The 57,671-nt window shown below is 68.3% G+C and carries 48 protein-coding genes, 1 tRNA gene and 1 pseudogene (1 of these 50 running past the window's edge); 23 read left to right on the top strand and 27 right to left on the bottom strand.

All coding sequences use genetic code 11. The features are described from left to right. Together RR1_RS12970 and RR1_RS12975 are read right to left on the bottom strand one after the other, a co-directional pair. Positions 1–1,476, bottom strand: a pseudogene (locus RR1_RS12970) (class I SAM-dependent DNA methyltransferase); the annotation flags it as partial. A 2-nt stretch (positions 1,477–1,478) separates the two neighbouring features. Beyond that, the gene (locus tag RR1_RS12975) at positions 1,479–4,379 is read right to left on the bottom strand and encodes a helicase-related protein (protein ID WP_010840370.1); all 2,901 of its coding nucleotides are present in this window, start codon (positions 4,377–4,379) and stop codon (positions 1,479–1,481) included. A gap of 145 nt (positions 4,380–4,524) precedes the next feature. Between RR1_RS12975 and RR1_RS12980 the strand changes: the two genes are divergently transcribed. The 3 genes from RR1_RS12980 (at position 4,525) to RR1_RS12990 (ending at position 12,856) form a co-directional block, all read left to right on the top strand. Further along, positions 4,525–7,662 carry a hypothetical protein gene (locus tag RR1_RS12980; protein ID WP_143153830.1) on the top strand — a complete coding sequence of 1,046 codons (3,138 nt, stop codon included), beginning with the start codon at positions 4,525–4,527 and terminating at the stop codon, positions 7,660–7,662. Between the two features lie 72 nt (positions 7,663–7,734). Continuing rightward, on the top strand, positions 7,735–7,950 hold the full coding sequence (locus tag RR1_RS12985) for a hypothetical protein (protein WP_010840372.1): 216 nt from the start codon (positions 7,735–7,737) through the stop codon (positions 7,948–7,950). Then, entirely contained in the window at positions 7,943–12,856 is a 4,914-nt protein-coding gene (locus RR1_RS12990) for a DEAD/DEAH box helicase (protein WP_051111345.1), read from the top strand. Before RR1_RS12985 ends, RR1_RS12990 begins: the two co-directional genes overlap by 8 nt. Positions 12,857–12,868: 12 nt before the next feature. Here the strand turns inward: RR1_RS12990 and RR1_RS12995 are convergent, their stop codons facing one another. Then, positions 12,869–13,105 carry a hypothetical protein gene (locus RR1_RS12995; RefSeq protein WP_010840374.1) on the bottom strand — a complete coding sequence of 79 codons (237 nt, stop codon included), beginning with the start codon at positions 13,103–13,105 and terminating at the stop codon, positions 12,869–12,871. 74 nt (positions 13,106–13,179) lie between these two features. Here RR1_RS12995 and RR1_RS22640 point away from each other — a divergent pair, with 74 nt between their 5' ends. The 3 genes from RR1_RS22640 (at position 13,180) to RR1_RS13005 (ending at position 15,368) form a co-directional block, all read left to right on the top strand. After that, positions 13,180–13,830: a hypothetical protein gene (locus RR1_RS22640; RefSeq protein WP_010840375.1), complete on the top strand. Its 651-nt coding sequence runs from the start codon at positions 13,180–13,182 to the stop codon at positions 13,828–13,830. Between the two features lie 133 nt (positions 13,831–13,963). Further along, entirely contained in the window at positions 13,964–14,950 is a 987-nt protein-coding gene (locus tag RR1_RS13000; protein ID WP_010840377.1) for a hypothetical protein, read from the top strand. Beyond that, on the top strand, positions 14,943–15,368 hold the full coding sequence (locus tag RR1_RS13005) for a hypothetical protein (RefSeq protein ID WP_040775647.1): 426 nt from the start codon (positions 14,943–14,945) through the stop codon (positions 15,366–15,368). Before RR1_RS13000 ends, RR1_RS13005 begins: the two co-directional genes overlap by 8 nt. A 363-nt stretch (positions 15,369–15,731) precedes the next feature. On the opposite strand, the gene RR1_RS13015 is transcribed toward RR1_RS13005, so the two are convergent. Then, the gene (locus RR1_RS13015) at positions 15,732–16,208 is read right to left on the bottom strand and encodes a hypothetical protein (RefSeq protein ID WP_010840380.1); all 477 of its coding nucleotides are present in this window, start codon (positions 16,206–16,208) and stop codon (positions 15,732–15,734) included. Between the two features lie 176 nt (positions 16,209–16,384). Here RR1_RS13015 and RR1_RS13020 point away from each other — a divergent pair, with 176 nt between their 5' ends. After that, on the top strand, positions 16,385–16,987 hold the full coding sequence (locus tag RR1_RS13020; protein ID WP_010840381.1) for a DUF3558 domain-containing protein: 603 nt from the start codon (positions 16,385–16,387) through the stop codon (positions 16,985–16,987). Between the two features lie 90 nt (positions 16,988–17,077). Here the strand turns inward: RR1_RS13020 and RR1_RS13025 are convergent, their stop codons facing one another. After that, positions 17,078–17,701 (bottom strand): DUF4352 domain-containing protein, encoded by a 624-nt coding sequence (locus RR1_RS13025; RefSeq protein ID WP_010840382.1) that lies wholly within the window; start codon positions 17,699–17,701, stop codon positions 17,078–17,080. Positions 17,702–17,873: 172 nt separating this feature from the next. On the opposite strand from RR1_RS13025, the gene RR1_RS13030 reads away from it, so the two are divergent. Together RR1_RS13030 and RR1_RS13035 are read left to right on the top strand one after the other, a co-directional pair. Next, complete coding sequence (locus tag RR1_RS13030; RefSeq protein WP_238559100.1) at positions 17,874–19,094, top strand: sensor histidine kinase; 1,221 nt, start codon at positions 17,874–17,876, stop codon at positions 19,092–19,094. 51 nt (positions 19,095–19,145) lie between these two features. Continuing rightward, entirely contained in the window at positions 19,146–19,802 is a 657-nt protein-coding gene (locus RR1_RS13035; RefSeq protein WP_010840384.1) for a response regulator transcription factor, read from the top strand. A 23-nt stretch (positions 19,803–19,825) separates the two neighbouring features. Here the strand turns inward: RR1_RS13035 and RR1_RS13040 are convergent, their stop codons facing one another. After that, a complete protein-coding gene (locus RR1_RS13040; protein ID WP_051111346.1) occupies positions 19,826–20,473 on the bottom strand; it encodes an RES family NAD+ phosphorylase in 648 nt (215 codons plus the stop codon). After that, positions 20,470–20,976 (bottom strand): hypothetical protein, encoded by a 507-nt coding sequence (locus RR1_RS13045; RefSeq protein WP_040775651.1) that lies wholly within the window; start codon positions 20,974–20,976, stop codon positions 20,470–20,472. Before RR1_RS13045 ends, RR1_RS13040 begins: the two co-directional genes overlap by 4 nt. Before the next feature lie 178 nt (positions 20,977–21,154). Here RR1_RS13045 and RR1_RS13050 point away from each other — a divergent pair, with 178 nt between their 5' ends. Together RR1_RS13050 and RR1_RS13055 are read left to right on the top strand one after the other, a co-directional pair. Further along, positions 21,155–22,927, top strand: coding sequence for a DUF262 domain-containing protein (locus RR1_RS13050; protein ID WP_010840388.1), 1,773 nt, complete (start codon positions 21,155–21,157; stop codon positions 22,925–22,927). A 75-nt stretch (positions 22,928–23,002) separates the two neighbouring features. Then, complete coding sequence (locus RR1_RS13055; RefSeq protein WP_051111347.1) at positions 23,003–24,643, top strand: alpha/beta hydrolase; 1,641 nt, start codon at positions 23,003–23,005, stop codon at positions 24,641–24,643. A 21-nt stretch (positions 24,644–24,664) separates the two neighbouring features. Here the strand turns inward: RR1_RS13055 and RR1_RS13060 are convergent, their stop codons facing one another. Continuing rightward, the gene (locus tag RR1_RS13060; RefSeq protein WP_010840390.1) at positions 24,665–25,372 is read right to left on the bottom strand and encodes a hypothetical protein; all 708 of its coding nucleotides are present in this window, start codon (positions 25,370–25,372) and stop codon (positions 24,665–24,667) included. Positions 25,373–25,448: 76 nt separating this feature from the next. Between RR1_RS13060 and RR1_RS13065 the strand changes: the two genes are divergently transcribed. Together RR1_RS13065 and RR1_RS13070 are read left to right on the top strand one after the other, a co-directional pair. Then, on the top strand, positions 25,449–25,982 hold the full coding sequence (locus RR1_RS13065; protein WP_040775654.1) for a peptidylprolyl isomerase: 534 nt from the start codon (positions 25,449–25,451) through the stop codon (positions 25,980–25,982). Positions 25,983–26,010: 28 nt separating this feature from the next. After that, positions 26,011–26,934, top strand: coding sequence for a rhomboid family intramembrane serine protease (locus RR1_RS13070; RefSeq protein ID WP_040775657.1), 924 nt, complete (start codon positions 26,011–26,013; stop codon positions 26,932–26,934). Positions 26,935–26,940: 6 nt separating this feature from the next. On the opposite strand, the gene RR1_RS13075 is transcribed toward RR1_RS13070, so the two are convergent. Together RR1_RS13075 and crgA are read right to left on the bottom strand one after the other, a co-directional pair. Continuing rightward, positions 26,941–27,369: a PH domain-containing protein gene (locus RR1_RS13075; protein ID WP_238559101.1), complete on the bottom strand. Its 429-nt coding sequence runs from the start codon at positions 27,367–27,369 to the stop codon at positions 26,941–26,943. Between the two features lie 102 nt (positions 27,370–27,471). Next, positions 27,472–27,735: a cell division protein CrgA gene (gene crgA / locus RR1_RS13080; RefSeq protein ID WP_010840394.1), complete on the bottom strand. Its 264-nt coding sequence runs from the start codon at positions 27,733–27,735 to the stop codon at positions 27,472–27,474. Positions 27,736–27,837: 102 nt separating this feature from the next. On the opposite strand from crgA, the gene RR1_RS13085 reads away from it, so the two are divergent. Both RR1_RS13085 and RR1_RS13090 read left to right on the top strand, forming a co-directional pair. Continuing rightward, on the top strand, positions 27,838–28,551 hold the full coding sequence (locus RR1_RS13085) for a DUF881 domain-containing protein (RefSeq protein WP_040775660.1): 714 nt from the start codon (positions 27,838–27,840) through the stop codon (positions 28,549–28,551). Between the two features lie 36 nt (positions 28,552–28,587). Then, positions 28,588–29,241 carry an aminodeoxychorismate/anthranilate synthase component II gene (locus RR1_RS13090; RefSeq protein WP_010840396.1) on the top strand — a complete coding sequence of 218 codons (654 nt, stop codon included), beginning with the start codon at positions 28,588–28,590 and terminating at the stop codon, positions 29,239–29,241. 4 nt (positions 29,242–29,245) lie between these two features. Here the strand turns inward: RR1_RS13090 and RR1_RS13095 are convergent, their stop codons facing one another. The 10 genes from RR1_RS13095 to RR1_RS13140 all read right to left on the bottom strand — a co-directional run bounded on the left by RR1_RS13095 (position 29,246) and on the right by RR1_RS13140 (position 41,908). Further along, positions 29,246–29,641, bottom strand: coding sequence for a nuclear transport factor 2 family protein (locus tag RR1_RS13095; protein WP_010840397.1), 396 nt, complete (start codon positions 29,639–29,641; stop codon positions 29,246–29,248). A 73-nt stretch (positions 29,642–29,714) separates the two neighbouring features. Beyond that, positions 29,715–31,487 carry a GMC family oxidoreductase N-terminal domain-containing protein gene (locus tag RR1_RS13100; protein ID WP_010840398.1) on the bottom strand — a complete coding sequence of 591 codons (1,773 nt, stop codon included), beginning with the start codon at positions 31,485–31,487 and terminating at the stop codon, positions 29,715–29,717. A 12-nt stretch (positions 31,488–31,499) separates the two neighbouring features. Continuing rightward, positions 31,500–32,180, bottom strand: a complete 681-nt coding sequence (locus tag RR1_RS13105; protein WP_174555428.1) for a hypothetical protein — start codon at positions 32,178–32,180, stop codon at positions 31,500–31,502. Positions 32,181–32,320: 140 nt separating this feature from the next. Beyond that, positions 32,321–34,177 carry a Stk1 family PASTA domain-containing Ser/Thr kinase gene (gene pknB, locus RR1_RS13110; protein WP_010840400.1) on the bottom strand — a complete coding sequence of 619 codons (1,857 nt, stop codon included), beginning with the start codon at positions 34,175–34,177 and terminating at the stop codon, positions 32,321–32,323. After that, a complete protein-coding gene (locus RR1_RS13115) occupies positions 34,174–35,544 on the bottom strand; it encodes a serine/threonine-protein kinase (RefSeq protein ID WP_010840401.1) in 1,371 nt (456 codons plus the stop codon). The genes pknB and RR1_RS13115 overlap by 4 nt, the downstream gene beginning before the upstream one ends. Before the next feature lies 1 nt (position 35,545). Next, positions 35,546–37,033: a peptidoglycan D,D-transpeptidase FtsI family protein gene (locus tag RR1_RS13120; RefSeq protein ID WP_010840402.1), complete on the bottom strand. Its 1,488-nt coding sequence runs from the start codon at positions 37,031–37,033 to the stop codon at positions 35,546–35,548. Next, the gene (locus tag RR1_RS13125) at positions 37,030–38,475 is read right to left on the bottom strand and encodes an FtsW/RodA/SpoVE family cell cycle protein (protein ID WP_010840403.1); all 1,446 of its coding nucleotides are present in this window, start codon (positions 38,473–38,475) and stop codon (positions 37,030–37,032) included. The genes RR1_RS13120 and RR1_RS13125 overlap by 4 nt, the downstream gene beginning before the upstream one ends. Then, a complete protein-coding gene (locus tag RR1_RS13130; protein ID WP_010840404.1) occupies positions 38,475–39,911 on the bottom strand; it encodes a PP2C family protein-serine/threonine phosphatase in 1,437 nt (478 codons plus the stop codon). Before RR1_RS13130 ends, RR1_RS13125 begins: the two co-directional genes overlap by 1 nt. Continuing rightward, positions 39,908–40,369, bottom strand: coding sequence for an FHA domain-containing protein FhaB/FipA (locus RR1_RS13135; RefSeq protein WP_040775666.1), 462 nt, complete (start codon positions 40,367–40,369; stop codon positions 39,908–39,910). Before RR1_RS13135 ends, RR1_RS13130 begins: the two co-directional genes overlap by 4 nt. A gap of 174 nt (positions 40,370–40,543) precedes the next feature. Then, complete coding sequence (locus tag RR1_RS13140) at positions 40,544–41,908, bottom strand: FhaA domain-containing protein (RefSeq protein WP_040775669.1); 1,365 nt, start codon at positions 41,906–41,908, stop codon at positions 40,544–40,546. Positions 41,909–42,201: 293 nt separating this feature from the next. On the opposite strand from RR1_RS13140, the gene RR1_RS13145 reads away from it, so the two are divergent. Then, a tRNA-Leu gene (locus tag RR1_RS13145) sits at positions 42,202–42,287 on the top strand. A gap of 32 nt (positions 42,288–42,319) precedes the next feature. Here RR1_RS13145 and RR1_RS13150 read toward each other — a convergent pair. Then, complete coding sequence (locus RR1_RS13150) at positions 42,320–43,705, bottom strand: HNH endonuclease signature motif containing protein (RefSeq protein ID WP_010840408.1); 1,386 nt, start codon at positions 43,703–43,705, stop codon at positions 42,320–42,322. A 181-nt stretch (positions 43,706–43,886) separates the two neighbouring features. Between RR1_RS13150 and RR1_RS13155 the strand changes: the two genes are divergently transcribed. Next, positions 43,887–44,459, top strand: coding sequence for a dihydrofolate reductase family protein (locus RR1_RS13155; protein WP_040775672.1), 573 nt, complete (start codon positions 43,887–43,889; stop codon positions 44,457–44,459). Here the strand turns inward: RR1_RS13155 and RR1_RS13160 are convergent, their stop codons facing one another. Genes RR1_RS13160 through RR1_RS13170 form a run of 3 tightly spaced genes read right to left on the bottom strand, consistent with a single transcriptional unit; the run spans position 44,460 to position 47,667 of the window. After that, complete coding sequence (locus tag RR1_RS13160) at positions 44,460–46,091, bottom strand: ABC transporter permease (RefSeq protein WP_010840410.1); 1,632 nt, start codon at positions 46,089–46,091, stop codon at positions 44,460–44,462. Next, on the bottom strand, positions 46,088–47,023 hold the full coding sequence (locus RR1_RS13165) for an ABC transporter ATP-binding protein (protein ID WP_010840411.1): 936 nt from the start codon (positions 47,021–47,023) through the stop codon (positions 46,088–46,090). Before RR1_RS13165 ends, RR1_RS13160 begins: the two co-directional genes overlap by 4 nt. Then, on the bottom strand, positions 47,020–47,667 hold the full coding sequence (locus RR1_RS13170) for a TetR/AcrR family transcriptional regulator (protein WP_071990796.1): 648 nt from the start codon (positions 47,665–47,667) through the stop codon (positions 47,020–47,022). Before RR1_RS13170 ends, RR1_RS13165 begins: the two co-directional genes overlap by 4 nt. Positions 47,668–47,726: 59 nt before the next feature. Between RR1_RS13170 and RR1_RS13175 the strand changes: the two genes are divergently transcribed. Together RR1_RS13175 and RR1_RS13180 are read left to right on the top strand one after the other, a co-directional pair. Then, on the top strand, positions 47,727–48,488 hold the full coding sequence (locus tag RR1_RS13175) for a GTP pyrophosphokinase (protein ID WP_010840413.1): 762 nt from the start codon (positions 47,727–47,729) through the stop codon (positions 48,486–48,488). Between the two features lie 257 nt (positions 48,489–48,745). Further along, positions 48,746–50,074, top strand: coding sequence for a hypothetical protein (locus RR1_RS13180; RefSeq protein WP_143153832.1), 1,329 nt, complete (start codon positions 48,746–48,748; stop codon positions 50,072–50,074). Between the two features lie 108 nt (positions 50,075–50,182). Here the strand turns inward: RR1_RS13180 and RR1_RS13185 are convergent, their stop codons facing one another. Continuing rightward, the gene (locus RR1_RS13185; RefSeq protein ID WP_040775674.1) at positions 50,183–51,349 is read right to left on the bottom strand and encodes an acyl-CoA dehydrogenase family protein; all 1,167 of its coding nucleotides are present in this window, start codon (positions 51,347–51,349) and stop codon (positions 50,183–50,185) included. A 115-nt stretch (positions 51,350–51,464) separates the two neighbouring features. Here RR1_RS13185 and RR1_RS13190 point away from each other — a divergent pair, with 115 nt between their 5' ends. The 4 genes from RR1_RS13190 to RR1_RS13205 all read left to right on the top strand — a co-directional run bounded on the left by RR1_RS13190 (position 51,465) and on the right by RR1_RS13205 (position 55,999). Beyond that, positions 51,465–52,064 carry a TetR/AcrR family transcriptional regulator gene (locus tag RR1_RS13190; protein WP_010840417.1) on the top strand — a complete coding sequence of 200 codons (600 nt, stop codon included), beginning with the start codon at positions 51,465–51,467 and terminating at the stop codon, positions 52,062–52,064. Between the two features lie 124 nt (positions 52,065–52,188). Then, positions 52,189–53,820 carry an acyl-CoA carboxylase subunit beta gene (locus tag RR1_RS13195; RefSeq protein ID WP_040775678.1) on the top strand — a complete coding sequence of 544 codons (1,632 nt, stop codon included), beginning with the start codon at positions 52,189–52,191 and terminating at the stop codon, positions 53,818–53,820. Further along, positions 53,817–54,137, top strand: coding sequence for an acyl-CoA carboxylase epsilon subunit (locus RR1_RS13200; RefSeq protein WP_010840419.1), 321 nt, complete (start codon positions 53,817–53,819; stop codon positions 54,135–54,137). Before RR1_RS13195 ends, RR1_RS13200 begins: the two co-directional genes overlap by 4 nt. Before the next feature lie 68 nt (positions 54,138–54,205). Continuing rightward, positions 54,206–55,999, top strand: coding sequence for an acetyl/propionyl/methylcrotonyl-CoA carboxylase subunit alpha (locus RR1_RS13205; protein ID WP_040775681.1), 1,794 nt, complete (start codon positions 54,206–54,208; stop codon positions 55,997–55,999). Positions 56,000–56,008: 9 nt separating this feature from the next. Here RR1_RS13205 and RR1_RS13210 read toward each other — a convergent pair whose 3' ends face one another. Next, positions 56,009–56,926: a hypothetical protein gene (locus RR1_RS13210; RefSeq protein WP_010840421.1), complete on the bottom strand. Its 918-nt coding sequence runs from the start codon at positions 56,924–56,926 to the stop codon at positions 56,009–56,011. Between the two features lie 219 nt (positions 56,927–57,145). After that, positions 57,146–57,671: the 3' portion of a patatin-like phospholipase family protein gene (locus tag RR1_RS13215; RefSeq protein ID WP_010840422.1), read on the bottom strand. 311 nt of this gene lie beyond the right edge of the window; only the last 526 of its 837 coding nucleotides appear in the window; the start codon falls outside the window, past its right edge — the gene reads right to left on this strand; its stop codon occupies positions 57,146–57,148.

The following is a 57,671-nucleotide window of genomic DNA, read 5'->3' on the forward strand; positions in this document are numbered from 1 at the left end:
AGTAAGGGTGCGGACGAAGTCCTTTTCGTCCAGGTGATCCGCGCGGTCCATCGGGACCACCCACGAACCCTTCTCAGCATCGCCGTTCTTCGCGACCTCGTACAGGTCTTCCTCGGCGAAGAAGCCGGTGTAACTCATCAGGCCCTCGTACACCGCGCCGAGCTGGTTGATGCCCAGCTCCGCGTACGAGATGAAGCCGCGGTCGGCGCCCTTGCGTCCTTTGCTCTCCTTCGAGAGAAGAAGGTGCTCGAGCACCTGCTGTGTCGCTTCGTTGCCCAGGCCCACCTCGTCGATCAGCGCCGTCGACGCGGGCTTGAACAGATCCGCGCGCAGCGGCTGGAACTCGAGACCCGGCGCCGGGTCGTCGGTGACGTTCTCCCGCTCCCTCGGCGTGTGGCCCCTGTCGACGAGGCAGAACAGCGTCGCCAGCGACTCGTAGAGGTGCGTGCCGCTGCGTGCCTGCTCGGACACCAGCTCGGTGAGCGTCAGATCGCGCAACCGGTCGAGCCCGTACCCCTCTTCGTATTCGGCGGCACCGGTGGGCAGTACCCGCATCTCGGGCGATGCCTCGGCGTAGAGGAGAAACAGGATCCGGTAGAGGAAGCGCAGCGAGTGCTTCGCGAGGTCCTGTCCGTCGATACCGTCGAGCGTCAGTCCCCTCTGGCCGCGGCGCGTGACCACGTCGTTGGCGATGATCTCGATGGACAGCCGAATGCCCTCGCGGAGGTCCTTCGACACACCCACGGTGTGCTTGACCGAGTCCTCCAGAACGCCGGTCCACCAGATGTTTCCGTCGGCGTCGGGCAGCAGCGCCTGCTTGCCGAACATCGCGGCGACGCGGTCGATCTCACCACCGCGCGCCTCGTGTCGACGCTCCACGACGACGAGCAGATCCACAGCGAGATAGCGGCCCTCGGCCCACCGTTCGGCCTCGGCGAGCAGGAGCCACTGCCCGGCCTGCACGACGACGAACGCCGGGGGAGTGTCCGAGCGGAACGCGGCCGAGACCGCCTTGCCCACGGAGTCGATCGGCTTGCCGTCCTCCGTCGCCGGCGTGATCAGGAGGCCGGTCTCGGGATCGAGCAGATCCTCGATGGACGCCACGGGAACTCCCTGCAGGAACAGCACACTCGTGGCGTCACCCGCCCTCGCGTCGGGAATCTCGATTTCCGAACCAGCGCGTTCGGCCCTGAACGTCGAGAGCTCCGACGGGTACCCGAGGGCCCTCCGCACGAAGGCGTGCGCCTCGGGGGCGCAGTCCGGGTTCTCCGCCAGACCAGCCAATGCTGTCTGCAACCCCGAAGTGGCGGAGAGCAGATCGTCGCGAACCGTCGCGCGGTCCTCCTTCTTCTCCGCGTCCCAGTACTTGCGGAGTTCGAGCACCTTGCCGTGGAACGACTCCTTGGTGGAGTCGGTGGTGAAGTAGTGCTCGCTGATCCAGTCCTCGCCGACGACGATGGAATCGAAAGACGCCACGACTACTGGTCCTTTCCGTCCGCCTCGGCGGCGGGGACGATCAACAGCAACGGACGCACCAGCTGCTGAGTGGGAGCGAGGGATTCGGCGAGCCGCTGCTCTTCCGCGATCCGCCGGGAGAGCGAGTCCACCTTCTTGCGGCGCGCACCGAACAGCTCGAGTTGCTCGGCGCCCGAATACCAGCGACCGGCGCGGCGGCGCCAGCGGTCGAGACGCTTGCTGGCGAACGTCTCCTGGGCGTCGAGCACCACCTGCAGGGCCGTGGCCGCTTCGTCCACCGCGATCGGGACGAGCCCTTGGTACTGCTCGACGTCGTCGACCGGACCCGGATTCCACGAGCCTGGGCGCAGCCCCGTGTCGGTGGTGAGGAAGCCGAGATCGGTGACCGGCTCCACGACGCAGAACGACGGATTGTTCGGGTTCGGGAACGTGGCGGTGGAGAATACGCGCGAGATCAGCTGTCCGCGTCGGTTGGTCAGCGTGCCCATCACCAGGACCGTCGGTCCGTCGACGTCGCCGCGGATCGCGAAGATCTGGTTGCGGCCCAGCGCGCTCAGCGCGCGATCGCTCGCCCAATCCAGCACCGGATGCAGGGGACCGAGGAAGTGAGCCTCAGGCCAGGTCGTGCCGGCGACGCCCTTCCCTTCCTTGGCGGCGGCGAGCTGCGCGTTCCCGACTTCCGGCGAGGTCGCCAGGACCAGGCGCTCGCGCACCTTGCCGGCCTGCAGGTAGTTCTGCGGCAGCTGCTCGAGGCGTTGCCGCAGATCACGCGGCGGGATCAGCTCGGCGACGGCGTGGTTCTTGTGCACCGCCCAGCCGACGCCGCCCTTGCTCGGGTCGGACTCGGGCACATCGTGGAAGGCGGCTGCCAGTGCCTCGGTCAAGAACGTGAGGTCGTCGGGGTAGAGGCTCTCCGAGGGTGCTTCCGGCAGTTCGGATACCGACTGCGCATCGGCGGCTTCTGCCAGATCGAACTCCGCGAACATCCCTTCGAGGTCGTCTCCTGCGGCGATCTCGTCGATGTCGCGAACCTGCTCGTCGAGCGTGGACTTGCCGGCGAGGACGGCACGGATCGCGTTCTCCTCGTCGGTGACCGAGTGCTTGCCCATGAGCGATGCGACATCACCCAGGGTGCCGTGTGCTTGATTCTCCCGCTCCAACAGTCGGGAGAGGACCCGAAGATCGCCGGAGAACGCGGGATCAGTCGGCTCGAGGATCAGTGACGAGATGACCGGCGGATGCTTCTGCCCGTAGCGGTCGACGCGGCCGTTGCGCTGTTCGATGCGGATGAGCGACCACGGGATGTCGTAGTGGATCAGATGGTGGCACTGCGCGTGGAGGTTCACGCCTTCGGACGCGACGTCGCCGGTGACGAGGACGCGAATCGGCGACGTCTCGAGCTTGAAGCTCTCCACCACCTCCTGCTGCTCGACGTCGGACAGGCCGCCGTGGAGCATCGCGATGTTCTCGGGTGCGAGTCCCAGCTGCTTCGGCAGCCGATCGGTGAGCCACCGCAGCGTGGCGACGCGCTCGGCGAACACCACGGCGCGCACGGTCGACTTGCGGCCGACTCCGATCTCGCGCAGTCGTTCGACGAGGGCTGCCTGCTTCCCTGCGGTGTCGTCGATCGCCTGATCGTTGAGCTCTGCCAGGTGACCGAGCGCCTTCAGTTCGACGGCTTCGTCGGCGTCGGCGGGGTTCAGCTTCGCGCGTCGTTGCGTGATCGATTCGGCCAGTGCAGCCGGCGACGACAGGAACGCCTTCGCCAACGTCCACGGGAACAGCCCGGTCGTGGCACCGGAGTACGGCGACTTCCCGGACTCGGGGTGAAGCCAGGTGTGCGAGAGCTCTTCCGCGACTCGATCCTCGGCAGCGGACGGCGTGGCCAATGTGTGGACCGGCTCGGCGCGCTCCGCCCAGTCGCTGCCGACCTCTGCCGCCACGTCCGGATGGTGCCGGTGTCGGCGAATGAGCAGTGACGCGACGTCGTCCTTGCGGAACGTGCCATCGGCGGCCACCGCGGTCGGATCGAGCAGCCGCAGCAACTCCGCGAACGACTCCTCCTTACCGTTGTGGGGAGTCGCCGACGCCAGGATCAACGCCTCGGTGTTGGGTGCGAGAACCCTTGCCAGCTCGTTGTTCTGAGTGCCCACGTTGGTGAGGTTGTGCGACTCGTCGATGACGACGGCGTCCCAGAACTGGCGCGACAGGTGCGCCTTGTAGCGGGGATTCTTCAGAGTGTCGATCGAGATGATCGCGCGCTTGTAGTACGTGAACGGGTTACGCGTCGCCGGCAGCTTCTGCCGCACCTTCTGGATGCCCGCCGAATCGAGCCGAACGAACGGCAGCGCGAACCGGCACCACAGCTCGTGCTGCATCTGCTCGAGAACATGCTTCGGAGTGACGATCAGGATCCGCTCGCCCCTGCCGCGCCGCACCAGCTCGGAGAGGATCATTCCGATCTCGAGGGTCTTGCCCAGCCCGACGGCGTCAGCGATCAGGATGCGCGGCCTGATGTGCTGCGGATCGAGCGCCTTCGCGACGGCTGCCCGCTGGTAACCCAGCGGTGCCGCGAGCATCCGGGTCGAGACCGTCAGCGTCTGATCGCCGTAAGGGAACGGCGTCTTGCGGAGGAAGGCCTCAAGCCAGAGGCGCGACTTGCGGTACGAGCGAGAGTCGTCCGGGACCAGCGTGGCCTCACGAGGGTCCTGCGGTTCGATCCGATCCAGACTCGAGTAGAACGTGGCGGTCGCGCCGTCGAGCCAATCCGACAGGCCGCGAGCCTTGATCAGCCATCCGTCGGAGCCCTGCTCCGCCGACGTGACCAGCCACTCCTCGTCGCGCACGACCACGATCGACCCGGGCGCGACGTTGAGCTCGTCGACGGTGTCGGCCCCTGACATCTGGTTCTCCTGCCATCCACGAGGGTTGAAGTATCAAATCAGACCCCCACGGCGATGATTCGACCGACACCTCGCCCAGCAGGGCGGTGTCGGTGTTCTGTGTCACGATATCCGTCTTCGGTCGGCGAGGGTGAAGGTGAGTGCCGTGGGTGGGGGTTCGTTCCATCAGGACTGGTTGTCCGAACAGGAACTGGTGGTGGCGCGTCAACTCGAACGGGCGTCGCTCGTCGTCGAGATCAATCTCGACGAGAACCGGATCAAACAGATCCAGGAGATCTACGGGATCCACGCACGCGAGAAACTGCGTTTGGCCGCCGCTCCCGACGCCGTCATCCGTGAATACCCTGCGCTCACCCTCGCGGTTCTCGTCGGCCATGCGGCGATCGGGTACGAGCAGAACAGGTACTGGGACGATTTCTTCGAGATCCTCGGCCTCGAGCGCACTCAATCGCTCGAGCAGGAGTTCAGGAAGTGGCTACGCCGCCTGATCTCGCGGTTCGGCCTCCGCGACTTCCCGGAGCTCGAGCACGACTACGTCCAGCTCATGGCTCTGCACGCCGCCTTCCCGGTGTACTGCATGGCGGACGTGGTCCGCATCCTCGAGGAGCGCCTCAGCGCGGGCACCGAGGTCAGCGGTGCCGCCGTGATCGAGTGGTTGCGCCAGCCCGGCAAGAAGCATCGGATGGGCGCATTGGACGTCCCCGTCCGCAACTTCATCCGTTACGGCGGCGACCTGGCGATCGACCTCCTCGACCGAATCATCGACTTCATCGCCTTCACCGTCCACGACAAGGACTGGTCGTCGTCGGACATCGACCTCGACACCTCCACGACAGGGCTGCCCACCGTGTTGCTGGAGCGGCTGGTCGAGCTGCTCGAGGAGCAGCCGTTCGGGCGTGGCAGCCGCGCGCCGGCGCCTCCGCGTCGACGCCGGCGCAAGCCGGGCATCGTCTTGTCGCCGCTGGATCGACAGGTATTGGTCCAGGTCCCGTACCCGGACGTCGATCCCGGGTCGCCCTGGCGTGTCTCGTTCGACGGAATCACGCGTGAGGTCCTGGCTGAGCCGGGGTGGGGGATCACCGGAAAGGACGAACACCCGCCGACGCCCGTGCCGGTGCCGAGCGCGGTCCGCGAGATCCTTTTGCAGCATCCCGGCAGCGGCGAGACCGCATCGATCGACGTCGTGGACAAGTCCGACCCACTTCTGTTGTTCGACCTCGACGGGAAGCGCCTGTCGCGCCGCTCGATTCTTCCGCGTGACCTCGTCTACGCTCTGCACCCCGGCAACGCGCGAGTGGTCGAGCACGGGACGCGGGAGCCGATCGAGACCGTGACCGCGTCGGGCGCCGAATCCTCGGTGACCGGCTGGCAGGGATGGGTGCTCTCGGAGCTCGATCTGAGCGGGGCACGGAGCATCGCCCTCCTCCGCGACGCTGGCGCTCTCTCCGAAGCGCGGACCGTCCGCGACGCGGCCGCCCCCGTCTTCGAAGACGGCGAGCCGATCACCGGAATCGAGACCCTCAACGGCTTGACCGTGTTCGGTACCAGGCCGACGATCACCATTCCCGAGCGAACCGGGACTTCGGACATCGTGTGGACCGTCCGGGTGAAACGTCCCAACTCGATGTCGTGGCTCCTGCAGAACGACTACGAGTCGGAGGACGAAGACACGCTGGTCGATCCGTTCGCCGATTGGGAAGATGCCGTCCTCGGGCAGTTCGAGATCCAGGTGACCGGGCCCGTCGGCTCCGACCTGCGCCACCAGACCTTCGTGGCAGAGGGCATCTCCGTAGACTTCTCGGTCCCCGTCCGGTCACACGTGAGCGGCGGGCTCAAGCCCACCACGGCCACCATCGAGAGCGAGTGGGATCTCGTCGTCGACACACCGCGAATCGAGTTCGGGGCGAGCGACCGCGAGAAGATGATCAGCATCCGCCGCAGCAGCCACGCCTACCGGCTGCGCGTCGTCCCGCCCTACGTACGCGTTCGCTCCGATGTGCGTGGCCAGCCCGCGCAGTGGCGCGTGAACGCCGGCGTGCTCGTCCCCGCCGAGCTGGACGAGGACCGCATCATCGGGTTGCACGCGGACGGTGTCGAATCCGCGGTGTTCGAAGCGCGGCGACGCGACGGAACCCTCCTCAAGGACGTCACGCCCGCGACTCCTCACTATCAGTACTTCGAGTCCTCGAGCCGCGTCTTCTACGACGTGATCAGGAACGAGGGCCCGTGCCAGATCGTCGCGCAGCTCGACGACGAGAACGGCGACACGACGACGGTCGTGATCTGTCACGTGCGTCCCGCCGCGCTGTGTTCACGCGTCACCCTCGACGGCGGAGACCTCGTCCTGCACGATCCCGCGGACGAGGAGGACCTCGCCGTCAACATCTGGGCGCGGACGGCTCCCTGGCGACCCGTCCTGACTGTGCCCGTCGAGAACGGTCGAGCACGCATGTCCGCCGAGTACCTCGGTGCCGGCTCACTCCTCGTCGACGTCTTCGTCGACGACCCGTGGGTGACCATCACGCCCCCGGCGTGGCCGGGGGAGACCGCGCTGAGCGTCGATCAGCCGGGGTGGATGCACGACGACGACCGCGGGAGGAACGCCCTCTCCCGGTTCCTCGCAGGCGAAGGCCTGGCGCCGTCGGATGCGATCGACATGCCGGAGGTGTGGTCGGCGCTCGCTGTGCTGCCTCAGGACTCCGAGGACGTGCAGACCCAGCGGCTCAGGTCCGCACTGTCGCGGCTGCTCAAGGACAATCCGCGCGCATCACTCGAAGCGATGGGCAACAGCACCGTCGGCGCGTCGGACATGGTGTCCCTCCTGATCCGAACCGGACTCGTCTACAAGGATTTTCGCGCCGAGTTCACCCTCAACGATCTGCACCCCGATCCCTGGGTCGGCTGCATGATCGAGATCGCCGACCTCCCGTCGCTCTGGGCCCGCAAGCACGAGGTCGCGGCCGAGCGCCTCGCCACCCTCGACTATCTGGCGGACAAGGGCGGTGACGTCCTGATCGACCTGCTGCGAGTCGGGAAGTCCCACGACGCCTACGCGGCGGTGTTCGAGTCCGGGACCCTCAGGCTCGATGCGATGCCGACGCCCGCCGTCGAGCGGATCATCGAGGAATCGCGCCTCGTGCCGGGTGCGCTGCTCGACGTCGACACCCGAATGGCCGGCGCGATCACCGCCTTTCAGCAGCGGCACCGATGGACGACCGACGGGTGGTCGCAGTCCTTCGGCTCGGCGACGCTCCGCGCCCTGGACACGATCAAGCGGACCTGACGGCAGCTCTACACCGAAGTCGAGGCTCGCAACGAGCGCCTGCACGGGGTGGACATCGGTCGGTGTCCCTGGATGCTGCTGTCGTTGCAGTCGTTGACACTGGCGGTTCTCGCACGGCTCACGGCACACCACATACTGCGCTACCAGGTCAGTACTGCCGACTTCGACGAGGCTTGGGCCACGCTCGCGCGGCTGTGCCCCGGCCTGGTCATGTCCGACCTTCTCATCGCCGAAGCCATGGTGGTGCACGCCAAGTACGGCGACCTGATCGGAGAGACGAATGACTGAACGGCTGGATCCGATGCAGGTCGCATCCCAGATCGAGATCGTCTACAAGCGGTACCTCAAGACGCTCTTGGACCCCAGCGACAGGGCTCTGGCCGACGCATTCGAAGCCGCCGTCGACGGCAGTCGCCTGTTGACGAAGGGGCCGCTGCTCGAGCTCACCCCGCCCTACGAGCCGGGCGCGACGCCGAGGCAACTCGTCGACGAGGGCGTGTTGCACAAGGCTTTTCTCACGAGTGGAGTGCTGCCGGTCGATCGACCGCTCTACGTGCACCAGGAGACGGCGATCCGCAAAGTCGTCGCCGGGCGCAACATCGTCGTCAGCACCGGCACGGGCTCGGGCAAGACGGAGAGCTTCCTCGTGCCGATCATCGATTCGCTCGTCGCCGAACGTGAGGCAGGAACGCTGGGCCCCGGCGTCCGTGCGCTCCTGCTGTACCCGATGAACGCGCTCGCGAACGACCAGCTCAAGCGACTCCGCCATATGCTGCGCGACCTTCCCGAGGTCACCTTCGGCAGGTACACGGGCGAAACCGTGGAGTCGGAGCAGAAGGCCGCGTCGGAGTTCCGAGCCACCAACCCGGGCGAAGAACTGCTGCCCAACGAACTGCTCAGCCGCGAAGCGATGCGACGGCACCCGCCGCACATTCTGCTGACCAACTACGCGATGCTCGAGTACCTCCTGCTCCGCCCCAAGGACCTCGACCTCTTCGACGGCCCGCACGCTCAGACGTGGCGCTTCATCGCGCTCGACGAGGCCCACGTGTACGACGGCGCTCAGGGGTCCGAGGTGGCGCTGTTGCTGCGCCGCCTGCGTCAGCGCGTGGCGCCGGAAACCACATTGCAGTGCATCGCCACGTCGGCATCGCTCGACGGACCTCCCGAAGAGGCGATGACGTTCGCTCGCAACCTCTTCCAAGGTGAGTTCGTCTACGACACCGACGATGCCACGCGTCAGGATCTGGTGAAGCCGGTGCGCCGGCGCCACACCACGGAGGCCACCTGGAAGGTGGACGACGCCGACCTTCTCGAATGGTCGGCGGCATCGGACCCAGGGCAGGCATTCGCGTCGGCGACAGACGAGCAGGATGTCGCCGGGCATCTGCACGCCGAGGACACGATCATCAGGCTCCGATCCGCACTGGCGGCAGGCCCGACGGATGCGGGCGAACTTGCCGACAGGCTGTGGCCCGGCGACGCGTCCGCGCAGCAAAAACTCGAAGCGATCGTCGCAGTGGGATCGTCGGTCAAGGACTCGAGCGGTACACCCGTTCTGTCGGCCAGGTATCACGCCTTCGTCAGGGCGACGGAAGGCGCGTTCGTCACCTTCGACGACGATGCGCCGCGAGTGACCCTGGCTCGACGCGAAGTCGACCCCGAAACCCGTCGCGCCGCCTTCGAGATCGGGACCTGTCAGCGATGCGGCGCGGTGCATCTCGCGGGAAACCTCGACACGAGAACAACAGGCCGGTATTTCGTCCCCACCAAGACCGATGCATCGGTGAAGTGGCTCGTCCTGGCGACCGCAGACGACACCAGCGTGGACGAGGACGACGAAGCGCTGCACGAGCGCAAGACGCAGGACCACTCGGACATTCGCTATCTCTGCACCGGCTGCGGACTGCTCACGGAGGCAGAAGGGCTCTGCACCACCCCCGCCTGCCCGAGCGGGACGACGCTCAAGGTCCGTGAGCATCGAGGCAGAACTCGCGCGATGGACACCTGTACCGAATGTGGTGCCAGCTCGCGTTCCCTGATCAGACGGTTGCGCACCGACTCGAACGCAGCTCCCGCCGTCATCACCACGGCGCTGTACCAGCAGCTTCCCCGCGCCACCGACGAGACCGTTCAGGAGGTCGGTGAGGGGCGAAAGCTTCTGATGTTCGCGGATTCGCGGCAAGCCGCCGCCTTCGCGGCGCCGTATCTGTCGCGGACCTACAACCGGATGCTCGAACGCCGATATCTCACCCTGGCGCTGCAGGACCGCAAGTACGAGGACGAGGACCTCACGCTCGAAGATCTCGCGATCATTGCGCTGAAGAAGGCCCGTGCGGCACACCATTTCCCCGAGAACGCAGGGCGAGTGAAGCTCGAGAAGGAGACCAACGAGTGGGTCATGGGCGAGGTGCTCACCATGGACCACAAGCAGTCGCTCGAGGGACTCGGCCTCATGAAGGTCGCCCTCCGACGTGTCGACGCCGCACTCCCGAAGGGGTTGCTACGCCTCGGTCTCACGCCTGACGAGGTCTGGGACTTCCTCGACGAGCTCGCGAAATCGGCCCGCGTCAACGGCGCGGTCAACCTTCTGGAGAGCGTCGACATCAAGAGCGAGCGGTTCGAGCCGCGCAACATGCGTATTCGCCTCAACCGCATCGGCTCCGATCCCAAGCACAAGGTCTTCAGCTGGCTGCCCAGTGGGCGGGTGGGAACGACGAACAACCGAGTGCGGTTCGTAGACAAGGTGATGAACGCGCTCGGGGCAACGATCGATGCCCAGAAGGTCTTGGACGGGTGCTGGCAGTTTCTCAAGGAGCACAAGTACCTCGTTCCCGAAGGCGACAAGTTCGTCGCCGATGCGTACCAGCTCGATCATCGAAAACTATGTGTCCACAATGGATTCGACACTCTCTGGTATCAGTGTGGGACCTGTCGCCGAATCACGGCCTTCGCCGTGCGGTCGGTGTGCCCGAACAGCAAGTGCAGCGGAACGCTGGCTCCCTTTGCGGTCCCGAATGTCGACGAGGACAGCAATCACTACCGAGCGCTGTACTCCACGATGACGCCGGCGCCGCTGAGCGCGCGCGAACACACAGCTCAGTGGAGTCCTCGTGAAGCCGCCGAGATCCAGCGCAGCTTCATCGCCGGGCGAGTCAACGTGCTGTCGTGCTCGACGACGTTCGAACTCGGCGTGGACGTCGGTGACCTGCAATCCGTCGTGATGCGCAACATGCCGCCGAAGACCGCGAACTACGTACAGCGTGCGGGTCGGGCGGGCCGGCGTGCAGACTCCGCGGCGCTCGTCCTCACCTACGCGAACCGGAACTCGCACGACCTCGCGCAGTACCAGGACCCGAAGACGATGATCGCGGGTCGGATGCGAATTCCGTGGATTCCCATCGAGAACGAGCGGATCGCCCGCCGGCACGCCCACTCGGTAGCGCTGGCCGACTACTTCCGACACGGATTCGAGCAGAACGGTGTCGCATGGCGGCACGTCGGCGAGTTCTTCACGCGGCCGGAACCGGACGAGCCGTCGCCGGCGCAGCTGGTGAAGGGGTTCCTCACGCCCGTCCCCGAATCGATGAAACGAGCTCTGCGCGCGATTCTTCCCGAAGCGCTGCACGACCAGATGGGGTTGGACACCGATGAGTGGGTGGACAAGCTCGACGATCTGCTCGGGGACGTGCAGAAGGAGGTCGAATCGGATCTCCAGACCTTCCGCCAGTTGATCGAGGAGGCGAAGGGAAAGGACCAACTCAAGCTCGCCTACGGTTTGCAGAAGACCCTTCGTACGATCGACGAGCGTCAGCTCCTGGGATACCTCGCGAACAAGAACGTGCTGCCCAAGTACGGGTTCCCCGTCGACACCGTAGAACTGCGGACGCTGCATACGCAGGAGCCCATCGGCACCAAGCTCGAGCTTGCGCGTGACCTCAGCCAGGCGATCTACGACTATGCCCCCGGGAACCAGGTCGTCGCCGGCGGCAAGCTGTGGACGTCGCGCGGGATCCACCGGGTTCCGAAAAAGGAACTCGAACGGTTCCAGTACCGCGTGTGCCGTCACTGCGACCGCTTCGAGGTCGGACGAATTCTCGATGCCGGCGCCCCGTGCCCGAACTGCGACGAGCCGTTTCCCGCTGTTCGCACGATGGTCGTTCCCGAGTACGGGTTCGTCGCCGAACGCCGTGCTAGCGATGTCGGCACCGCGCCCCCGGTGCGGAAGTGGAGCGGGTCGAGTCACGTCGAAGACATCGGGGAGACGGGCGATCCCTTCACGTGGCAATCGACCGGCGGTATCGCAGTGGAAGCGCGTGCGGGCACGCGCGCCACACTCGCCGTCGTCTCGGAAGGAGACGGCGCGGGCTTCATCGTCTGCCAGTGGTGTGGTTGGGCCGATCCGGCTGGGTACCGACGTGGCCAGGGGGCGCACGAGCGTCCGCTGACCGGGCAGCCTTGTGACGGAAAGCTCGAGCTGATGTCGCTGGCCCATCGCTACCAGACCGACGTCGCCGAGTTCACCTTCGGTGACTACTCGTACGACCGCGATGCCGAGGATCGTTGGCTCTCGGTGCTGTACGCGTTGCTCGAAGGCGCATCGATGGCGCTCGAGATCAGCCGCGACGACATCGACGGCACACTCTCGTGGGCCAGGGACGGTCGGCGGAGCATCGTCTTGTTCGACACGGTGCCCGGCGGCGCAGGGGCTGCCAAGCGGATCGCCGAGAACCTCGGAACGGTCCTCGCAGCGTCGGTGAAACGTCTGAACGCGTGCGAATGTGGCGAGGAGACGTCCTGTTACGGGTGCCTCCGTAGCTACCGCAACGGCCGCGTCCACGAGCGGTTGAGCCGCGCCGGAGCGTCGGCGATCTTCCGTGAGATCCGGGTTTCCGCAGGGCTTTCGGAGGAATGGCACACCGCCATGACGACGGCAGATGCCGAGGCGCGGCCCCTTCTCGCGGAGCTCGCCCAACGCGGCGTCGACGTGCCCGAGATCGGCCACGAGGTCGGCGACGGCTGGCCGATCGAGCTGCTCTGGGAGTCCGCGAAGGTCGCGGTGGTCACGAGCGACGATGCCGACCGTGACCAGTGGTTGAACTCGCGGGGCTATCAGGTCATCGCGCTCGAGCGGGTCGACGCGGACGTACTCGCCACGAGTGTCAGTCGAACGGCGGAACCACAGACCGTGTGACGGCCCCCGCCGTCACGGGATCGACGGGAAGGTGTTGCGCATCAGCTCTACGAGCTGCTGCGCCATCTTCTCGTCGATCTGAATGGACTGACTGCTCTTCGGCTTCGACTGCCTCAGGTCCGATCCGAAGGTCGTCAGGTGGAGGAGAGTGTCCTCACCGTCGAGAACGACGTTGTAGAAGCAATCCACCTCCGACGTGTGGGGCTGGATGCGCTGAATGCCCTTCTCGAGCTTTCGAACTCGTGCCATGCTCGGAGGATAGCGGCACTGTCGCTGGCAGCATGCGGCCGGACATGTCGGTGTCAGGTCCTACCCTCTTGCGCATGTCATGGATTTCGTTGATCCCCATCGGTCTCTCGATCATCGGCTTGCTCTTCGGCAGTGGTTTCGTCCGACGCTCGCGAGCGCGACATCACTGGGGCCAAGAGGCTCAGCTCTCCTACTCGTTCGCGAGTGCCACCGAGGACCTGGCAATTCGCGCTGCTGCGCAGCGTCGTGCCAACCGTTTCGCCGACCGGTACCTGCGATCGCATGCCGTCCCGGCCGTGACGGGTGTGCCGACGATTCTAGTTGCCTCGGCATCGATCATGTTCCTCGGAAATGTGGTGGCGTTTGTCCTCTCGATTTCCGGCGCATCGACGATCCAAATCTGCCTCGTCGCTGCAATTTCGATCGTGTGTGCTCCGCCGTTGATGTGGTCGTACGCCCTCGGGCTGATGGCAGATTCAGAGCAGCAGGTGTACCGGGACATGGGATTCCCGGAGCAGTTCCGGCGAATCAGGCTGTCGAGGCGATGGTTCAAGCCGACGACCACCGCGCTCTTCCGTACCCGCAAGTGGCGACGATGCTGCAGAGTCGAGTCATATCGGCGGAACCTCGTGATCGAACCTCGGAGGATCAGCGGTGCACTCCCGATAGACCGTGTCTCAGTGCCGGCATTGCGAGCAGCCGCGTTCGGCTCAGCGCCTCGGTAACGACTCGGTGCGGAGTTGCGACAGGACCAGCAGTATCGCTATCGCAACTCGTCTCCACCTCGGTCGCATCTCGTCGTCCAGGCAGTTCAACGTCGTGCAGCGCGTCCGGCTGCGTTCGCTACAGGGAGGGTCCATGGTTCTGCCGTTGATACCGGCAGCGCTCATCGCAGTGGGAGCGCTCACCGGCGGAGGTGGGCTCACGCTAGGTGGCAAGGCCGCACTCGACATGAAGCGCGCAGCCGATCAGAAGCGAGAAGCCGAAGAGCAGTACCGAAAGCGTTACGGCGAGATCGAAGAGTGCGTCGAAGCCGTCAACGCACGGATCTCGATGCTCGGTGAGCAGCAGGAGCGGGCGTTGGCTGCGGTCGTGTTCAGGTTCATCGACTTCATGAAGCGGAACGAGAAGAAGGTCGCCGCGTCGGAACGACTCGTCGCCGACGGAGTCGAAACCAATCAACGTCAGATCACCGAAGCGGAGAAGCTGGCGCTGGACGCATTCTCGTGGCTGGGCGGGGTGTTGGGTTCCACCGCCGCCGTATCGGGAGCTTCGGCGGCAGTCCTCGGAACGGCGGGAGCCGTCGGTGCGGCGAGCACGGGTACCGCGATTTCCGGCCTGTCCGGTGTCGCGGCCACGAATGCAACGATGGCGTGGCTGGGCGGCGGCGCACTCTCGGCCGGTGGTGGCGGGATGGCGCTGGGTGGACTCGCCCTGAATTTCGTCACGATCGGCCCGGCCCTCCTCATCGGAGGAGTCGCGGCCACGGCGCAGGCGAGCAAGCTAGCGACGCAATCGAAGAAGGCGCAGGCCGACGCCGCTGTCGCCATCGCAGAGCTCGACGAGCACGAGGTTCGACTCGACGCGGTGCGCGCACGTGCGGACGAGTTGCAGGAACTCCTCGAACGCCTGGCATTGGACGGAGTTCGAGCTCTCGACATTCTGGAGTCGGAAGAGTTCGACCCGGTCCGACACACCGCGCGGATGCAACGTGCGTTTCAACTCTCGAAAGCGGTTGCCGACGTGGCGAAGGTGCCGGTGCTCGACGCCGATGGCGAACTGGCACCTGAGGGCTACGAAGTGACCATCAAGTACAAGGCAATGAGCGAGGAGAACCATGGCTGAGCCAGAGAAGGTACATGTCGGGGAGGTGCTGCCGCCTCGAACGGTGAGCCAGCTGGACGGCTTCGCGGCGTTGAGGCAGATCGTCGACTCGGCGCAGACCTGCGTGAACGTTCTCGCCGTCGAGAAGACGAAGCAACGGAAGATCGCCGCGTACGAGGGCACCGAAGTCGCGAAGATCAAGGCCGCGGAATCCGTTCTCCGGCAATACTTCGAGCAGTCGTTCACCGAGCGGCGTGCGGTGTTCGACGGTTTGCTGGAGCGACTCGACTCCGCTCTGGAGCAGGGCGACGGTGCAGTGATCGGCACCGTCTTGAACGGCACCGTCGACGTCGCTCGCTCGTCGCCACTCGCGAATGCCGGTGATCTGAGTCAGATCCGCGCGGCCCTCGACGATCCGGACCACGTCTGGGAGCTGTGAGCTGAACTGTCTAATCGGTGGCTTTGGGGTGACCGGTACCAGTGGCCTTGATCCACAGGGTCCGTCCGTCGATGTCGACGAGGTACCAGATCCGTCCGCCTCCGGTGACTTCGTACTGCCACTGCTCCATGGCTATTCCTCTGTGAGTCGCGGTGGCGAGGGAGCCCTTGAGGCAATGATGCCGTGATGTGGGGGCGGGTTGGTCGCGACGAGTGCGGAGCTCGGTCCATGCGGTGAGAGCGTTGCTCGGTACCTGCTGGCACAGTGTGTCCCAGCCCTTCACTGCCTCGGTCGTAGCGAAGCGAAGCTCCCAGCCGTCTGACGGATCTGCCGGAGGGGTGACCCGGTCCCCGCGTTTCGGGCTCACGACTCGCCAGGGGGCAGGACGGCGCCATGATCACCATCGGTGTCCGACGCGAGAACGGCGGCAAGTTCCGGGTCGGCGAGCACTTCGGCTGTGTGCTGCCAGGCGTCGATGACGTGGACCACCGGCGTGGGATTGTCGAGTGAATCCGCCGCGCGGAGGGTGTCGAGGAGTTCGGTGACGAACTCCTCGACGTCGTCAGGAGGCAGGAATGTCACCCAGGGGAACACCTCGGGAAGGGCCGCGACGACGCTCTCGCGAGCACGCGAGTCTCGCTGCACCAACGTCACGAGCATCCGCGTCGACACCGATGCGGCGGTGTGCTCGAGCTGGGCTCGCGCCGCCGTGGTCAATACCAGATCCTCGGCGTCCCGGCGGCGCACCAGCAACGACTGCGCGCTCGACCGTCGTAGCCGCTCGACCGTCGCCTTCCCCTGTAGTTGCAGCTCTGAGAACGTCACCTCATCGACCGTCATACTTCAAAGGTACTTCTAAAGTATGTGGGTGGCGACTGCCGCCGACACGCTAGGCTGACCGGCTGAACTGCCGAGGCGAGGGGGAGGACACCGATGGCTGTAGTACGACTCGACGAAGGAACCATCGACAAACGCGTCGCACACTGCGACGACATGTTGCGGGACGCGAAGGCACTATGAGCGCCAACTCGCTGCGCGTACCACTGATCGCCGCTGCGCTCCTCCTTGCCGTGTCGTGCGCTTCCGAAAACGCGGGCGGCGCAGATTCACCGAGCTCCAGCAACGAGGCGGACTCGAGTTCGCCAGCGCTGCCGCCGCGACACATCGATGAGTCGGAGCGGCCGCAGGTCACCTTCGACCCGTGCAGAGATCTGACGGACGAGGCGATCTCCGCTATCGGATACGATCCCGCGACCGAGGACGGCGCCGACACGCTCGGCGAGTCGCAGACGTTCCTCGGGTGCAGCTGGAAGACAGATCCCCGCCGCTATCACCTGACCGTCACCGCCGGGAACGTCACTCTCGACGAACACCGGGCTCGCAATTCCGGCTACGCGACGGAGTCCTCGCTCGCTGGAGTCCCCGCACTGATGATGCTCGATCCACGGGTACCCGATTCCTGCGTTGCCGCGCTCCCGAGTGACTTCGGCGCTGTCTTGCTGCTGCGAACGGATCGCGACCTCGGTTCGCCCGCTTCGCCTACCACTCCCGATCAACGTTGTGAAGGCATTGAGCAGACTGCCGCGGCAGTGGTCGACGCGATGAATCCCGCGAAGTAAACACGGGCACAACAGCAACGGCAGGTGCGCAGACCCACCGAGAGGGCACTTGATCGCGAACTCGGTGGGTCGTCGTCAATTCGGCCGTCCTCAGAGCCCACCCACCCACGCGAGCCGGTCACTGGACAGCGAGAACATGTCCTCGAACAGCACGACGTAGGTGCCGGGGGCTGCGCTGCCACGCGCGTCGAAGCAGACGCTACCGCTGGCCTGCCCGCCCGGCGCGATCTGGCCCGAGTTGAGCATCGGACGGTCGGTGCCGAAGGTGGCGTCACGGATCGCGCCGCTCGGATCCTGCAGGCTCCAGTCGGTGTACCCGTTGAAGTCGTTCTGCGCGCTCCCCACGTTCTCGATGGTCACCGAGCTGCACAGGTAGCTGCCGATCACCGAATCGACCGCCTCGAGCGGGCCCACGGTGTAGGCGAGGTCGTCGCCGGTGATGGTGGCGCCGGCCTCCGCCGCCGTGTCGTCGTCGAGCTTGCCCGGGAAGTCAGGGCCGCTTGCGGCGACCGCGTCACCCGCCGGAGTGGGACCGGAGGTGACGGCGGCATCGTCGCCGTCACCACCGAGGCTCGAGACCATAGCGACCCCGCACGCTCCGAAGAGCAACACCGGAACGCCGACGACGAGCCACGGCCACACGCGACGCTTCTTCTGCGGCGGCTGGTGCTGCGGCTGCTGTTCGGGGGTGGGGTACGAACCGGGAGTGGACATCTCGTCTCCTTACGCTGAGCGGCGGACGAACTCCGCCGGCTGTGCTCTCAGCTCACTCGACGCCCACCCGCGGGCGCTTCGTCCGACCGGCCGGATCGCCTCCTCCTTTCGGTCGGATACCGGTCCGATCGGTCGATACCGCACGTCGGTGCACGTGCGTAGCGTGCACATCGTGACCGCGACCGCAGCCCCGCCCTCGCGCCGCTCCCGCTGGGTTCGGCGCGCATGGACGACGGGCGCCGTGACGCTGAGCGCCTTCTGCTCGCTGGCGACGTTCGTCCTGTCGCAGGATTCGGGCACCGCGCCCACCTGGAACTACGCACTCGGATTCGTGCTCAACCTCGTCGCGGCCGTCGCGCTGATCCGCCGCCACGAGCACCCGTGGGCCGTCCTCGCAGCCGCACTGGTGGGGCCGCTCTTCTTCTCCACCGACGCCACGGCGGCGCTCATTGCGCTCTTCGCGCTCCTCAAGGCGGAGCAGGGCCGGCGCGTCGTCGCCGCGGTGGCCGCGGTCTACGTGGCGTGTGTGGTGTCGCTCGTCTACGACGCACACCGCACCCGCGACAACTCCGTCCTCAGCATGGAACGCAAACCCGAACCCGGTGCGCCCAAACCGGTCTGGGACATGGACTGGTGGATACCGTGGCTGGTCGCCGCCGTCCTGGTCGGGATCGTCGTGGCGCTTGCCGTCGTGAAACGCACCCGCACCCAGCTCGACGTCGCCGAACGCCGCCGCGACGAAGCCACCGAGCAGACCCGCGCGATGCACGACGAAGTGATCCGCACCGAGGAACGCACCCGCATCGCCCGCGACATGCACGACACCCTCGCCGCGGGTCTGAGCCGGATCTCGCTTCTGGCGGGGAGCATCCAGGTGAGCGGTGTCGACGAACCGGAGAAGATCGTCAACACCGCCTCGAAGATTCGCGCCACCGCCCACGAGTCGCTCGACGAACTGAAGAACATCGTCGGCGTGCTCCGCGGGACGGCCGACTCACCCGGTGGGCACCAGGGGATCGACGCCGTCGCCGACCTCGTGCAGTCGGCGCGCGCCGCCGGCCTGCACGTCACACTGTTCACCGATCTGCAGCCCGGCGACGTCGGCACCGCGTCCGGCCACGTGGCCTACCGCGTGGTGCAGGAGGCCCTGACCAACGCGCAGAAGTACGCCGCGGATCAGACGGTGCAGGTCGGCGTCACGGGCAGCGAGCACGATGGCATCCGCATCGACGTTCGCAACGCGCTGAGCAGTGCGCCGCCGATGGTCGCCTCTGGTTCGCAGACGGGCCTGACGGGGCTCGCCGAGCAGGCCGGTCAGCTCGGCGGGACGGTGCACGCGGGAGTCACCGCCGACGGCTTCGTCGTCTCGTGCTGGCTCCCGTGGTTCGCGTGAATCGTCTTCTCGCCGTGCGATGTCGGATGGCCTGCTTATGCTGTCGCCACCATGACAGCCACGCCGCCCATCACCGTCCTCGTCGTCGACGACGATCCCTTCGTCCGGCGCGGCGTGACCGACATCTTCGCGGCCACCGACGACATCGCGGTGGTGGGGGAGGCCGACGACGGCGACCGCGTGCCGGACGCCGTGCGCCGCACGACGCCGCAGGTCGTCCTCATGGACCTCAAGATGCGCCGCGTCGGCGGCCTCGAGGCCACGCGCCAGCTGCTCGCCCTGCCCGACGCGCCGAAGGTGATCGCGATGACGGCGATGGACGTCGACGACCTCGTCGTCCAGGCGGTGGCCGCAGGCGCCCACAGCTTTCTGAGCAAGGGCGAAGCGCCGGAGACGTTCCACCAGTCGGTGCGCGTCGTCGCCGCCGGCAACACGCTCTTCAGTCAGGAATCGCTGCGCCGCATCGCCGCCCACCACCCCGACCCGGCACCCACCGTCGTGCCTTCTGCCTTCGCGAACCTGTCGGAGCGGGAACGGCAGGTGCTGCAGGAGCTGGCCACCGGCGCCTCGAACTCCGAGATCGCGACGCGGCTGTATCTCGGCCAGACGACCGTCAAGACCCACCTTTCATCGGTGTTCACCAAGCTCGGCACCGACAACCGAGTCCGAGCCGCACTCGCCGCGATGCGCGCAGGCCTCGTCGACTGACGAGGTCTCGTGTAGCTGCGACGCTAGAGCGGACCGAGCGTCCGCGGCGGCGCCACGACGGTGATACCGGCATGCCGCTCCAGAGAATCCAACAGGTCTGCTCTATCCGTCAGTCTGTGGGTGCGAGAGACCCGGTAGTCGCTGGGCGTCTCGACGGACACGGTGTTGTCGCCCGAGGATTCGAACAGAGCAAGACAGGCATGTTCATGTGCCAACTCGTGGCGGGCCCAGTAGCGAATCCCGTCGAACCCAGCAGCCTGCAGCGCCTTGGCCCAGTGCTGCGTGAGTCGGTAGTCGACGACGGTCGAAATCTCGGCAGTGAGCCCGTATCGAATCCCGTCGTTGGCGGTGGCGTCCGCGACGATCAGATCGTGGTCGACCGTCAACTCCGAGACCGTCCGGGATGCGATGTCGGGTTCCGCGACGAATCGAACACCGGCAAGCATCTCGTAGAGGCCGATCATCTCGGTCTCCGCGACGTAGCAGGTTCCCAACGGGGCGGGGAGATCGAATCTGCCGACCATGCTGCTCCCGAACCACCAGGGACTCAGTGCGGCACGGTGGGTGCGAAACAGGGCGGACCCCGCCGGAATCGTTCTCGTCGGAAAGTTGCGCAGGTTGTCGGGAGTGGGTGGTGTCGAGAGGTGTCGCGTTGCTCGCGGCGGCGTCACGAGACCAGCCGCTGGGCGGCTCGATGAGCCAGCGCAACCACGTCGTTGTCGTCTCCATCGATCAGCGCCTGGCGGGGTGTCCGCCCATCCAGCTCCGGCTGTTCGGTCGTCAGCCAGGACGCGACGGTCCACCCCTCGACGTCGGCTGCAGCCCAGGCGGTCAACGTCTCCTTGAGGCCGGGAATCGGGCGGTGTGGAGGTGTGTCTGTGAGGCCGCCCGACCAGTAACCGACGGTGCCGTCCTCGGCAACGAGCCGCAGCACGCGGTGTGCCTGCACCGCCTGACTCAACGCCTGCTTCGACCAACCAGTGACGTCGAGCATCTGTCGGTGCGTGAGGACCGGGCCGATGTGGTTCTCCCACACGCGTCGTGCCCTGAGATTCGACAGCACCTTGGCGACACCCGCTTGGAGGTAGCGAACGTCCTCGGCATCGAGGCGCTCTTCGGCCATGCCGCTCGCTTCGAGCTGATCGTCCACGACCTTCTTCAGCGGTGTGCCCATGAACCCCATCGTCCGCTGGTCAACCGGTCAAGTCAAGAGGTCAACAGTGGCCCGATCGTCGGACGCCCGCGTATGTAACGGCGGACCGGCCGAGCGCTATAGCCGAGCACCGACATTTCGTCGGCCGGTGTCGACGTGCATGCAGGTGTGCTCGACCTTTCCCTCCAAAGGAGCGACAGTGTCCTTCCAAACCCCTCGCAGCATCGAGGACGTTCTCGGCGCGATTCATCGGCGCGAGTACCTCATGCCGGCGATTCAGCGCGAATTCGTCTGGGGCACGGATCAGATCGTGCGATTGGTGGACAGCCTGATGCGCGGATACCCGGTCGGCTCCTTCCTGCTGTGGGAGGTGAAGCCGGAGACGGCGAGGTCGTACACGTTCTACGAGTTCCTCACCGATTACCACGAGCGGGACAACCCGTACGCCGATCGAGCCACGGTCCCTGCTGGCACGGGAACGACGGCGGTTCTGGACGGTCAGCAGCGTCTCACCTCGCTCAACATCGCTCTGTACGGGAGTTTCGCGGAGAAGAAGAAGTACGCCTGGTGGAACAGCGCCGGCGCCTTCCCGGTGAAGCGGCTCTACCTCAACCTCGTCGACGACCCCGCCGACGAGGAACTCGGGCTGAAGTACGACCTGCGCTTCCTGCAGGACACGGAAGCCGCGCCGCGTGACGGCGAGCCCGACAAGTGGTTCCGGGTCGGTGCCGTGCTGGGCCTGGCCAACTCCGGACCCGCCATCATGAAGGAGCTGGCACGACGGCGCATCGCAGATGACGGCGAGGCGTTCCAGCGCTTGTACGACCTGTACGACGCGGTCCGTGTACTCAAGCCGATCAACTACTTCCTCGTCACGGATCAGGACGCGGACAAGGTCCTGGAGATTTTCGTCCGCGTCAACAGCGGCGGCACCCCGCTGTCGTACTCCGACCTGCTGCTGTCGATGGCGACGAATCAGTGGAAGGAACTCGACGCCCGCGAGGAGGTTCGATCGCTGGTCGCCGATCTCAACAGCAATGCGGGCCGGCAGTTCTCGTTCTCGAAGGATGTCGTTCTCAAGACGGCACTCACTATCGCAGGCGTGGATGTCCGGTTCACCGTCTCCAACTTCACGCAGGCGAACATGGAGAAGGTCGAGTCGGCGTGGCCGGACGTCAAGGGTGCATTGCTTCGGGCCGCCGCGCTGCTACAGCAGTTCGGCTACAACGAGCACAATCTGACGGCCAACAGCGTGATCGTTCCTCTCGCCCATTACCTCCACCTGCGAGGAGCACAGGATTCATATCTCGACTCCAGCTCGGACGCACGTGATCGACTGGCCGTACAGGGATGGGTGACGCGATCACTGATCAAGCGCGGGATCTGGGGGTCCGGTCTGGACACGACCCTCACTCGTATTCGCGAGGCGCTGATCGCTCGTGCAGGTGACGGCTTCCCGGTCGCCGAGGTGGAGTCGGCGATGGCTGCGGTGGGCAAGCCGCTGTCGTTCGACGACGTCGAAGTCGATGAGCTCCTCAACCTGAAATACGCAGGGCAGCGCACCTTCTCGGTGCTGTCGGTCCTCTACCCGGGCTTGGACCTGAGCAAGCAGTTCCACGAGGACCACATCTTCCCGAAGTCGCGGTTCACGAAGAAGCGTCTGCTGAACTCGGGGATTCCCGCCGAGGTCGTCGACGACTTCATCGGAAGCGTCAATCTGCTACCGAACCTCCAGCTGTTGGCCGGAAGCGCGAACATCGAGAAGCAGGACTCTCTTCCCGGCTCCTGGATCGAGTCGGCGTTTCCCACCGACGCGCACCGGAAGAACTACGTCCACGACAACGATCTGGACGATCTTCCGCTGGAGCTGTCGGAGTTTCTGTCCTTCTTCGAGGCCCGGAAGGAACGTATGAGGAGCCGGCTCGTGAAGGCACTGGGAACTCCGCTGGCCACCGCCGCGGACGAGGCATGACAGCCGTGCGTCGCATCAGTGGGCTCGGACGTGTCGAGCGTTCGACATCGCGCGGCACCGAACCATACTGAGCACATGATCCGCGACTTTCTACTGGGCCAACTGCGCCGGTTCCACCCCGTGGGCCTGGCGCTGGGCCTGATCTTCGCGGTGTGGTCGATGACGCCGTCGCTCCTCCCACGCACGTGGCTGCTGCAGTCCGTCGCGACGGGACTGAGCTTCGTCAGTGGCTACGTGATCGGCGTCGTCGCCGCCTGGCTGGTGCGGCGCTGCGGCATCTCCCCGTCCTGGTCGGAGCGGACGCGGCGCACCGGCTGGTGGGTGCTCGCGGCCGTCGCCGCGATCGCGATCCCCGCCTTCCTCGTCCTCGGCTCGTGGTGGCAGGAGGTCGTCCGCGACCTCGTCGGCGCGCCCCAGCCCGGACGCTCCCGCTACCTGCTCGTGCTGCTGGTCGCGGCACTCGTCGTCGCGATCCTCGTCGGGTTCGCGCGGCTCGTCCGCGGCGCCAGCAACCGCCTCACCCGCTACGGCAGTCGCTACGTCCCGGGCCCCATCGCGCGCACGGCGAGCGTCGCGCTCCTGCTCGTCCTCGCCCTGTTCCTCATCGACGGCGCGCCCTACCGCGCCCTCGTCGGAAACATCGACGAGTCGTTCGCCCTCGCCGACAACGGCACCGCCGACGACGTCGAGCCGCCGACGCAGCCCGAACGGTCCGGCTCACCGGAGTCGGCGGAGCCGTTCGACAGCCTCGGCAAGGAAGGCCGGACGTTCGTCGCCTCCGGTCCGGACGCCGCCGAGATCGAGGAGACCATCGGCCGCCCGGCGATCGAACCCATCCGCGCCTACGCGGGCCGCGAAGCCGCAGACTCCTTCGACGGGATCGCGGCGCGCGTCGTCGCCGAACTCGACCGCACCGACGCGTGGAGCCGCGACGTCCTCGCCGTCGCGACGACGACGGGCCGCGGCTGGATCAACGAGAACCTCGCGCAGGCACTCGAATACACCACCGCCGGCGACAGCGCGATCGCGTCGATGCAGTACTCCTACCTGCCGAGCCCGCTCGCCTTCCTCGCCGACCGCGACAGCCCGCCCGAAGCCGGCCGCGCACTCTTCGAGGCCGTCTACTCGCGCTGGGACGCCATGCCCGAGGACGCCCGTCCACGTCTCTACGTCTTCGGCGAGAGCCTCGGCTCGTTCGGCGGACAGGCCGCGTTCTCCGGCGAGCAGGACATGCTCGCGCGCGTCGACGGCGGAATCTGGACGGGCACACCCCACTTCACGCCGCAGTGGCAACGCATCACGGACGACCGTGACCCCGGCTCACCGCAGCGCCTGCCCGTCATCGACGACGGCGAGGCCGTCCGGTTCGCGGCATCGCCGAGCGACCTCGACCTCGGCACGCCGTGGGGCGAGCAGCGCATCGTCTACTGGCAGCACGCGAGCGACCCCATCGTCTGGTGGTCACCCGACCTGATCCTGCGTCGGCCGGACTGGCTGCGCGAACCCCTCGGCCCTGACGTCGATCCCGGCATACGCTGGCTGCCCGCCGTCACGTTCTGGCAGGTCACCCTGGACATGGTGTTCTCCGCCGACGTCCCCGACGGGCACGGCCACGCATACGGATCGGACGCCGCCGACCTCTGGGCGGCGATCCTGCAGCAGCTCGACTGGACCGCTGACGACGTCGCGACGGTGCGCAGCGCGCTGGAGGAGTGAGGCGCCCTCGAGGAGTGAGGCTCAGGCCTTGTCGTCGCTGCTCGACGACGTGCCGTTGCCCGCAGCGCCCGTGCCCGACGCCCCCGTACCCGACGCTCCCGAGGCGCCGCCGGTAGCTGCGCCGTTGGTCTTCGGGGCACCGGGAACCTCGTCGCTGGGCGCGATGTCGCTCGTCGTCTCGGCGACGGAATCGGCCTTGTCGTCGGCGGTGTCCTCGACGACCTTGCGGTCGGCGCGCGTCGGGTACTCGGCGAGCTTCGGCGGTGCGGCCGCGACGGGCGGCTCGGTGCGGCTGCGCGAGTACAGGTAGCCGCCGATCGCGACGGCGCCGAGCGTCAGCCCACCGAACACCAGGACCCGGCGGCGGCGCGTGCTCTTGCGCGCAGCCTCCGCCTCGGCCTTCGCTTCGCTTCGTCCGGACGGCGTGATCTTCTTCGCGGCACCGGCCGCGGCGACCGCGGTGCCGCTGCGCCCGGCGAACCGGGCGAGATCGGTCAGCCCGCGTCCGACGGCGCTCGCGCCACGGCGGGCGAGCGAGCGCGCCGACTCGGCGGCCTCGGAGTTCTTCGCCGCCACCGCGGCTTCTTCGACGCGCTCGGCGATCTCGACGGCGCGCTCGCGGGCCTCGGCCGCGACGTCCTTCGCGGTCTCGGCGACGACGGGTGCCTGCGCCAGCAGCGCACTCGGTACGGGAAGCGTGGTCTCGGCCTTCTTCGCAGTACGGCTCATGTCCTCACTCTAGACGCGAAGGGCCCGTTACCGGGACGAGCAGAGACGGCAGCGTCGCAGGTGGCACGATGGGGGTGTGACTTCACCTTATCAGACAGCCAAGGCAACGTTGCACACCAACCGCGGCGACATCGAGATCGCGCTGTTCGGCAACCACGCACCGAAGACCGTCGAGAACTTCGTCGGGCTCGCGGAGGGCACCAAGGACTACTCGACCGCCAATGCGTCGGGTGGCAACTCCGGCCCGTTCTACGACGGCGTCACCTTCCACCGCATCATCGACGGATTCATGATCCAGGGCGGCGACCCGACCGGCAGCGGCGCGGGCGGCCCCGGCTACGAATTCGAGGACGAGTTCCACCCCGAGCTGCAGTTCGACCGCCCGTACCTGCTCGCGATGGCCAACCGGGGCCCGGGCACCAACGGCTCGCAGTTCTTCGTCACGGTCGGCCCGACGCCGCACCTGAACCGTCGCCACACGATCTTCGGCGAGGTCGTCGACGAGAACTCGAAGAAGGTCGTCGACGCGATCGCCACGACGGCGACCGACCGCGGCGATCGCCCCGTCGAGCCTGTCGTCGTCAACTCGGTGACCATCGAGAAGGCCTGACGGCCGAAGCGAGAAGCAAGGACAACTCATGAGCAACCCCGGCTGGGGTGGTGCGCCGGACGGCGGCATCCCACCCCAGCCGCGGTGCGTGCGGCATCAGGACCGACCCACGGCCCTGTCCTGCACGCGCTGCGGCCGACCCGCGTGCCCCGACTGCCTCCGCGAGGCGTCCGTGGGCTATCAGTGCGTCGACTGTGTCGCCGAAGGCAACAAGTCGATCCGTCAGCCCCGCACGATCGCGGGGGCGACCATGTCCTCGCAGCGCGCGACGCCGCTCGTCACCTACATCCTCATCGCGCTCAATGTCGCCGTGTTCGGCGTGACGGCCGCTCAGTCGGGCAGCGTCATGAACAACGCCGCCGGCTCGTCGTTGTTCGCGGACTGGGCGCTCGTCCCCGTGATGCTCGCGGCGCCGGGCGAGTGGATCCGGGTGATCGGCAGCGGATTCCTGCACTTCGGGATCATGCATCTCGCTGTCAACATGCTCGTGTTGTGGATCATCGGCCGCGACGTCGAGGCCGCGCTCGGCCGTGCGCGCTACCTCTCGGTGTATCTCATCGCGCTGCTCGGCGGCTCGGCATCCGTCGTGTGGTTCCAGTCGCTGATGGCGCCGACCGCGGGCGCCTCGGGCGCCGTCTACGGCCTCATGGGTGCGCTCGCCGTCATCCTGCTCCGGCTGCGCCGCAGCCCCGGCTCGATCGTCGCCGTCATCGCGCTCAACATCGTCATCAGCATCTCGGTGCCGGGCATCTCGCTGTTCGGGCACCTCGGCGGTCTCGTCGCGGGTGCGGCGGCGACGGCGGGCCTGCTCTACGTCCCGCAGTGGCGCAAGGCGACCGGCGACACGGCCGCCAAGCTCGGGTGGGCGGCGGTCGCCGTCGTGGCGATCGTGACGATCGGCCTCATCGCCGCGCGAGCACTGCAGCTGCGTCAGCAGTTCGTGATCGGCTGAACGGGATCACTTCTCGTCCGGGACGAGACCGTGCACCGAGAGCGCCTCGAACACGGTCTGCGGGCTCGTCCCGAGATCCCATCTGCCGAAGATGACGAGCTTCTCGGTGCCGTCGGGCTCGCGGACGTCGAGCTCGAGCATCGGGACGCGCCGGCCGAGCCGCGGGTACTTCACGAGCCGGATCCGGTCGATGTCGCCGCGCTCGTACACGCGGCGCGCCGACACACGCTGTAGGACGAGCGTGGGTCCCGGCCCGATGGCGAGCCGCGGTCGCTGCCGCGCCGACAGCGCGGCGTTCACGAACAATCCGAGGGCCGCGAGCCCGATGAGCACCTGGCCCGCCACGTCGAGGCCACCGAACGCCGCGGCGCCCGCGAGGACGACACCGCCGGCGACGAGCGCGACGACGGCGGCCGTCGGAGTCGACCAGGACACGACCGAGTGAGACCGTTCGGTCGATTCATCCACAGCGTTTCTCCACAGTGGGGATTAATGACACGGCTGTAATTGACCGGCTCGGTGCGCCATCTGCGCAGGTCATCTCCACCGCATCGTCATGACGAGCCCGACGATCATGAACCCGAACCCGACCAGGAAGTTCCACGGCCCGAGGGCGTTCATGAAGCCGATGTGCTCCGCCGCGAGGTAGTAAACGATGAGCCACGCGAGTCCGACGAGCATCAGCCCCAGCATCACCGAGACGTAGAGCGTGCTCGACGGCCCCGCCTTCACCTTCACCGGTGTGCGGCTGGCAGGGTTGATCGCGTAGTCGTTCTTCTTCCGTACCTTCGACTTGGGCATGACGTCCTCGCTCGTGCGTGTGTGGGCTGCTCACGGCGGGTAGATTTCGGCTACCCGTGTCCCATATACACGCTATCGGAAGACGACGAGGAGCCGACGACCGTGAGTGCACGAGTGACCGGAGGCCGCGCCTGGCGGGTCCTCGCACTCGCGGTGTGCCTGGTCACGGGCCTGCTGCTCGCGACGACGCGCGACGTCTCCGAGGGCACCGAGATCCGGGCGGGCGATTCGCCACGGCTGTCGGATCTCGTGCGCAACGCGCAACAGCACGCCGACGGCCTCGCCGCACAGCGTGACGAACTCGCCGCCGCGGTGGAGGACGCGCAGGATCGCGCCGCGACCGCCGACACCGACGTCGCCGCGACCCTCACCGAGATCGACGCGATCGCCGCCGACGCCGGCCGCACCGAGGTGACCGGGCCGGGCATGACGGTGACCCTCACCGACGCACCCCGCGGCCCCGACGGCCGCTACCCGGCCGACGCGTCGCCCAACGACCTCGTCGTCCATCAACAGGACGTCCAGAGCGTGCTCAACGCGCTGTGGGCCGGCGGCGCCGAGGCCATCGGCATGCAGGACCAACGGCTCGTCGCGACGTCCGCACCCCGGTGCATCGGCAACACGCTGCTGCTGCACGGCCGCACCTACAGCCCGCCGTACGTCGTCACCGCGATCGGCGATCCCGAGCGGCTCGGCCAGGCGCTCGACGCCGAGCGTGGCGTCGCGATCTACAAGCAGTACGCCACGCGGTTCGGGCTCGGCTACACCCAGGAGCCGTCGTCGCAGATCACCGTGCCCGCGTACACCGGCGGCTGACGCCGTGTCGGTGAGCCGCACCGTTACCCTGGTCCCATGAAGATCCTGGTCGTCGACAACTACGACAGCTTCGTGTTCAACCTGGTCCAGTTCCTGGGCCAGCTCGGAACGCAGGCCGACGTGTGGCGCAACGACGACGACCGGCTCACCGGCCCCGGCGGCATCACCGCCGCCGCCCGCGGCTACGACGGCATCCTGCTCAGCCCCGGCCCCGGCACGCCCGAGCGCGCGGGCGTCACGATGGAACTCGTCCACGCCGCCGCCGACGAAGCGACGCCGCTGCTCGGCGTGTGCCTCGGGCATCAAGCGATCGGCGCGGCCTTCGGCGGCACCGTCGACCGCGCGCCCGAACTGCTGCACGGCAAGACCTCGCTCGTCCACCACAAGGGCGAGGGCGTGCTCGCGGGTCTGCCCGATCCGTTCGTCGCGACGCGCTACCACTCGCTCACCGTGCTGCCCGAGACGATGCCGGACTCGCTCGAAGTCACCGGCACGACCGACTCGGGCATCGTCATGGGGGTGCGGCACCGCGAACTGCCGATCCACGGCGTGCAGTTCCACCCCGAGTCCGTCATGACGCAGGGCGGGCACCGCATGCTCGCGAACTGGCTTGCCGTGTGCGGCGAGGCGCCCGACGAGACCCTCGTCCGCACCCTCGAACGCGAGATGGAGACCGCGCTCGGCGTGTGAGGCGTCAGCCCGGCTGCAGGACGGCGCGATCGCCCAACTCGTACGAGACCGTGAAGACGCGGCGCGTCAGCCGCCACCCGCCGGGTGAGCGGACCCAGCGGTCGTCGTATTCGCCGAAACACTCGTAGACGGCGTCGCCGTCCGCCGCGACGTGATGCACGCGGCCGTACGTGAGCGAACGCGCGGTGTCGCCGTCGATCTCGATGCGATGGTTCCCGAGCAGATGCTGCGACGGCCCGCACCCGCCGAGATGCGCGCGAACGACGGCGACGATCGCGTCGCGTCCCGACGCGCTGTAGCCCTCGGCGTCGTCGGTGAACGACGCGCCCAGTGCCTCCCAGTCCCGGCGGTCGAGTGCCGACGCCACCTCGGCCAGTGCCTCCACGATCTCCTCGCGCATGCATCAGGGATAGCACCGCGGGACCCACTGTGCGGACGGCGTTCCCGCTCAGTGGATTTCGTGCGTGCGCTCGTCACAACCCCCGTGCGATCACGGCTTCGGTGACGCGGTCGTCGATCGACGACACCGGATTCTCGCGGCCCACCCACGGATCGCCGCCGAAGTACGTCGCGAAGATCTTCTCGGCGGTGCGCGTCGCGAGCGCCTGCGTCGTCAGCGTCGGATTCGGCCCGCCCACGCCGTTCGCGAGCGCCGAGTTGTCGGCGATGTACAGCCGCTTGACCCACCGCGCCTGCGCATCCGAGTCGAGGACCGAATCACGCTCGCTCTCACCCATCCGCATGCTCGACTGCGAGTGCAGGATCAGCGGCGGCCAGTCGCAGCGGTGCACCGACTTCGCGCCCGCGGCCCGCAGCAACTCGACGGCGCGCTCGGTGCAGTACTCGCGATTGCGCCGCGTGCGCGCCGAGCGGTTCCGGTGTCGCACCGTCACTCTCGGCGCCAGACCGTGCTCGTCGGGCGGCAAGATGCCCGGCACCGTCACGCGATTCTCGGGTTCGACGTCGTCGTCGGCGATGACGAGCGCGCTCAGCGTCCGGTTCGCGTCGTCGAGCGTCTCGAGCAGATCGAGTCCGACGAGCCGCCCGTACGTGTCGGCGCCACGCCCGTCCACGACGCTGCCGCCGCGCCCGTACCCCGAGATGCCCGAGTCGGAGAAGTTCAGCGCGTACGCCTGCAGAGCCGGCGGCAGGCAGATCTGCTCGATGCCGCCGTACCCCGGATAGTCCACGCGCGCATTCGAACCGGCGCCCTTCGTCTGCCCCGTGTACTCGTCGAACACCCCGAACACGCCGTCCATGTGGTGATCGGTGAGACCGCGTCCCACCCAGTCGTTCGGGTTCGGCAGCAGCGACTGGAACCACAACCGCGGCGACTCGACACACCCCGCCGCCAGGACGACGACCGCCGCCGTCTCCTCGTGGATCGCGCCGTCCGACGTCCGGAACCGGACGCCGTGCGCCGTCGTCTCGCCGTGGACGTCGTGCGCGAGGATCTTCGTCACGAAGGCGTCGGCGATCAGCCGCGCGGGCCGCCCGCCCTGCGCCCACACATCGGCCGTGAGCATCATCGGGACGTACGAGTTGTCGGTCGAACGGCGCGCCTTGAGGTTGCGCGGCGCGCCCTTCGGGAGGTAACAGCCCTGGTAGCAGTGCCCGCACATCGTGCAGCCGGTCGCCTGCGGATGATGCAGCTGCGCCGGATCGCTCGTGCGGCCCGCCGTCCCGCCCGGCTGCAGGATCGAGTTCTGCTGCGCGCGATGCGCGGGCTCGGTGATGTCGAGCGAGGTCTGATGCGCCAGCCCCATCGCCGCCGCCCCGCGCAGGAACACCTCCTCCTTCGTTCCCATCGGAGCCGTCTGGACGGGCAGCGTCGTCTCGCACCACTCGTAGTACCGGCGCAGCTCGTCGTAGCCGAACGGGAACAGATGTGCGGTGTCGTACATGTCGCGGTCGGCGCCGTCGTACCCCGCGAAGACGCCCGGCGCCGCGCGCGGGCAGTTGCCGAAGTAGTGCAACGTCGTGCCGCCGACGCCGCTCACCTGCCACACGAACGAACTCTGCGGCAGATCGCGCAGCCACGGCGCCTGGCCGCGATCACCCGGGCCGACCCGCAGGAACCCGGTGATCGGGTTGTTCGCGTCGTCCTCGAAATGGGTCCACTCGTTCTCGGGGTCCGCGAATCGCGGCCCCGCCTCGAGGACGAGCACGTCCAGCCCGCGTGCGGCCAGCTCCTTCGCGACGACGGGGCCACCCCCACCGGCGCCGATGACGATCACGTCGGTCATGGTGTCTCCTGTTCAGCCTGCGTCGTCCACGCCGCGGTAGTAGCCGCGGAACTCGTCCCACCCGTCCGAGACGCCTTCGTACCGGCTCAGCTCCCAGCCCGCGGGCCGTCCGGTGAGCGTCCGCGTCCGCCGGTCGAAGGCGGACACCTCGGAGTACGCCGCGAACGCGGCGAGCGTCGGGATCGCGTTGGTCGCGAACTTCAGCGGCAGACCGGGCAGCAGCGGATCGACATCGAGCAGCTCGAAGACGTGCGCCTTCGCGGCGTGCGAGAGATTCGCGAACGGCGCTGCGAACGGGCCGTGCACCGACGCACCGTCCATCGTCACCGTGAAGAGATTGATCAGCGCACTGATCGCCGCCGCGCCCGGCAGCGTGATCCCGAACGCCGGACCGAGCAGCGGGAACGGTACAGCGGCGTCGAACGTCCGCTCGAGCGACGCGCACGCACCCGGTGTCGCGCCACCCGGTCGATCCGTCGCGACACCCTGGTGCCGCGACCACGCGTCGTCACCCGGGACGACGAACGCGAGAATGCCGGCCGTCGTGTCGCGCACCGGCGGCAGCGGCATCTCGGCCGACTGTGCCGCGGCGGTGGGCGCGAACCGTGAGCCGACGCCCGCGAGCAGCAGGCCCGTGACGCCCACGCTCGTCAGGAAGCGTCGCCGTGTGACCTCGGCCGTCGGTCGTTCCACCACCGCAACCCCTCGTGCCGTGCCACGTCCACCGTGACCGTCGTCATGTGACGCGGACACTACGGGGGTGTGTCACACTCGACGATTCCGACACACCGGACGGTACAGATGTTGGGCTGGACGTGGCGCCGAGGCCCCACTCAGCGCGGAATGCCCAGCTGACCGACGTTCACCGAGATCGTCGCGTCACGCGAGACCTCCGACCCCGGCGGCTGCTGCTGCGAGAGCACCTTGCCGACCATGTCGGGATCGAGCGTCGACGTCTGCGACTGCTGCAACTGCTGCGACGTCCCCGTCCAGCCGGACTGGCGGAGCGTGGCGAGCGCCTGCGACACCGTCTGGTTCGTCAGATCCGGCATCGGGATGTTGCTGCCCGTCGAGACCCGCAACTCGACCGTCGAGTTGCTGTCCGCCGACGTTCCGCCGGGCGGGTTCATCGACACGACGGTCCCGCGAGGCTGGCCGGAGTCGACGGTCGACACGTCCACCTCGAACCCGGCGCCCTCGACGTTCGCGCGTGCGACGTCCTCCTGCTGGCCCGTGACGTCCGGGACGCGGATCTGCTCGGGACCGGAGCCCACCGTGATCTTCACGGGGCTGCCCGACGCGATGCTCGCCGCGGGGGACGGATCCTGATCGATCACCTTGTCGACGTCCTCGCGGCTCGACGGACCCTCCTCGACGTCGCGGTCGAGGGTGAGCCCGACGTCCGCGAGTGCTCGCTGAGCCTCGTCGGCCGTCATGCCCGTCAACTGCGGCACGTCGACCTGCGCGGGACCGCTCGACACCTCGAGCGTCACGGTGCTGCCCTCGTCGACGGCGGCACCACCGACGGGCCGCGTGCCGACGATATTGCCCTCGGCGACCACCGGATCGGGTTTGACCTGGCGCGTGACCCGGAGCCCCGCGTTCTGCAGCGTCGTCTCGGCCTCATCGGCCGCGAGATTCGTGACGTCCGGGACCTCCGTGCGGCCCGGTGCGCTGTACACGCTGGCGAGGAAGAACCCGACGATCGCGACGACCGCGATCCCCGCGAGGCTCAGCAGCGCGATCTTCCACCGCTTGCCGCCGCCCCGCGCCGGACGATCGTCGTCGCCGACGGCGCCGATGATCGTCGTGATGTCGTCGTCGTTCATCACCATCGGCGCGCTCGGACGCTGACCGCCCAGCACGCGCACGAGGTCGCTGCGCATGTCCGCCGCCGACTGGTAGCGGTTGGCGGGGTTCTTGCTCATCGCCTTGAGGATGATCGAATCGAGCTCGCGCGGAATGTCCGGATTCAGCGTCGACGGCAGCCGCGGATCCTCGCGCACGTGCTGCACCGCCACCGCGACGGGCGAATCGCCCGAGAACGGCGGCTCACCCGTGAGCACCTCGAACAGCACACAACCGAGCGAGTACACGTCCGAACGCGCGTCCACCTGCTCCCCGCGCGCCTGCTCCGGCGACAGGTACTGCGCCGTTCCGATCACGGCAGCCGTCTGCGTCATCGACTGCGACGCATCCGAGATCGCGCGCGCGATGCCGAAGTCCATGACCTTCACGGCGCCGTTCCGCGTGATCATCACGTTGGCGGGCTTGACGTCGCGATGCACGATGCCGTTGCGGTGCGAGAAGTCCAGGGCCGCGCAGACGTCGGAGACGACCTCCATCGCGCGGCGCGGCGTGAGCGGACCCGACGTGCGGACGATGTCGCGCAGCGTGTCGCCCTCGACGTACTCCATGACGATGTACGGCAGCGGACCCGCCTCGGTCTCCGCCTCGCCCGTGTCGTAGACGGCGACGATCGCCGGATGATTCAGCGCAGCAGCGTTCTGAGCCTCCCGGCGGAACCGCAGATAGAACGTGGGATCGCGCGCGAGATCGGCGCGCAGCACCTTGATCGCGACATCGCGACTGAGGCGGACGTCCCGCGCGAGATGGACCTCCGACATACCGCCGAACCCGAGGATCTCTCCCAGCTCGTAACGGGACGAGAGGTTGCGCGGTGTCGTCATTGCTGTCCTTGCGGGTTCGCGGGGATCTGCTCCTCCGGCGGGGTCGTCTCTTCGGTTGTCGTCTGCTCGGCCGTCGTCGTGACGGGCGGCTCCGTCGTCGTCGTGGTGACGGGCGGCTCCGTCGTCGTCGTGGTGACGGGCGGCGGTGTCGTCGTGACGGGCGGCGGTGCCTGCGTCGTCGGCGGCGGTTCGTACGTTGTGGTGAACGTCGTCGTCGGTGCGGTCGTGAGCGTACGCAGCGTGGACGTCGTCGGCGCCGGAGCGGGGTCGTCGTCGCCTCCGCCGCCGAGCAGCAGCAGCCCACCGGCGATGAGTACCGCCAGCAGCAGCAGCCCGCCGGCGGCCCACGCGACGGCCTTCTGCCCGCTCGTGAGGCCCTTCTTCCCGGGCTCGTCGCCGAATCCCGCGGTGTCGGCGGCCGCGTAGGTCTGCTGCGTCGGCGGGATCGCGCGCGTGCGGTCCGTCGGCGGGGGTGGCGGCGGCGCGATGACGCGGGTCGTGCGGTCGGACACCGTCCCCGGCTGGGGCGGATAGCGTCCGGCGCGCACGGCGGCGACGGCGTCGGCGAACTCGCCGCCCGTCGCGTACCGCGACTCCGGTTCCTTCGACATCGTGATCTCGATGAGCTCGCGGATGTTCGGTGCGAGCCCGGCCGGCAGCGGTGGCGGTGTCTCCCGCACGTGCTTCATCGCGACGGTCAGCGCGCCGTCACCGGTGAACGGCCGGGTGCCCGAGAGCGCCTCGTAGCCGACCACGCCGAGCGAGTACACGTCGCTCGACGACGTCGCGTCCTGCCCCATCGCCTGCTCGGGCGCGATGTACTGCGCCGTTCCCATCACCATGCCGGTGCGGGTCACGGGCGACGCGTCGATCGCCTTCGCGATCCCGAAGTCGGTGATCTTCACCTGGCCCTGCGGAGTGATGAGGATGTTGCCGGGCTTGACGTCGCGGTGCACGACGCCCGCCTCGTGCGCGACCTGCAGCGCACGGCCCGTCTGCTCGAGCATGTCGAGCGCGTACGGGACCGCCAGCCGTCCGACACGCGAGAGCACCGTGTTGAGCGGTTCCCCGCTCACGAGCTCCATGACGAGGTACGCCGTCGAGTCGCCCGACGCGTCGCTGGTCTCGCCGTAGTCGTAGATCCCGGCGATCCCGGGATGATTGAGCCGCGCGGTCGTCCGGGCCTCGGTGCGGAACCGCTCCAGGAACTCCGGGTCGGTCGAGAACTCGGACTTGAGCACCTTGACGGCGACGCGTCGTCCCAGCCGGGTGTCGTCCGCCTCCCACACCTGACCCATGCCGCCGGTCGCGATGAGCCGGATCAGCCGGTATCGGTCGGCGATCAGGGCGCCGTTCTGAAGAGCCATGTCACCTTCCCTGCAATCCGGCTTGGAGGACGGCGCGACCGACCGGCGCCGCGACGGAGCCACCCGTCGCGGCGAGTGCGCGATCGCCACCGTCCTCCACGATGACAGCGATCGCGATCGTCGGGTTCTCGGCGGGCGCGAAACCGATGTACCACGCGTGCGGCGGCGTGTTCCGCGGATCGCTGCCGTGCTCGGCCGTCCCCGTCTTCGACGCGATCTGGACGCCGGGGATCTGACCCGTCCCACCGGTCTGATTCTCGGACGCCACCATGAGATCGGTCAGCGTCGCCGCGACCTCGGAAGAGAACGCCTCGCCGTTCGAGACGGGCGACGGGCTGCCGAGACTCGACAGGTCCGGAGCCTGCAACTCGGAGACGAGCTGCGGCTCCATCCGGACGCCGCCGTTCGCGACGGTCGCGGCGATCACGGCGTTCTGCAGCGGAGTGAGCGCGACGTCGCGCTGCCCGATGCTCGACTGGCCGAGCGCCGCGCCGTCGGGAATCGAGCCGATCGTGCTCGGTGCGACGGGGAACGGCACACCGGTGATCTCGTCGCCGATGCCCAGTGCCGACGCCTGCGACTCGAGTGCGTCGGCACCCGCCTGCTCGCCGAGTTCGACGAACGCCGTGTTGCACGAGCGGGCGAACGCCTCGCGCAGCGACGCCGTCGGCCCGCCGCCGCACGTCGCGCCGCCGTAGTTCTCGAGCGTGGTCGCGGTGTCGGGCAGCGTGATCTGCGGGGCCGCCGTCAGCTGGGTGTCGGGTGTCGCTCCCTCGCCGAGCGCCGCGGCCGTCGTCACCACCTTGAACGTCGAGCCGGGCGGATAGGTCTGCGACACGGCGCGATTGAGCATCGGCTGATCCGGATCGGACGTCAGCCGCTCCCACGCCTCGGTGCTCACGCGGCCGTCGTGACTCGACAGCTCGTTCGGATCGAAGCTGGGCGTGCTCGCCATCGAGAGGATGCGACCCGTGCTCGGCTCGATCGCCACGACCGAACCGGTGTATCCGCGCGAGGTCAGCTGGTCGTACGCGACCTGCTGCATCACCGGGTCGATCGTGGTGATGACGTTGCCGCCGCGCGGATCGCGCCCGGACACCATGTCGAAGAACCGGCGGCTGAACAGCCGATTGTCGGAGCCGTTGAGGATCGAATCCATCCCGTTCTCGAGCCCCGTGCTGCCGTACTGCATCGAGTAGAAGCCCGTCACCGGAGCGTTCGCGAGCGGGCTCGACGGCACGCCCTCGCCCGCCGGATACGTCCGCAGGTACTTGTAGCGATCGTCGGTCGGAATCGACTGCGCCATCACCTGGCCGGCAGCCGAGATCTGACCGCGCTGCCGCGAGTACTCGTCGAGCAGAACACGTGAGTTGCGCGGGTCCGAACGGAGATCGTCGGCCTTGATGACCTGCACGTACGTCGCGTTGGCGAGCAACGCGACGACCATCACCATCACGGCGAGCGCGACTCGGCGCAGCGGAGTGTTCATCGCCGCTCCACCATTTCGGTCTGCGCGTCCGCGATCGGCGGCAGCGGACGCTTGCGCGGCGCCGCCGGTTCACGGGCCGCGTTGGAGATCTTGATGAGGATCGCGACGAGGATGAAGTTCGCGAGCAGCGACGATCCGCCGTACGACATGAACGGCGTCGTCAGTCCCGTCAGCGGGATCAGTTTGGTGACGCCACCGACCACGACGAACACCTGGATCGCGATCGTGAACGACAGGCCGGCCGCGAGGAGCTTGCCGAAGCTGTCGCGCACCGCGAGCGCCGTGCGCAGACCGCGCACGATGAGCACGAGGAACAACACGAGGATCGCCGCGAGACCGATCAGACCGAGCTCTTCGCCGATCGTCGCGACGATGAAGTCGGTCTTCGCGAACGGCACCGTGTTCGGGCGCCCGCTGCCGAGACCGGTGCCCGCGATCCCGCCCGTCGCGAGGCCGAACAGCGACTGCGAGATCTGGTACCCGGTGTTGTTGTAGTCGCCGAGCGGGTCGATCCACGTGTGCACACGCACCCGGACGTGACCGAACATCTGATAGGCGAAGAAGAACCCGATCGCGAGCAGCGTCGCCCCGATCGCCAGCCACGCCGCGCGTTCGGTCGCGATGTAGATCATCACCAGCACCGTGCCGAACAGCAGGAGCGACGTGCCGAGGTCCTTCTGGAACACGAGCACGCCCACCGAGACCGCCCACGCGAGCAGGATCGGACCGAGATCGCGTGCGCGCGGGAAGTCCATCCCGAGGAAGTGCTTGCCCGCCGTCATGAACAGCTCGCGCTTCTGCACGAGGATCGTCGCGAAGAAGATGATGAGCAGGATCTTCGAGAACTCACCCGGCTGGATGCTGAACCCGGGCAGCCGGATCCAGATCTTCGCGCCGTTGACCTCGGACAGGCTCGCGGGCAGCAGCGCCGGGATCATGAGGAACACGAGCCCCACGAGCCCGAGCGTGTAGCCGTAGCGCGCGAGCAGCCGGTAGTCGTGCAGCGCGACCATGATCACGACGAAACACACGACCGCGACGGCCGTCCACAGAATCTGCTGATTGGCGTCCGACGACGGCGCAGCGGTGCCGAGGGCGGCCGCCGACTGTTCGTCGGCCAGATCGAGCCGGTGGATGAGCACGAGGCCGAGCCCGTTGAGCAGCGCGACGATCGGCAGGATCAGCGGATCCGCGTACGGCGCGAACCGTCGCACCGCGAGATGCGCCACCAGGTAGAGCACCACGAACGCGATGCCGAACTTCCCGATGTCCCACGTGATCGACTGTTCCTGGCTCGCCTCCACGAGGATCAGCGACACCGTCGTCACGACGAATGCGAGCCCCAGCAGCAGTAATTCGGTTCCCCGTCGGGTGGGCTGCGCCGGAGCGGGGGCGAACCCGCCGGGCGGGCTCGGAAAGGAACCGGTCTGCGTCACCGACATCAGCCGACCGCCCTGCAGTTCTGACCGGGCGCGGGCGCCTGCCCCTCGGGCAGCGCACCCTCGGTGGGCGGGGCCGGCTCGGCGCCGCCTTCCGGTGCGGGCGCGGGAGCCGGGGGCGCCGGTTCACCGGGCGCGGGCGCCGGCGGCGGGGGAGTCGCGGTGGTGGGATCGGCGCACACCGGCAGCAGGTCGCCGTCGACGAGCCGCTGCATCTGGCCGCGGGCGTCGTCGAGATTGCCCGACGGCAGACCTGCACGCACCTGCGCGCGTGCCGACGGCGCGAGATCGTCGACGGTGAGGACGTCGCACGTCGCCGGAAGCGGATCCGGCGGCACGAGCGTGAGTTCGCCGTCGTCCGTGACACATCCGACGAGCTCGGTGCTCTGGAACGAATAGCCGAACACCGAGCCGGGGACGCCGCGCATCACGGACACGCGGTCGTCGTCGGCGGCGACGTAGTAGTTGTTCAGGATCAGGAACCTGCCCGCGACGGCGCCCGCGACGAGGACCACGAGCACGCCGACAACCGCGACGACCCACCACAGCGCACGACGCTTCTTGGGCGGCGGCTCGTCGGCGGCCTGCGGGACGACGCGCTTCGGGGTCGCGCGCGGCGGACGCATCGCGGCCGCGCGGCCCGCGGCCGTGTTCGGAGGCGGGGTGTCCTCTTCGTCCTCGCTCGACGCCGCACCCGCGACGATCGGATTGGACTGCCCGTAGTCGAGGTCGATGACGTCCGCGACGACGACGGTGACGTTGTCGGGACCGCCACTGCGCAATGCGAGTTCGATGAGCCGGTCCGCGGCCTCGTCCTCGGTGCCCTCCGCGAGGGTGTTCTGGATGGTCTCGTCGCTCACGACGTCCGACAGGCCGTCCGAGCACAGCAGGTAGCGGTCGCCCGCCTTCGCCTCACGCACCGTCAGGGTCGGCTCGACCTCGCCGCCCGTGAGCGCCCGCATGATGAGCGAACGCTGCGGATGCGTGTGCGCCTGCTCGGCGGTGATGCGGCCCTCGTCGACAAGCGACTGGACGAAGGTGTCGTCGCGCGTGATCTGCGTCAGTGTGCCGCCGCGCAGCAGGTAGCCGCGCGAATCGCCGATGTGCGCGAGACCGAGCTTGGATCCCGCGAACAGGATCGCGGTGAGCGTCGTGCCCATCCCGTCGAGCTCGGGCTCCTCCTGCACGTGCTCGGCGATCGTCTCGTTGCCGGTCGCGACGGCCCGCCCGAGCTTGCCGACGAGGTCGGCGCCCGGCTCGTCGTCGTCGAGGTGCGCGAGGGCCGCGATCATCAGCTGCGACGCCACCTCGCCGGCCGCGTGCCCGCCCATGCCGTCGGCGAGTGCGAGCAGCCGCGCACCGGCGTACACCGAGTCCTCGTTGTTGGAGCGCACGAGGCCGCGGTCGCTGCGCGCCGCGTAACGCAGGACGAGTGTCACGGGCGCAGCTCGATCACGGTCTTGCCGACGCGCACGGGGGTGCCGAGCGGGACGCGGACGGCCGTCGTCACCTTGGCGCGATCGAGATAGGTGCCGTTCGTCGAGCCGAGATCCTCGACGTACCAGTCGGTGCCGCGAGGGGAGAGTCGTGCGTGCCGGGTCGAGGCGTAGTCGTCGGTGAGGACGAGAGTCGAATCGTCGGCGCGGCCGATGAGAACGGGCTGCGTGCCGAGCGGAATGCGGGTGCCCGCGAGCGCGCCCTGCGTCACCACCAGCGTGCGCGCGACCTTCTGCTTACCGAGCGACTGCAGCACCGAGCCGCCCCGCGAACGGGTCGGGACGCGGACGCCGGAACCCGCGTAGATGTCGGTGCGCAGCGACCGGATGATCGACCACACGAAAAGCCACAGCAACAGCAGAAAGCCTGCGCGGGTGAGCTGCAGGATCAATCCCTGCACGGCGGTCCACCTCCTTCCGGTCACACGACTGCACCAGGATTGCAGCATCATAGGGGCAACCCGTATCCGCGCTCAGGATACGGACTGCCACACACATCGAAGGGTCCTCGGACACGTCGGCCGTGCCGTGTCGGTCACGTCATGTCGACCGGACACGGCTGGGCCGCCGACGCGTCAGACGATGCGAACGAGGATCTCCGAGTGGCCGGCGCGGATGATGTCACCGTCCGCGAGCTGCCAATCCTGCACCGGAGCGCCGTTGACGGTCGTTCCGTTGGTCGATCCCAGATCCGAGAGCATCGCGACGCGGCCGTCCCACCGGATGTCGATGTGACGACGCGACACACCGGTGTCGGGGAGCCGGAACTGTGCGTCCTGCCCGCGACCGACGATGTTGCTGCCCTCGCGCAGCTGGAAGTGACGGCCGCTGCCGTCCTCGAGCTGCAGCGTCGCGGTGAAGGTGTGGCCGTCCGCGTAGCCCTGCGGCGCGTATCCGCCCTGCTCGTAGGCGTAATCCTGCTGGTAGCCACGGTCGTACGAACCCTGCTGCTGGTACGCGTCGTCGTACCCGCCCTGGTCGTACTGGTAGTCCTGCGGCCGGTAACCCTGATCCTGCTGGTAGCCCTGGTCGCGGTAGGCGCCCGGCTGGTAACCCGGATCGGCGTAGCCGCCCTGGTCCTGATAGCCCTGGTCGCGGTAGCCGGGGTCCTGGTGACCCTGGTCCCGGTAGCCCTGATCCTGGTAACCCTGCGGCTGGTAGCCCTGATCCTGGTAGTTCTGTCCGTAGCCGCGGTCGTACGAGTCCTGCTGGTACCCCTGCTGCTCGCCGGCGTAGCCCTGGCCGTACCCCTGCCCGTAGCCGCCCTGGTACTCGCCGGCACCGTGGTCGTACCCGTTCTGCGGGCTCTGGGCGTACCGCTGGTCCTGGTCCGCGCGAGTGTGGCCGTTGCGCACGTACTGCGGATCCTGGTTGCGGCCTGCCGCGGGCTCGCGGCCGGCGTCGTAGCCTGAGTTCTGCGTCATGGGGCCAGCTCCTGCGTTGGGCATGTCGGGGGTGGACAACTGGGGACGGCTCGGTGCCGCCGGACCGGGTGGCGGCAGCACCCGGGAGTCTGGTCGAGGGCCGGGCGGGGCGCTCGGCGCGCGGCCCGGATCGCGGCGGCCTGCGTCGGGGTCGACGGAGCCGGATGCACGGAACTGGCCGGTGTGGAGCGACTGCGACGGCTCGAGCACCACCTGCACGGGGCCGTACGTCTGCCAGCCCTGCTCACGGATGTAGTCCTCGAGGTGCCGAGAGAATGCCTTGGCCGTGATGTCACGGTCGGCGGCGAGGGCGTCGTGATCGGAGTTGTTGATCGTGATGACGTAGTTGTTGGGCGCGAGCATGTGACCGCCGTCGAGGTGCTCGACGCGATCCGATGCCTCCTGCCGCAACGCCGACTCAACCTCTTGCGGGACGACGCCGCCGCCGAAAACCCGAGCGAACGCGTCACCGACGGCGCCCTGCAGCTTGCGCTCGAAGCGGGCCACGATGCCCATCGGTGTCTCCTTCCACTCACCCGGCCACCTTCGGGCCGTTCTCTCGTCCGCGATCGTGTCGTTCCGGACCGCGGTGTGACCACCACGGTACTGTGTCGAGTTGCCTGTTCGGTCCGACCCACTGGGCGCGAACGCGAACGATACGACCCCGGTCCGATCGTGTCTGCATGATATCGACGCAACCCGCCCAGCACGTTGCAGAACGATCACGGTCTGGAAGCATCCTTCTGCAGGCCTCCTACCTGCGGAATCGTTGTCTTCAGACCTGCTGTGTTAGTGTTGCGGTCGCTCGAGGGCGAGTGGCGGAATGGCAGACGCGCTGGCTTCAGGTGCCAGTGTCCTTCGGGACGTGGGGGTTCAAGTCCCCCTTCGCCCACCATCGAGTAAGGCCTCAACCGAATGGTTGGGGCCTTACTCGTTTCTGCTGTTCTCACGGCTTCGGCCGCACGACTTCAACGGCCCTCGCGGTTCGGCGCCCGTCCGCGCGAAATGCGGCCGTCCGTCGCGTAATCGGATGTGTTCGCCGGAGGCGTGGACGTGTCGGTGGTGGTGTCGGCAGAGCAGGATCAGGTTGTCGAGATCGGTGGGTCCGCCGTCTGCCCAGTGGACGATGTGGTGTGCGTCGGTCCAGGCAGAGGGTGTGGTGCAGCCGGGGTAGGCGCAGCCGCGGTCGCGTACGTGCAGCGCGCGGCGTTGGGCGGCGGTGACCAGGCGTGTGGTGCGGCCCATGCTGAGTGGGATGCCGTCGTCGTCGACGGTCAGTGCGGTGATGCGGGCGTCGCATGCGATCAGTCGTGCGGTGCGGGTGGTGATGTGCCCGGTCCACGGCATGTCCGGCAGGCCCAGTGACGCGAAATCGAGGTCCACGTCGGCTGGGCCGGGTCGGTTGTCCGTGGTGGCCACAGGCGGCCGGTGGGTGCCGTGGCAGCGAGTGAATCGGGCCCCGCGTGTGGCGGTGGATCGCTGCGGTGGCTGTGTCAGGCCGGTGTCTCGGATGACGACGGTGACGTGGGGACGTTCGCCGGCTTCGTTTCCGGCAGCACCCGTGTCGAGGAAGCGCCGCGCGATCTCGGTGAGAGCGTCGGCGCGTCGTTGCTGCGCAGTGCGGCGGTCGCGGGTGCCGTCGGCCGCGGGAGCAGGCGCGGACAGTTTCGACAGGGCGGTCAGCAGGGTTTCGCCGGACAGGGCGTCGAGGTCGCCGTCGATCCGGACGCGCCCGTGCAGTGTCGGGGACACGGACAGCCGGTTGAGGTCGGCACGGTCCTTGGCCGGTGCGGTATCGGTGGCCAGGCGCGCCTCGAGGTGTTCCTTGACGCGGCGCACGCTCGCGGCCGTCACGCCCGGCCCAGGGGCCGCGGCGATCAGGAACGCCTCGATGCACTGCCCACCGACGACCTCGTAGCGGTGCGGGTCGGACTCGCGCAGCGCGGCCAGCAGGCCGGGCGGGTCGAGGAGAAACGAGGCCGCGATCTCGGCGTGTCGCGGAGACATCCGCAGCTCGCCGACGGCCGCGGCGAACTCGGGGATCTCGCGTAGCGCGACGCCGACCCGGGCGATCGCACGCCCGGCGCCCGGTTCGAGTGTGGTGCGCGCGGCGAGCCAGGTGCCCGCGTCGCGATAGCCGAGATCATCGGTCGCGCGGCGGGTTTCGATCTCACCCATCACGGTGATCCGCTCGGCTTCGAGGCGGGCGATCTGCTCCGAGAGCGTCAACGCTCGGCTACGCAGTTCGGCATCGGTCTGCTGCCACAGTGAATCACCGTGCGCGACAAGCGAAGAATCTTCCCCCGACCCCATGGATACACCATAGTTAGAACACGAGTTCGAGTCAAGGGGTTCCGATGTGGGACTGTCCAACGCTGTCGGGCGAGTTCGCGGGCTGCCTCCACGCTCAACGACCGGCGAAAGAAAGCACTTCCCATACCACTCCATGTGTTGTAGTTTCAGACCACAATGTTCGTAGTGATTGGAGTGGAACATGCGTGAACTCGTGTACTACGCCGCGGTGAGCCTCGACGGCCACCTCGCGAGCCCGGACGGCGCGTTCGACGCGTTCTCGCTCGAAGGCGACCACATGGCCGACCTCGCACGCTTCGCCGACGCGATCCCGACGGCGGGTGCCGATCACCTCGGCATCGCGCAGGACCGCTCGTGCTTCGACACCGTGCTCATGGGGTGGAACACCTACGCCGTCGGGCTCGGCGTCCCTGGCGGCGAGAGCCCGTACCGCCACCTGCGGCAGATCGTCTTCTCCCGCAATCACACCGGTGCCGGCGAGAACCTGACCGTGACCGACGACGATCCCGTCGACGTCGTCCGTTCCCTCAAAGACGAAGCGGGAAGCAGCATCTGGTTGTGCGGCGGCGGAAACCTTGCAACGCAGCTGGCCGACGAGATCGATCGGATCGTGTTCAAGCGCCACCCGATCGTCTTCGGCGGCGGCATTCCCGCGTTCGCGCCGAACGCCTACTCGCCGAGGCGGTTCGACCTCGTCGACACGAAGGCGTTCACGTCCGGTGTCGAGGTCGTCGAGTACGCGCGCTCTCGCTGATCAGCTGGGGATGTCGCGGCGTCCGAACCCCACGGTGGCGACGGCGAACAACACGCCCGCGACGACGGACATCGCGATCAGCGGAACCGGATCGACGCTGTCGAGCGGCACCGCAGGCGTGTGCGTGAACGGCGAGATGTCGCGCACCCACTGCGGCAGCCGCAGCAATTCGCCGAACAGCCCGACGACGAGCACCACGACGAGGACTCCCCAGCTCAGCCCTGTCATGCGCGGCAGCCACGCGTACAGCACGAGCGCCACCGCGCCGACGACCAGCGCCGCCGGAATCTGGACGGCGAACGCTGCGACACCACGGCCGACGTCGCCCCAGTTCCCGGATGTGATCGTGTGCGCGACACCCATGCACAGCCCCGAGAGGACGAGCATCGCCGCGACACCGAGGAACGTCACGAACCCCGCGGAGCCGAACAGGGCACGCCGCGACACGCGCGTCGCGAGCGTCGTCTCGACGCGCCCTGCGGTCTCGTCGGACCGCATGTGCGTCGCGACGGTGACCGCCCATGCCGCGGCGGCGAGCGCGATGAAGCCGGAGATCACCACCTGCATCGAGTCCGCGAGCGCACCCGAACCGCCGAGTTGCTCGATGAGTTGCTGCATCTGATCGGAATCACCGGCGAGTGAGTCGACGGACGTCAGCAGGAATCCGACGAGCGCGCTGTACGCGGCGACCGCGATCGTCCACGACGCCCACGCGCCGGTGTGCATCCGAAAGGTCAGCGAGAGCGGGCCTTTCAGTCTCGTCGAACCCGCAGGCCCCGGTCGCGGCGCGATGAGCCCACCGCCGAGGTCGCGGTGCACCTGCATCCACACCGCGGCGCCCGCCGTCACGAGGAACAGCAACACACAGAGCAGTGCAGGCCACCACCGGTTGGCGCCGAACGGATCGATCTCCTGGGCCCACCCCACGGGCGAGAGCCAGCGCAGCCAGCCGAGCGACTCCTCGACGTCACCGCCGCCGCGCAACGCATAGCCGGCCACGACGACGACGGTGCCGATGGTGTTCGCGGTGCGCGCCGTCGTCGCGATCTGCGCCGTGACGGCAGCGATACCGCTCGCGGCGAGACCGACTCCGATGTACTGCATTCCGACGGCAAGCGACGACATGCCGTCGCCGCCGTAGGCGAGGAACGTGGCAGCCGCCGCAGCACCCGTGACGACGGAGAGCGTGGCTCCGTACGCGATCGCGACGGCGATCGGTGCGAGCGCTCCCACTCGTCCCGAGCGGACGAGTTCGAGCCGCCCCAGCTCCTCGTCCTTCCGGCTGTGCCGCACCACGGTGAGGACGACGAGGACCGCGAGCGTCGTGACGAGGAACAGGCCGATGCGCCACGACATCACCGAGGCGACGGACTGGGTGTGGTCGAGCGGACCGAGCAGGAGAAGGAAGGCCTGGTTGGTTCCCGCCGTCGCGGCGAGGGCGTCGCGGCTCTGCTGCGTCCCGTACGCCTCGGTCAGGGCAGCGGCCGTCGAGACGTACATGAGCACGAAGACGATCGCGGTGACGGGAATCGCGAGCCGCTCGTTCCGGAATGCGATGCGCGCGAGCGTCCCCCATCCCGCGAGCGGCGAGCTCTGGACGACGGTGCCCCGGACGGCGGCGGGCGCGCTCATGATCGCACCTCGTCGTCGTGGGCGCCGTACTCGTGGAGGAAGAGCTCTTCGAGCGAGGGCGGCGCGATGGTGAGGCCCGCGGGATCGAGTTCGGCGATCGTGGCGACGACGCGCGGAACGTCGGTGCCGTCGACGTGGAACGTCACGGAGTCGGCTCCGTGCTCGGTGCGTTCGACGTCGAAATCGTGTACGCCGTGCATCGCGCGCAGCGTCTCGACGCCGTTGCCGTCCGGCAGATCGACGGTGACCTTCGAGCGGCGCAGATGCCTCAACTCGGTGAGAGTGCCGGACTGCACGGTCTTTCCGGCACGAATGATGGTGACGGTGTCGCAGAGCGCTTCGACCTCGGACAGGATGTGGCTCGACAGCAGTACCGAGGTTCCGCGCTCCGCCGCGGCGCGCACGTAGCGGCGGAACGTCGCCTCCATGAGCGGATCGAGGCCCGACGTGGGCTCGTCGAGCACGAGCAGGTCGACGTCGGCGGCGAGCGCGGCGACGAGTGCGACCTTCTGCCGGTTGCCCTTCGAGTACGTGTCGGTGCGCCGCGTGGGGTCGAGTTCGAAGGCCTCGAGCAGTTCCTTCTTGCGTGACGTCGCGACGTCGACGCCGCGCAGCGAGAGAAGCAGATCGATCGCTTCGCCGCCCGTCGTCTTCGGCCACAGCGAGACGTCGCCGGGGACGTACGCGAGCCGCGAGTGCAGTGCGACGGCATCGGCGAACGGGTCGGAGCCGAAGAGGCGCGCGGTGCCGCCGTCGGCGCGGTACATGCCGAGCAGGACGCGGATGGCAGTCGACTTCCCGGCGCCGTTGGGTCCGAGGAATCCGGCCACCTCGCCTTGCGCGACACCGAGATCCAGTCCGTCGAGCGCGACGACCGAACCGAACGTCTTACGGAGATCGCGGACGTCGACGACGTCGTGGGACGTGCTCATGAAGTGCCTCCGGTCGGTGGGAAGTGTTTCAGGACGTCGTCGTACAAGGTTGTGTCCGTGAGCATTCCGAACGTGAACAGTTCGACGACGGGCGCGGCGTTGCGCGCGAGATAGCCCTGGACGATCTCGGCGGTGCCGTCGTCCGGCGCGGGCGGGTGCAGCAGGAAGTCCGTCAGCATGATGCCCAGCGAATGCCGTACGAGGTAGGCGGCGCGTGCGTCCTCGTCGGCGCCGGGCCTGATCGACCCGTTGGCGACACCGGTCTCGAGGTATCGGCGAGTGGCGCGGGTGAGCCGGTCGTAGAGGCCGTGTGCCAGTTGTCCGCCTGCCTGGATGCTCCGGATCGCGTAGAGGTAGACGCCGCCGAGCGTGTCGGTGTCGGAGAGGTAGGCCAGCACGGCCGGCCCCATCTCGCCCGGCCCCGACACGGTCGCGATCTTGTCGGCCATGAGGGCGTCGATGCGGTCGTCGCACGCCTGCCGCAGACCCTCCTTGGATCCGAAGTGATGGATGACGAGGCCCGGGCTCACGCCCGCGCGCGCCGCGATCGTCCGGACGGAGGCGGAGAACCCTTCACGGCCGAACACCTCGACCGCGGCGTCACGGATTCGTGCGCGCGCCGTCCGGTCCTCGGCTGAACTCATGTTCAGCATCTTATATTCGTGTTCAGTCGCGGGAGAGGGGTTTTGGCACACTGGATGCTGTGACTGTCGATTTCGGACCGGCTTCCGGTGCAGACGGCGAGCTCGATTACGCCACGCTCCGCGACGACCTGACGCGGTTCATGATGGAGTACGAGTTCGGCGCCCGTGAGCTGCTGACGAAGATCGAGATCCTGCAGGAGGAGTTCACCCACCTGCACCGTTACTCGCCGATCGAGCACGTCGAATGGCGCGTCAAGAGCCCCGAGAGCCTGCTGCGCAAGATCCGTCGCCGCGGTCTGCCGTTCACGCTCGACGCCGTCCGTGCCGGGATCAACGACGTCGCCGGCATCCGCATCACGTGCAGCTTCATCTCCGACACGTACCGCCTCGCCGAGATGATCACGGGCCAGTCCGACCTGCGGTTGATCGAGGTCAAGGACTACATCGCCGCGCCGAAGCCGAACGGCTACAAGAGCCTGCACCTCATCGTCGAGGTCCCGGTGTACCTCACCGATCGCGTCCAGAAGGTGCGGGTCGAACTGCAGATCCGCACGATCGCCATGGACTTCTGGGCGAGCCTCGAGCACAAGATCTACTACAAGTACGACCGGGAGATTCCGTCCGAGCTGCTGGAGGAGCTCACCGAGGCCGCCCAGGCCGCGGGCGAGCTCGACCAGAAGATGGAGCGCCTGCACACCGAGGTGTCGCGGCTCGGGGCCGAGGTATCGCCGAGGTCGCCCGCCTCGGGTGCCGCACCCATCCCGCGCGAGCTGCTCGAGCTCCTCGCGAGCGGGCGTGACGACGACCCCGATATGCGGTAACGCGCGTCACATGTATCCCGATCTCGCCTAGCGGACTGGACAGTTGTACTATGCCCTCGTTCCGGCAATGGTCTGGAATCAACGCTGGGAAGGGGTTCGGGGGGACGATGTCAACGGGGGGGAATTGCGCCTTTCTCGGCTTTCTCGCTGTCTGCGCATGTCCGCGTCGTTCACCGGCCGTCGGCCGTGTGCAACGACCCTGTCGACCCTTCGGAGTTGGCCGTTCACGGCTCGCCACTACCCGAAGGAAACAACGCATGAGCAAGGAATCTCGGGGCCGCCACAGGCGCGCCCGGCAGCGCGCCGCTGTCACGACGACGATCCCGGTCGCACTGGCGCTGGCAGCAGCCTCCGTCGCGCAGGCCGCACCGGCACAGCAGCCGGGCGTCACGTCGCCGAGCAGCCCGTCGCAGCAGCCGGGCGTGACGCTGCCGGCGCAGCCGGAGAAGCCGCGCCAGTACCTCCCGGGCTACACGCCGTCGCCCGAGGTGCAGAACGCGCAGTGGCGCACGTACGACGACTTCCAGCAGGGCTACATCGCCCCGCAGACGGTGCAGCCGCAGGCCGTCGCGCCGGAGCCGGTCTACACCGATCCCGGTTACACGCAGCCGCAGTCGTACTCGCAGGAGTACAGCGAGGGCTGGAGCGAGCCGCAGACCGCAGCGCCGGTCGAGGTCGAGCCCGCCGTCGTGGAGTCGGCACCCGTCCCGGTCGAGACCGTCGAGGTCAAGCGCATCGCGCCGATCGAGGCTCCCGAGGGCAAGATCCTCATCGGTCACGCGCTCTTCGATCGCCCCGGCTTCATCTCCGAGGACGACGCCGAGCGCTTCAACAACACCGCAGCTGCCCTCCAGGCCGACGGTGGCAACCTCCTCACCGACCTCGGTGTCGATGCGTCGCAGGCCGACCGTGCGACGGCGGGTGCCATCGCCGGCGGTGCGACCGGTGCCGTCATCGGTGCGTCGGTCGCCGGCATTCCGCCGGCGCTGCTCGGTGCAGCGGTCGGCGCGGGGACTGGCGGTCTGATTGGCTGGACCATTGGCGGCGCGGGTGCAACACCGGCTTCGTACGTGCTTGCTCCTCAGGGCGCTGCTATCGGTGCTGGCGTGGGTGCGGCGGTTGCGGGCATTCCGACTGCACTGATCGGCGGAGCAGTCGGCGGTGCCATCGGTGCCGGTATCGGTGCGACGGCGTTCGGTGGCCAGGAAGTCGTCGAGCAGCAGGAAGTCGCTCCGGCGCCCGTCGTCGAGGGTGAGGTCCTGGCGGACGCTCCCGAGGCGGCTCCGGCTCCCGCTCCCGAGCCCCTCCCCGTGATCTCGCCCGAGGACGCCGTGCTGGTGAAGGCGCAGACGCAGCAGACGATCGATCAGATCGCGGGCCTGCCTGGTGGCGATCTGGCCGTCGACGCAGCGCGCAATGCTGCTCTCGCGGCGCCGCAGGCGCTCGAGGGCCTGCGTGGCTCGATCGTGGCGATCGGTGGCGAGGGTGTCGTCGTCGCCGTCGAGAGCGCTGCGACGGCTGTCGCTCAGGCGACCGCTCCGGTCGGCCCGAACGGCGAGCTCGCGCTGGAGACGCTCACCGCCTGATCCGCTCCCGCGGTTCTGCACCCCTTTCGTCACTCTGCACCCCTACCGGGCAACTGGTAGGGGTGCAGAGTGCTATTAGGGGTGCAGAACGGCCTACGGCGATGCGGCTCAGAACGAGGCGGCGAGGGTGCGGCTGATCACCAGGCGCTGGATCTGGTTGGTGCCCTCGAAGATCTGGGTGATCTTCGCCTCCCGCATGTAGCGCTCTGCAGGGAAGTCGGTGGTGTAGCCGTTGCCGCCCAGCACCTGCACGGCGTCGGTCGTCACCTTCATCGCGGCGTCGGTCGCCACGAGCTTCGCGACGGATGCGGCGCGCGAGTACTGCCGTCCCGCGTCGCGACGGCGCGCGGCGTCGAGGTACGTCGCACGGGCCGAGTCCACGGCGGCGGCCATGTCGGCGAGCACGAATCCGAGTCCCTGGTGGTCGGCGATCTTCTTGCCGAACGTCTCGCGTTCCTGCGAGTACCGGACGGCTTCGTCGAGTGCGGCCTGCGCGATGCCGGTGGCGACGGCCGCGATGCCGAGCCGTCCCGAGTCGAGGGCGCTGAACGCGATCTGCAGACCCTGGCCCTCCGTGCCGACGAGCCGGTCCGCGGGCACTCGCGCGTCGTCGTAGGTCGCTGCCGCGGTGGGGACGGCGCGCAGTCCCATCTTGTCCTCGGGCTTGCCGAACGAGAGGCCGTCGGTGTCGCGGTCGACGAGCAGGCACGAGACGCCCTTCGACCCCTCGCCCGTGCGCGCGAAGAGGTTGTAGACGTCGGCGATGCCGCCGTGGGTGATCCACGCCTTCGTGCCGCGAACGACGTAGTCGTCGCCGTCGCGGACGGCGCGGCAGGTCAGTGCGGCGGCGTCGGAGCCGGCCTGTGGTTCGGAGAGGCTGTAGGCGCCGATCGTGTCGCCCGCGAGCAGCGACGGCAGCCAGCGCTGTTTCTGCTCCTCGGTGCCGAAGTTCACGAGCGGGTGGCAGGACAGGCCGTGGACGCTGACGGCGACTCCGACGGCGGCCCACCGAGCGGCGATCTCCTCGAGCACCTGCAAATACACTTCGTACGGCTGCGCGCCGCCGCCCCACTCCTCGGGATAGGGGAGGCCGAGCAGGCCCGCCTTGGCGAGTGTCGCGAACGCGACGTCGGGATACTTCTCGGCCTTCTCGTACTCGGCGGCGATCGGCGCGAGCGTCTTGTCCGCGATGTCGCGGGTGAGCTCGATGAGGTCGTGGGCCTCGTCGGTCGGTAGCAGCCGGTCGACAGGGCGTGGTCCGCGCTCGGTGGCCATCGTGTTCGCTCCTCGCACGGGCCGCGCGCGAGTGTGGCGTGACCCGTTGTGTGATATTCCATGTGCCGTGAGTCTCATACAGTACTACGGACAGTCCTGTAGTACTGTCTTCGGCATGGATCAGCTGATCGTCGGCGGCGCGCGTGCTCGCACGTTCGCGACGGCGCGGCGGGGACAGCTGTTCGACCAGCTCACCGACCTCTTCCTCGCGGAAGGGTTCGCGCATCTCACGCTCGACGACATCGCCGCCCGGCTTCGGTGCTCGAAGTCGACCCTCTACACGCTGGCGGGTTCGAAGGAACAACTCGTCCGTGCGTCTACCGTTCATTTCTTTCGCCGCGTTACAGATCAGGTTGCGGCAGCCGTTCCGGAGGGCGCATCCGCACGCGAACGCATCGTCGCGTATCTCACAGCGGTCGGTGTCGCGCTCGCGCCCGGCTCGGATCAGTTCATGGCGGACGTCGCCGCCTTCGAGCCCGCGCGCGAGGTGTACGAGCAGAACACGAGCATCGCCGCGACCCACGTGCACGAGCTCATCGTCGAGGGTGTCGAGGCGGGCGAGTTCCGCGGAGTCGATGCCGCGTTCGCGGCCGATCTCACGGCGACCATGATGGTACGTATCCAGAACCGTGGCGTCGCCGAGTCGACGGGGCTCGGGGACGGCGAGGCGTACCGCGAGCTGGCGGCAATCCTCACGGCGGGGATTCGCGTATGACCGTTCGCGAACTCCGTCACCCGCAGGGCACAGGCCCTGCCCCACTCGACTCGTGCCGCGTGATCCGCGGCGCGGCGACCACCCACGGCGCGTGCCGTGTTTCGATATCGGGAAGGTGTGCTCCATGACCAGTGTCCAGGATCCGTCCGAAGCGGCGGCCCCGGATATCCACACGACCGCGGGCAAGCTCGCCGATCTGCGGGCGCGCACGGCGCAGGCCAACGAGCCCGGTGGACCCGAGGCAGTCGAGAAGGTCCACGCGAAGGGCAAGCTCACTGCACGTGAGCGCATCGAGTTCCTGCTCGACGAGGGTTCGTTCGTCGAGCTCGATGCGCTCGCGAAGCACCGCTCGACGAACTTCGGGCTCGAGTCGAACCGCCCCGTCGGCGACGGCGTCGTCACCGGCTACGGGACGATCGACGGCCGCGACGTGTGCGTGTTCTCGCAGGACGTCACGGTCTTCGGTGGCTCGCTCGGCGAGGTCTACGGCGAGAAGATCGTCAAGGTCATGGACCTCGCGATCCGCACGGGCCGTCCGCTGGTCGGCATCAACGAGGGCGCGGGCGCACGCATCCAGGAGGGTGTCGTCTCGCTCGGCCTGTACGGCGAGATCTTCCATCGCAACGTGCGCGCGTCGGGTGTCATCCCGCAGATCTCCATCGTCATGGGCGCCGCTGCGGGTGGACACGTGTACTCGCCCGCGCTGACCGACTTCGTCGTCATGGTCGACCAGACGTCGCAGATGTTCGTCACCGGTCCGGACGTCATCAAGACGGTCACCGGTGAGAGCGTCACGATGGAGGAGCTCGGTGGCGCACACACGCACATGACGAAGTCGGGCGTCGCGCACTACGTCGCCGACGGCGAGCACGACGCGCTCGACTACGTCAAGGATCTGCTGGCGTACCTGCCGTCGAACAATCAGGCCTCGCCGCCGCGGATCGCCCCGACCTCGCCCGTCGACGGCGCCGTCGAGGAGTCGCTGACCGCCGAGGACCTCGAACTCGACACGCTGATCCCCGACAGTGCGAACCAGCCGTACGACATGCACGACGTCATCTCGCGGCTGCTCGACGACGACGCCTTCCTCGAGGTGCAGGCCGGCCGCGCCGGCAACGTCATCATCGGGTTCGGCCGTATCGACGGCCGCAGCGTCGGGATCGTCGCCAATCAGCCGACGGTGTTCGCGGGCTGCCTCGACATCGACGCGTCGGAGAAGGCCGCGCGCTTCGTGCGCACGTGCGACGCGTTCAACATCCCGATCGTGACGCTCGTCGACGTCCCCGGCTTCCTTCCCGGCACCGATCAGGAGTACGGCGGCATCATCCGCTGCGGCGCGAAGCTGCTCTACGCGTACGGCGAGGCGACGGTCGGCAAGGTCACCGTCATCACGCGCAAGGCGTACGGCGGTGCGTACGACGTCATGGGCAGCAAGCACATGGGTGCCGACGTGAACCTCGCGTGGCCGACGGCGCAGATCGCCGTGATGGGCGCGTCGGGTGCGGTGGGCTTCGTGTACCGCAAGAAGCTCGCGGCCGCCGCGGAGGCGGGCGAGGACGTCGACGCGCTGCGCATCGAGCTGCAGAACGAGTACGAGGACACCCTCGTCAATCCGTACGTCGCCGCCGAGCGCGGCTACGTCGACGCCGTGATCCCGCCGAGCCACACGCGCGGCCAGATCGTGAAGGCGTTGCGGTTGCTCGAACGCAAGATGGTGACTCTGCCCCCGAAGAAGCACGGAAACATCCCGCTATGACCACGAAAGACGATGTGACGCCCGGCCTCGCCACGAACGCGGCCCCGATCGACGAGCTGCTGGTGAGCATCGAACTGCTCGCCGGTGTGCACGAGCCGGGGGCCGACGCGCAGCCGATGCTGCGGATCTCGGGCAATCCGTCCGACGAGGAGATCGCGACGATCGTCGCGATGGCGGTCGCACGGGCCGCCGCGGCCGCGGCTCCCCCTCCGGCGACGCCCGACACCTGGGGCGCACCCGGGTACGGGCTGCGGAGCGGAACCGCGCACGCGGGGCAGGTGTTCTCGCCGACGTCGTTCGTCCACACTCGTCACTGACGAGAACCAGCACCACCGATTCATCGATCGCCCGCCCGGTGATCTCGATAACTCGCAAAGGAACATTCATGTCGCCCACGTCCTCCGAGCACCCGCAGATCTCGAAGGTGCTCGTTGCGAACCGCGGTGAGATCGCGGTCCGCGTGATCCGTGCGGCCCGCGACGCCGGCTACCCGTCGGTCGCGGTCTACGCCGAGCCCGACGCGGATGCTCCCTTCGTCCGGCTCGCCGACGAGGCGTTCGCGCTCGGAGGTTCGACGTCGGCCGAGTCGTACCTCGTGATCGACAAGATCCTCGACGCCGCGCGCAAGTCGGGTGCGAACGCGATCCACCCGGGCTACGGGTTCCTCTCGGAGAACGCGGAGTTCGCGCAGGCGGTCATCGACGCGGGCATCATCTGGATCGGCCCGTCGCCGCAGTCGATCCGCGATCTGGGCGACAAGGTGACGGCGCGCCACATCGCCGAGCGTGCGAAGGCGCCGATGGCGGCGGGTACGAAGGATCCGGTGAAGGGCGCCGACGAGGTCGTCGCATTCGCCGAGAAGTACGGCGTTCCCGTCGCGATCAAGGCGGCGTTCGGTGGCGGCGGGCGCGGCATGAAGGTCGCGCAGACCGTCGAGGAGATCCCGGAGCTGTTCGAGTCGGCGACGCGTGAGGCCGTCGCGGCCTTCGGGCGCGGCGAGTGCTTCGTCGAGCAGTACCTCGACAAGGCGCGTCACGTCGAGGCCCAGGTCATCGCAGATCAGCACGGCAACGTCGTCGTGGCGGGCACGCGCGACTGCTCGCTGCAGCGCCGGTTCCAGAAGCTGGTCGAGGAGGCGCCCGCGCCGTTCCTCACCGACGAGCAGCGCGCGCAGATCCACGCGAGCGCGAAGGCGATCTGCCGCGAGGCCGGCTACTACGGCGCGGGCACGGTCGAGTACCTCGTGCAGGGCGACACGGTGTCCTTCCTCGAGGTCAACACGCGACTGCAGGTCGAGCACCCCGTCACGGAGGAGACCGCGGGCATCGACCTGGTGCGCCAGCAGTTCCGGATCGCGAACGGCGAGAAGCTCGACATCACCGAGGACCCGGCGCCGCGTGGGCACAGCTTCGAGTTCCGCATCAACGGCGAGGACGCCGGGCGCGGCTTCCTGCCTTCGCCGGGTCCCGTCACGAAGTTCGTCCCGCCGGCGGGCCCGGGTGTGCGGCTCGATTCGGGCGTCGAGGCGGGCAGTGTCATCGGCGGCCAGTTCGACTCGATGCTCGCGAAGCTGATCGTGACGGGCGCGACGCGCGACGAAGCGCTCGCCCGTGCCCGGCGTGCGCTCGACGAGTTCGAGGTCGAGGGCCTCGCGACGGTCATCCCGTTCCATCGCGCCGTCGTCGCGGATCCGGCGTTCATCGGTGACGGCACGTCGTTCGACGTCTACACCAAGTGGATCGAGACGGAGTGGAACAACACCGTCGCGCCGCACGCGGGCAGCGAGCCGGCACCGGACGAGGACGGCCCGCGTCAGTCGGTCGTCGTCGAGGTGGGCGGCCGTCGCGTCGAGGTGTCGTTGCCGGCGTCGTTCGCGGCGGCGAACTCGGGTTCCGGTGCGACGGGCGTCGTCCGCAAGAAGCCGAAGCCGCGGACGAAGGGCGGCCGCGGTGCGGGTTCGGCGTCGGGTGACGCCGTCACGGCGCCCATGCAGGGGACCGTCGTCAAGGTCGCCGTCGTCGAGGGCCAGGACGTCGCGGAGGGTGATCTCATCGCGGTGCTCGAGGCGATGAAGATGGAGAACCCGGTCATCGCGCACAAGGCCGGTGTCGTGACGGGACTCAGCGTCGAGGCGGGTGCCGCGATCACGCAGGGCACCGTGCTCACCGAGATCAAGTAGCTCGGTGGGTCAGCTACCGCTGTCGGCGTCGCGCATGCGGCGTTCGTACTCGCGCTGCCCGTAGGTCGCGCGCAGGATCTCGTCGTGATCGGCGGCGCTCGTGCCGACGGCGCCGGCGACGATCCCGAGTGCCGTGGAGAGTGCGACGAGCCTGGCGTAGTCGACGATCGTCGCCTCGCGGCCGAGGGTGTCGCCGAGGAAGTCGGGCGAGATGACGATCGCCGCGACGGCCGCGACGGCCACCGCGAGCAGGACGGACATGCACAGCACGCCGACGACGACGGTCGCGAGCGTCGCCGTGTTGTAGAGCGACCGTTCGGAGCGGTCCGTCCGGAAGCCGCGCCTCTCGAGCAGCCGGTTGGGCAGGATCAGCCACGCGCACATCGCGACGAGTGCGGTGAGGACGATCGTTGCGAGCCGCCACACCGAGATCGAGGCGGCCATGAGCCAGATGCTCGAGTAGAAGATGCCGAACGCCGACGCCGCGCTGGCCGCGCCGAACGCGGGCGTCAGAGTGGGGACGAGCCGCCACGGGCGATTGGCGCGCACCATGCCGGCGACGAGCCGGGCGCGGCCGAGGGCGGCGCTGCCCATGAGGCGGCAGCGGCCGTTCTCCTCCTCGACCCAGCGGGTCCTCGCGAGCGGCGCGGCGGTGTCGTCGTCGTCCGGGCCGATCATGCGGGCGATCGCGGCTTCGGCGACGCGCGCGGAGCGGTGGCCGACGCGCAGCGCGCCCGTGGCGGGGACGAAGAGGGCGGCGATCGTGTCGGACGCGCATTCCGCGAGCACGGGGCGCGGGCCGACGTGGGCGGGGAGTTCGGAGACCGCGAGCACGAGGTCCCAGCGGTCGCCCAGGACGCGGGCCCAACGTTCGTAGTCGGGGTTGCCCATGCGGTCGGGTGGCAGGGCGACGGTCTCGAAGGACACCTCGGTGCCCGGCGCGGCCTTCGCGACGGCCGACGTGACGTGCTGTCCGACGCGTTCGGAGAATCCCGCGTCGGCGACGACGCCGATGCGGTGGGGTGGAGCGGACAGTGGTGTCTCCTGTCATGTGCGAGTGAGAAGGCTTGCCCGTCGCAGGCGCCCCGACGTCGGGTTTCGCCCGGCTTTTCACGCTAACAGCGGCGTGCGGACAGGTGGGGCGGCTCAGACCCAGACGGCGCGCACGTCCCCGGCGATGCGTTCGGCCTGGGCGCGGCCGGCGAGGACGGCGCCGTGGCGGGCAGCCGGATCGAGCGGGTTGTTGCCGAGCTCGCCGCTCGAGGCGCGGTCGGGCAGGACGAGGATCCGCTGCTCGGCGGGCAGCGCGTCGAGTTCGACGCCGGGTGCGTAGCCGCGGCGGAAGCCGCGCTTCATCGGGGCGATCACGACGACGCGGCGTGCGTCGCCGGCGAGGTCGACGTTCGCGGGTGAGAGCACCCCACCGTCCATGTAGCGGCGGCCCTGGATCGGGACGGGCGGCCACACGAGCGGGACGGCGCAACTCGCCCCGACGGCGTCCACGAGGTCGACGTCGTCGGCGGCGGTGAACACGCGTCGTTCACCGGTTTCGATGTCGAGTGCGGTGATGCGCAGATCGGCGTCGGGCCAGGTGTGGACGGGGAGGCGGTGTTCGATCACGGTGCGCCGGGCGCTGCCGGGGACGGTGCGGGCCCGCAGGGCGCGCTGCCCG

Origin of the sequence: Rhodococcus rhodnii NBRC 100604, assembly GCF_001894925.1 — a bacterium.
In the GTDB taxonomy this organism is placed as follows: domain Bacteria; phylum Actinomycetota; class Actinomycetes; order Mycobacteriales; family Mycobacteriaceae; genus Rhodococcus_F; species Rhodococcus_F rhodnii.

What these genes read in the sequence shown, in the direction of transcription:
- RR1_RS12975 (WP_010840370.1), bottom strand. Translation starts at nt 4,379, where the DNA reads ATGTCAGGGGCCGACACCGTCGACGAGCTCAACGTCGCGCCCGGGTCG.
- RR1_RS12985 (WP_010840372.1), top strand. Translation starts at nt 7,735, where the DNA reads ATGCTGCTGTCGTTGCAGTCGTTGACACTGGCGGTTCTCGCACGGCTC.
- RR1_RS12990 (WP_051111345.1), top strand. Translation starts at nt 7,943, where the DNA reads ATGACTGAACGGCTGGATCCGATGCAGGTCGCATCCCAGATCGAGATC.
- RR1_RS12995 (WP_010840374.1), bottom strand. Translation starts at nt 13,105, where the DNA reads ATGGCACGAGTTCGAAAGCTCGAGAAGGGCATTCAGCGCATCCAGCCC.
- RR1_RS22640 (WP_010840375.1), top strand. Translation starts at nt 13,180, where the DNA reads ATGTCATGGATTTCGTTGATCCCCATCGGTCTCTCGATCATCGGCTTG.
- RR1_RS13000 (WP_010840377.1), top strand. Translation starts at nt 13,964, where the DNA reads ATGGTTCTGCCGTTGATACCGGCAGCGCTCATCGCAGTGGGAGCGCTC.
- RR1_RS13005 (WP_040775647.1), top strand. Translation starts at nt 14,943, where the DNA reads ATGGCTGAGCCAGAGAAGGTACATGTCGGGGAGGTGCTGCCGCCTCGA.
- RR1_RS13015 (WP_010840380.1), bottom strand. Translation starts at nt 16,208, where the DNA reads ATGACGGTCGATGAGGTGACGTTCTCAGAGCTGCAACTACAGGGGAAG.
- RR1_RS13020 (WP_010840381.1), top strand. Translation starts at nt 16,385, where the DNA reads ATGAGCGCCAACTCGCTGCGCGTACCACTGATCGCCGCTGCGCTCCTC.
- RR1_RS13025 (WP_010840382.1), bottom strand. Translation starts at nt 17,701, where the DNA reads ATGTCCACTCCCGGTTCGTACCCCACCCCCGAACAGCAGCCGCAGCAC.
- RR1_RS13035 (WP_010840384.1), top strand. Translation starts at nt 19,146, where the DNA reads ATGACAGCCACGCCGCCCATCACCGTCCTCGTCGTCGACGACGATCCC.
- RR1_RS13045 (WP_040775651.1), bottom strand. Translation starts at nt 20,976, where the DNA reads ATGGGCACACCGCTGAAGAAGGTCGTGGACGATCAGCTCGAAGCGAGC.
- RR1_RS13055 (WP_051111347.1), top strand. Translation starts at nt 23,003, where the DNA reads ATGATCCGCGACTTTCTACTGGGCCAACTGCGCCGGTTCCACCCCGTG.
- RR1_RS13060 (WP_010840390.1), bottom strand. Translation starts at nt 25,372, where the DNA reads ATGAGCCGTACTGCGAAGAAGGCCGAGACCACGCTTCCCGTACCGAGT.
- RR1_RS13070 (WP_040775657.1), top strand. Translation starts at nt 26,011, where the DNA reads ATGAGCAACCCCGGCTGGGGTGGTGCGCCGGACGGCGGCATCCCACCC.
- crgA (WP_010840394.1), bottom strand. Translation starts at nt 27,735, where the DNA reads ATGCCCAAGTCGAAGGTACGGAAGAAGAACGACTACGCGATCAACCCT.
- RR1_RS13090 (WP_010840396.1), top strand. Translation starts at nt 28,588, where the DNA reads ATGAAGATCCTGGTCGTCGACAACTACGACAGCTTCGTGTTCAACCTG.
- RR1_RS13095 (WP_010840397.1), bottom strand. Translation starts at nt 29,641, where the DNA reads ATGCGCGAGGAGATCGTGGAGGCACTGGCCGAGGTGGCGTCGGCACTC.
- RR1_RS13100 (WP_010840398.1), bottom strand. Translation starts at nt 31,487, where the DNA reads ATGACCGACGTGATCGTCATCGGCGCCGGTGGGGGTGGCCCCGTCGTC.
- pknB (WP_010840400.1), bottom strand. Translation starts at nt 34,177, where the DNA reads ATGACGACACCGCGCAACCTCTCGTCCCGTTACGAGCTGGGAGAGATC.
- RR1_RS13115 (WP_010840401.1), bottom strand. Translation starts at nt 35,544, where the DNA reads ATGGCTCTTCAGAACGGCGCCCTGATCGCCGACCGATACCGGCTGATC.
- RR1_RS13120 (WP_010840402.1), bottom strand. Translation starts at nt 37,033, where the DNA reads ATGAACACTCCGCTGCGCCGAGTCGCGCTCGCCGTGATGGTGATGGTC.
- RR1_RS13125 (WP_010840403.1), bottom strand. Translation starts at nt 38,475, where the DNA reads ATGTCGGTGACGCAGACCGGTTCCTTTCCGAGCCCGCCCGGCGGGTTC.
- RR1_RS13140 (WP_040775669.1), bottom strand. Translation starts at nt 41,908, where the DNA reads ATGGGCATCGTGGCCCGCTTCGAGCGCAAGCTGCAGGGCGCCGTCGGT.
- RR1_RS13150 (WP_010840408.1), bottom strand. Translation starts at nt 43,705, where the DNA reads ATGGGGTCGGGGGAAGATTCTTCGCTTGTCGCGCACGGTGATTCACTG.
- RR1_RS13155 (WP_040775672.1), top strand. Translation starts at nt 43,887, where the DNA reads ATGCGTGAACTCGTGTACTACGCCGCGGTGAGCCTCGACGGCCACCTC.
- RR1_RS13160 (WP_010840410.1), bottom strand. Translation starts at nt 46,091, where the DNA reads ATGAGCGCGCCCGCCGCCGTCCGGGGCACCGTCGTCCAGAGCTCGCCG.
- RR1_RS13165 (WP_010840411.1), bottom strand. Translation starts at nt 47,023, where the DNA reads ATGAGCACGTCCCACGACGTCGTCGACGTCCGCGATCTCCGTAAGACG.
- RR1_RS13170 (WP_071990796.1), bottom strand. Translation starts at nt 47,667, where the DNA reads ATGAGTTCAGCCGAGGACCGGACGGCGCGCGCACGAATCCGTGACGCC.
- RR1_RS13180 (WP_143153832.1), top strand. Translation starts at nt 48,746, where the DNA reads ATGAGCAAGGAATCTCGGGGCCGCCACAGGCGCGCCCGGCAGCGCGCC.
- RR1_RS13185 (WP_040775674.1), bottom strand. Translation starts at nt 51,349, where the DNA reads ATGGCCACCGAGCGCGGACCACGCCCTGTCGACCGGCTGCTACCGACC.
- RR1_RS13190 (WP_010840417.1), top strand. Translation starts at nt 51,465, where the DNA reads ATGGATCAGCTGATCGTCGGCGGCGCGCGTGCTCGCACGTTCGCGACG.
- RR1_RS13195 (WP_040775678.1), top strand. Translation starts at nt 52,189, where the DNA reads ATGACCAGTGTCCAGGATCCGTCCGAAGCGGCGGCCCCGGATATCCAC.
- RR1_RS13200 (WP_010840419.1), top strand. Translation starts at nt 53,817, where the DNA reads ATGACCACGAAAGACGATGTGACGCCCGGCCTCGCCACGAACGCGGCC.
- RR1_RS13205 (WP_040775681.1), top strand. Translation starts at nt 54,206, where the DNA reads ATGTCGCCCACGTCCTCCGAGCACCCGCAGATCTCGAAGGTGCTCGTT.